This is a genomic window from Victivallis vadensis, from assembly GCF_003096415.1.
Taxonomy (GTDB): domain Bacteria; phylum Verrucomicrobiota; class Lentisphaeria; order Victivallales; family Victivallaceae; genus Victivallis; species Victivallis vadensis.
This window is the reverse complement of the sequence record NZ_QEKH01000001.1, coordinates 230,237-287,704: the sequence shown is the minus strand read 5'-3', so window position 1 is coordinate 287,704 and position 57,468 is coordinate 230,237. Positions and strand designations below refer to the sequence as shown.

Genomic DNA, 57,468 nt, shown 5'->3' with positions numbered 1-57,468 from the left:
CAGAACTGGCTTGCCGTCCTTGAACGTCAATACCCATTCGCTTTTGCCGTTCCGCCTGAGTTCGGCCCGCTTCAGGTCTGAAACCTGAAAGAAATCCCGGTTCAGCCAGTCGGTCAAAGAGGCGTCGACCTCGCCGAACCGCTCCGGCACCACGACGTTGCGCCCGTCGGCGAGCTGCAGGTAACGGCCGCTGCCGCCGCCCATGCCGTAAGGCGCGGCGGAGTCCGGCCGGTTGCCGTGTTCCGAGCCGAAGACGAAGCGCTGCAGCAGTTTGACGTTTTTGTCGGTCAGCGTCATCACGGTCGCCTTTTCCGGCGTCAGCGACAGCTCTTCGAGCTGCGTCGGAATCAGCGACAGCGTCTGCGCAATCCGGGCGTCGCACAGCTTGACGAACAACTCCCGGAGCTTGGCGGTATCGGCGGGGTAGCCGTAACGCTCCTCCACCGCCCAGCCGTTTCCGGTCTGTTTCAGCGTGACGGTTTTTCCGCCGCGTTCGAGTTTGACGGCGGCGAGATTGTCGCTGCTGAAGTCAGCCGGGACCAGTTCCCGGCTGCCCGCCGTGCCTGCCGCGTCTTTGCGTTTGCCCTGCTGTGCCATATAGATGATTCCGAGAACCACCGCGATGCAGATCAAGATAATCAGATGTTTCGGCTTCATCGATGGGCGCTCCTTCTGCGTTTAACCGCCGCAACCGTGATTCCGGCGGCCACGACCAGAATCGGCATCAGGGCGATGTTGATGAAAATCAGGGTGTTTTCCAGCGAATCGATCTCCCGGCGCAATTGACGGCGGACCTGTTTGAGTTCCTTGCGGGCCTCCACCTCCTTGCGGCGGAAGTCGGCGAGCACCTTGCGCTGTTCGGAGGAGAGCAGCTCCTTTTCCCCGGGCTTGCGTTTGCGCTGGAGTTCATCGATCTGCATCTGGACGGTGCGAAGCTCCTCTTCAAGCTGAACGATCTTGCCCTGGAACTCCTTTTCCGCCTTGGCCTGCAGGTCGCGCACCACGGTGAACGGCCGGGACGAAGCGCCGCGCGCCCGGATTTCAAAAAGATTTTCGTCGCCGCTGAGCTGGTCGACCAGGTTCAGGGCGAAGCTGAGGTTGTCGTTGATCGGCTGGGCGACCGTCTGGCCGAGAAAATTACCCTGGCGCACGCAGAAGGAATCGAAGAGCATATCGGCGTCCCCGACCAGCACTACCGCGCCGGGTTGAGTTGATTTCTTCAGGCTGTCGGCTTTCTTTTGCGAAGATTGCTCCGCTTTCTTCTCTTTGCCGTCTTCGGCGGCGGGAGGTTCCGGGCTGCCGTCGGGGAAGGCGGTCGGGAAAGTTCCGGCAAGCTGGAGCGCCAGCGCAAATTCACGGTTTTCCGGTTTCAGGTTCTTCAGAATCTGTTCGCCGGAACCTTGCGCCTCGAAACTCTCGACCAGCCCGGCGTCGTCGGAAGAGTGCAGCAGAACGGTCTGCGTCAGCCCCTCGACCGGAGTGCCGGAGAATTCGCCGGGGCAGAAGAGCAGCAGCGTGTTCAGCGCCGAAAGCGCCGGTATCGCCGTATCCATTTCGGCCTTGCCCAGCGTGAGCACCGTCGGCATGGATTCGACGTTGCCGTAAGGGCCGCGCAGCCGGGTGGCGAGCTTGCGGTCGGCCACGATCTTACCGCTGTTGAATTCGATCCCCCAGGCTTTCAGGAGCTTGTCGAAGGAAGAGCCGCCCGGCTGCGGGTACGGCTGCTGCCTCATGCCGGAAACCGCGAAGGGATCGAGGAAAGCCAGCACCTTGCCGCCCCGCAGGATGAACTGGTCGAGTGCGAACAGCATCCCGTCGCTGAGATTCTGCGGCTGGAGCGCCAGAATCACGTCGATATCCGAAGCGATTTCAGTGCCGGAAACGGGAATCTCCACCACGTCATAGTTGCGTTTGAGTTCGGTGACGATCCACCACGGCGGATTCGGCGCGCTGTTCATCATCATCGGGGGGGCGCTGTAACCGCCCATCACCGGCAGCGAGCTTAAAATGCCGAGCTTCACCTTGCGGTCGGCGGTCACCTCGGTAATCGCGCGGGCAAGGTCGTATTCGAGCTGCGCTTCGTTTTCCGGCGACAGGAACGGCAGCACCGCCGTCCTGCCTCCGCAGCTCACCGCCACGCCGAAGTAGATCGGATCGCCGGAGCCGAACATATCGAGGGGGCGGCCGGAAACGCCGTCGAGCACCGCCGAATCCTCCTCGTCCGAATCCGGCGTCGGATTCAGCTGGCGCAGGTCGATCTTATCGCCTCCGGCCCGCTTGAATTCGCCGAGCAGGTCCTCCACCCGCGACGCGTAATTCTTCAGGAATACCGGCATATCCGCCGCATCGCGGGAGTAATAGAAGCGGAGGCTGACGACCTTGTCCAGATGCTTCAGGATATTCTCGCTTCCCCGGGAGAGAGTGTAGCGTTTGTCTTCGGTGCAGTCCCAGCGCCAATTGAGCGGCTTCAGGATTGCGTTCAGGGTGATCAGAATCGCCGCGACGATCAGGATGCCCGCAATAGAGCCGATCCAGGCGGCTGTCTTTTGTTTTTTCCGGTTTGAATTCATCATGTGGTTTTCCTCCATGCGGTCAGCCTCGGCGGTTTTTCAGGGCGATGCCGGTGACGGCCAGCGCCAACACCATCAGGGACAGGAAATAGACGATGTCCCGCAGGTCGAACACGCCGCGCTGCATGCCGGTGAAGTGGTAGAATACGCTGAGATCGGCCGAGAAATCGAGGACTCCGGCGGGCGCCCCCCATTTCAACAGCAGGTCGGTCACCGGCGGAAAGCCGATCAGCACCAGCAATAGACAGAGCACCGTCGAAGTGATGAAGCTCACGATCTGGTTGCGGGTGAAAGCCGAGGTCATGCCGCTGATCGCCAGATAAGCCCCCGCCAGCAGGAAGCTGCCGGCATAGCCGGTGACGACGGGGCCGGCGTCGGGATCGCCGAGGTAACAGACCGTGAACACGATCGGGCAGGTCAGCGCCAGTGCGATGCCGAGGAAGATCCAGCCGGCAAGAAATTTGCCCAGCACCGCTTCGGTGACGGAAACCGGCATGGTGAAAAGCAGCTCCAGCGTCCCCTGCCGCCGCTCTTCCGCCCACTGCCGCATGCCGACGGCTGGCACCAGCAGGATGAAGAGCCACGGGAACCAGAAGAAGAAACTGCTCAGATCGGCTTCGTTGCGCAGGAAGAAGCCGCCGATCATGAAAGTGAAAAATCCAACCAGCGCCAGAAAGATCACCAGAAACACATACGCCACCGCGGAGGTGAAAGTGCTGCCGAGTTCCCGGCGGATGATGGTCATGATGTTTTTCATGCGGCTCCCTCCTTCCGGCCGGTGCTGTCCGAGGTCGTCAGGCACCGGAACACCTCGTCCAGCTTGCCGGATTGCGTATGCAGTTCACAGAACTCCCATTTCCGTTCGTCGAGAAGTCTTTTGACGGTCAGGGCAAAATCATCCGCCCTGCCGGACGGATGGATCGCCAGTGTAAGTTTGTTGTTTTCCTGTTTCACGGTTTCGACCAGCCGGACCTGCGGCAGTTTTTCCAGCGCGGCGCGGACGTCATCGGCGGCGACTTGCAGCAGCGTTACCAGCACCCGGTCTCCGTGCGGCGCTTTTTCCTTCAACTGCTGCGGCGTACCGTTGAACACCAGTTCGCCGCGGTCGATGATGATGACCCGGGTGCAGATCGCTTCGACCTCTTCGAGAATGTGGGTGGAAACGATGATCGCCTTGCTTTTGCCCATCTCCCGGATCAGCTCGCGCATCTCGTGCTTCTGATTCGGGTCGAGGCCGTCGGTCGGCTCGTCCAGAATCAGCACCGGAGGATCGTGCAGGATCGCCTGCGCGAAGCAGACCCGGTGATGGTAGCCCTTCGACAGGGTGTCGATGGACTGGTGCATCACCTTTTCCAGATGACAGAGCTTCACAGCGCGGGCGATCGCTTCACTCCGGGCCTTGCCGGAAAGTCCGCGGATTGAGGCGGAAAAATCCAGGAACCCGGCCACGCTCATATCCTGATAAGCCGGAGCATTTTCCGGCAGATAGCCGAAGAGCCGCTTGGCTTCGACCGGCTTTTCCGCGATGTCGCAGCCGCCGATGGCGATCCGTCCGCCGGAAAGCGGCAGGAAACCGGTGATCATCCGCATGGTGGTGGACTTCCCCGCGCCGTTGGGGCCGAGGAAGCCGAGGACTTCCCCTTTCCCGACCGAGAAACTGACTCCGGCGACCGCGGCCTTGTCACCGAAATATCTGGTTACGTTGGTGGCTTCTATCATGCCTGTTTTCTCCTTGGGCTATGCTGAATGCAGGTAGATAAATTTTCCATACGGAAAATGGCAGGCGGAACTCATGATTCGACCGGAATCGTTTTGACTTCTTCCGGGGACTTCGCGGGTTTCGGAATGATGACGGTCAGGACGCCGTCTTTGCATTTCGCCCTGATGCCGTCGATGTCCGTGCCGCCGGGCAGGGAGAAGCTGCGTCGGAAAGCGCCGTAGCAGCGTTCCCCGGTGCGGCAGTCCGCCGTTTCGGTTTCCCGGACTTCCTTCTTTTCGCCGCTGACGGTCAACACGCCGCGGGAAACCGTGATTTTCAGGTCGCTGCCGGACATGCCGGGGACCTCCAGAGTCAACTCATAGGAACCGGATTTTTCCTTAAGGTCGCATTCCGGGTTGAAATGCCGCCGGGAAATGAAAGGGGACGGGCAATGCCCCGGACGGTCGTCAAACGGATCGGCGAAAAATTCCTCCATCATGCGGCGCATGATGCGGCGGTGGCGCTGATGCATCCGATCCGCGTCGAAGGCAATTCCGGGCGAAGCGGGCGGTAGGAAAACTTCGGGGGGCTGAACCCGGAGCGGGGCCGTCTGATCAGCGACACCAGCCGCCGGAGGGGCCTGAGGACTGTTTTCGCCGGAAACCGGCCGGGCTTCCTCTTTTGCGGCGAGGGCGCTGACTGCAACTGCGAACAGAAAAATGAATAAAGGATTCCTGATTTTTTTCAACGTGCACATCATTTTCATCTTCCCTTACTGATTTTTGTGTTTTGCCTCCTTTGCTCTCCGGGAAACAACAGTTCTGCCATCCGGAGAGATTCAACTTGTTTCTACCCTCTTTCCGGAATAGAGTGATATGATATAACACGGAATGCCGTTTTTTTCAAGCCCTCAATCTCTCAATGACCGAATTTTGACAATTTTTTGGCAAATTGTATGTATCAGGGAGCCGGACGCAAAGAAGAAACGATATCGTCACTGCTTCTGAAAACGGGTGAGCGCAAGAAACCACTTCCATATCCGGGTTTCTCCGGGAGCGAGGCTGACGGGGATATAGGGTTCCACCGCGAAGGCGTTCGACTGGTTCCGCCAGAAATCCCTGCGGCGAAACGGCGGGCAGGAAGTGATGTTTACCGTGAATTGATCTGTCCCGGCGGCAGCCTGCGCCTGACCGTTCTCAACCGACTGTGATTCGGGTGCGTCCGCCACGGAATGAGGAGTCCCGTCCAGCGAGTACCACCATCCGGCAAAGCCGTCCCGGGTCGCGAAGAATGGATGTAAATAGACTTGGCCGTCGATCCGGCGGGTGCCGGTATTGGTCAGTTGCTGTTTCCAGACCAGCATGTTTTTGCCGGCAGTCACGGTAATGGAAAGTTCATACGCGTAACCTTCAAGTTCGGGACAGGACTGATGCGCAATCAAACTGCGGTCACGGATGCTCCATTCCCAGGGAAAACTTCTCACCGGCCGGGAGCGGAAGTAATCTTTGGGGTGGAGCCGGAAAATCCCGACGCCCGGCTTCAAGCGGTCACCGGAAGCGAGCGGCAGGTCCGGCAGGAACTCCTGCGCACAGCCGAAGGCCGGATGGTAATCAAAAAGCGTCCGGGTGTGGAAAAGACTCGTTTCGCCGGCGGCCGGATAAAGTCCCCGGACCCAACCGGCGCGGAAGAAGCGGAAACCGAGCGCTTCATCCGAAGGATCGGCGAAAGTCGCCCGGAAACCATCGTTCTCGATGGCGATCGCTCCGCCGCCGGCCAGCAGCGGCAGGAGAAAGAGCAAAAGAAAACGGGTCATCGTTCAGGCGCAATCAGGTAGACGCCGGGCGTTTCCGCCGGAATTTCCACGGAAAAGGAATCGGGCCTGCCGGAGGCGAGCCGCCTGTCGTTCAAAAGATCCGTCACGGCTATGCCGTCTCCGGCAATCCGGGCTTCCCGGTAGGGAATCGAGATTCGGAACGTGGCCGGTTCCTTTCGGTTGTTCGGCACAATCAGGATCGCTTTCCCGTTTCGATACCGGGCGTAGGCCTGCAATTCCTCCGGCCGGTCGGTTGCGACTTTGCAGATATTGGCATCGCGGAGGGAGGCCGGGAAATATTCAAAAATCTCCGGATAACTGCGCCGGATGCGGATCATTCGCTTGACGAGTTCGAAAAATTCCCGTTCGTCGTCAAGCAGGTCCCAGCGGACCGGCAGGTCCCAGCTCCAGCCCTTGCCGTCAACCGGGTTGCGCCACTCCGCGCCGAGATACCAGATCGGGATCAGCGGGGAAAAAAGGGCCTGATAACCGAATTCGACTGCGCTGAAAGGAGGCTGCGGCTGGCGGTTGTCGTGGTTGGAGAGCGGGAAGCTGTAGAAACGTTCCCGGCCTCCGTCAAGATTGACTTTGCCGCCGTTGAACTGGGAATCCACATTGCCCAGGCGCCTGCCGCTTTTGATCAGGCCGACGATATTTTCCTGCATGAAAATCCGGCAGGGGAAACGGGTTCCGGTGTTCCCCCCGTCATACATGATTGAGAGCTGGTCGAAATCGAAAACACCCCGGCGTTCGCTCGGATGCTCCGAGAGGAAGATCACTTTGCGGCCGAAGTCGAGCAGACGTTTCCGCGCCTCCCGGAAGGGGCCGTAACCGGCGTATCCGGGGGAACTGTCGCAGCGGAAACCGTCCGCTCCGGTCACCAGCAGGAACTCCACGAGACGGGAGGCGAACCATTCGCGCAGTTCCGGATTTTTCCAGTTCCATTCCCAGCCGTTGTAAGCGGGGAGGGCTCCTTTGAACCATTCCGGCTTTTCACGGTAAAGCGGCGCGTCTTTCGTCACTCCCCAGGAGACGACATCGAAGAATACCCGGATATTCCGCCGGTGCGCTTCCTGCACGAATGCACGTACCCGGCGCCATTGTTCGGGAATATCGCCGGTGCCGGTCAAGGCGCTGTTAAGTGTGTGAATGCCGAAATTGCCGTAGTGGGGGCGTTCGTTGACCGGGGTGAGCCAGAGGCCGTTGACGCCCGTTTCCTCCAGATGGTCGAGCACGCGGGACATCCCGGCCAGCGTGCCGTCGGTTGAAGCGGTCGCGACATTGGCTTCGACGATGATCAGGCTTTTGACCCAGTCGGTTGAAGCGGTCGCATCTTCCGAGAGACGTTCGAGTTTCACTTCGGAGTCCTCTACCCATTTCGGCAGCAGCGGAGCGTTGTCGATTCCAGTGCCGAACAGGGAGAGGGACAGGACGGCAGCGGAGAATATTGAAATTGTGCGAGTCATATCCGGCGAGTCCTTTCAGAGCTGCATGGTTTCCGGGCCGTCGAGAACCCGGTCGAAAATCCACAGGTTTTTCAGGCGGTATTCCAGCGGCATCGCGGCATTGCCGTCCGGCGCCGCCGAGCCGAAAGATAAAGCACCGTCGTAGGGGAAGGCCGGTTCGCGCAGCGTAACCCGCCCCGCTTCCGTTCCATTGATATGGACAGTCAGGCTGGTTTCGCCTTCTGGCAGTTCGCGTACCGTCCCGGCGATCCGGTATGGCAGATTGGGCAACAGTTCCGTTTCGGAGCGGGCGGTGCAGAAGGTTTTGCGATCCGCCGCGAAAATTGTGAAGGCAAGCTGTCCGGAAGGAGTTACCGCCAGTACGTTGTGACAGCCGGGACGGGCGAAAAGCGCCCCCTCTTTTTCCGGCAGCTTCGGGAGCGTGACATCCATTACGACGGTGAAGGTTTTCAAGTCCGGCGGCAATTTCAGGGCAAGCCGGGAACCGTTGCCGGCAAACCGGAGCTGATCTTTCTCCCGGTTGATTTTGACGAATTGCGCCCGGGAGAGTCCTGCCGGATTTCCGTCGCGCATTGCCAGAATGGGAGTGAAAGTGGCAAAAACCGGGGAAGGCGGGGCCGTAAGACGCCGGTACGTCCCGTAGTAACGGCGGCCGAATTCCCGCTGGCTGGGGGCATCGAAATGAATCCGGTCGGGATTGGAGGTCAGTTGTTCCGAGGAAACGAAGCCGACCTCCGGCAGTTCCGCCGCGGCGGCCCGGTGAGCGGCATCGACGCTTTTTTTGCCTTCGCTCCACGTCTCCTGGGGGAAGCGGCTGAGCTGGCCGATGATGAAGGGACACGCCGGCGCGCCCAGCTCCTGCCGCAAGGAGCGGATCAGGGTGAACAGCCGCTCACGGTACTGATTCGGTGCGCTGCCGTAACAGTCGGCTTCGCCCTGGTGAAACAGAATCGCTTTGAGTGTGCCGTCCTTCATGGCCCGCCGGGTGCGGCGGACGGCATCGTCGTAGGGATGGCTCTGAGTTTGTTCATGGTAGGCCCCCGGTTGCCAACTCGCGATCGGCGAGCCGCCGCATGCCGCCGGAATCAGGCCGACCGTGATTGCCGGATCGGAAGCCGCCAGCCGGATTGCAAAACTCCGTCCCGGCCCGACTCCGGCGAAGTCCTTGTCATAATGAACCGGTTCCACGGCGGGAACCCATTCGCCCTGCCGGTTTTGCATCAGGACCCGTGGGTGCGGAATCCGGTCGGACGGAGAAATCACTCCGCGCCCGGCCATGTTGGATTGCCCGGCCAACAGGATCAGGTGGAAGTTTTCGCGGGCGGGGAGCTTGATTTTTTCATCCGCAGCGGCGGCAAACAGCGCGGCGGAAGTCAGAAGCAGGAAAAAGAGGGTTTTCATAGTGCTGTCACCTCACATAAAATTGTCTCAGGAGCGTCGGATAATCATTCCGTACAACAGTGTCGGATAATGAGTTTGCATGACCGTCGAAGTAGGAGGCGTTCAACCGCTTGGTATGACGGTACGCGACCGCGCCTTCAGTCGGTGTTTCTCCCACCGTAAAATACTTCCTGACATCACCGCTCCAGGGATAGATCAATAACCCCAGGCTGTCCGCGAAGGCAACGGAAGAAGAAGGCCGTGCAAGCTGATTGAGTTTGAAAGCTCCCTGCTTGAAGCTGTTGCCGTCCATAAGGTCCCAATAGGTGACTCCATACGAATGGCTTGCGATTCCCATTCCATGGGTTGCATTGAGAACCGCGTAAGAATCGGGACAGAGGATTTTCGCGGAGAACAATTTCCGGGAATCGAGGGAACCGTCATCCACATCCGCAACCCGCATCTGGCCCAGCAGAGACCGGAAAGCATCATTGTAAACAAAGATTCCGCAACTGTAATCGACAGACAGAGTGTCGGCAGGGAGCCAGTAGTCATTGTTGTCATTGGCATATTGTACGGCTGCCGTGCCGAACTGCTTGAGGTTGGCGAGGCAGGACAGACTCTTGGCCTTGCTGCGCGCCTGATTCAGCGCGGGCAGCAGTATGGAAGCCAGAATCGCGATAATAGCTATCACGACGAGCAACTCAATGAGAGTAAACTGCCTTACATGACGGTATGCGGGGGGCGTGTCCGCCGCCCCCCGCGCCCCCTGCGTCCGGCAAGGTGCCGGTGCCGGGTACGGGACGGTCGACAGGCGGAGGCGCGGTCGGCTGCCGGCGGGGGAAGAAGATTCGCAATAACGTGAAGTTCTCTTCCCGCTTTTTTGCGGAAAGACAACTTCACGTTTTTGCTCCGACTTGCCGCTTGCAGAGCATTGGCAGAGGCGTGAGAGCTTGCGGGAAATGAGAGAGATGTTCGGATTGGTTGGTACGGGGAGAGACGCGGCGCAAGTCGCCGCTTTCTCTCCCCCGAACCCCTCTCTTTCGCGCAGAGCGGCATTCGTGGACTGATTGTATATTTTACAAGTTGTGTTCACGAGCAGCTCAATAAGGGTGAATTTACTTTGAAGTTTCATGCTTTCTTCCTTTAGATTTGAGGATAGTTGAGACCGTTGAAACGCGCAATCTGGCGGTATTCGGCATCTTTGTACTCTTCAGTGTAGACCTGATGTTCCTGCCCGACCGCTCCGCGCAGTCCGAAGGGCACGGCAATCCAGCATGGCGCAAGCCGGTCGGAGAGATGCAGTTCCAGTTGCAGATAGACCATCGGCGCCGGAAACTCTCCGGGGACAAGTTCCACGGTGATTGCGGCTTCCATGCGCTGTTTGACCTGAAGGAGCTGGCCCGGACCCGGATGAAGCTCCCAGCCCTCCGGCAATTTCCAGTCGAGGCGGACAAGCCGGTTGTTGTGCGGGCACTCCGTCACGGAAATGCGGAGCTTCTGGCGTTCACCGGGACTGGTCATCGGATTTTGTCCGTATTCGATCGCCAGTTCGCCCCACGGCAGGTTGAACGTGAGCCGCCGGGAACTGCGCGTTAAAATACGTTCCCGGACTATGCTTCCATCGGTCAGTCGCTCCGTCAGGCCGGCGCAGCAGGTCGGACCGTCAATGAGGCGCGGCAACAGCGGATTTTCCTTTTCCGCATACTGCTTGTCCCGAATGATCCGTTCGCTCAGTTCCTCAACTGTGGCGGGGGCAAAAAGCCATAAGGTGGAAACCGCGGCGGTCTTGATCTCATTGCCGATCGGCTCGATCCACCGTTGCGGCAGGCCGGAACGCCCTTTCAGGATGCCAAGCACGGCGCCGACGGTCGCACCGGTGCAGTCGGTGTCGTCGCCGCAGTTGACGGCAATGCAGAGGGATTTGCCGAAATCTCCCTGGCCGTAAAGCAGGCCGAGCACGACGAACCCGACATTGGCCGGAGCTTGAAACCAGCCGAGGTCGGCGCTTTCTTCGACCAGCCGGTTGCGTGCGGTCCGCCAGTCGATTCCCTCCTGATGGCAGGAGCGCGCGAGCTTCACGCTGCGGGCGGTGCGGCAGTCGTCCGGAATACGGGCCAGCGCGATATCGATCAGCCGGAGCAGGTCCTGTTCCACAAACGCGGCCGATTCCAGGGCGGCGGTGAAGATTTCGGCGTAGATGCCGTCTCCGCAATGGTCGACGCAGGCGTCCATCCAGGCGAAACGGGCGGCCTCATCCGGTGCGCCGGGGAAAAGACAGGCCCAGATTTCCGAACGGATCCAGGCTCCGTTGCTGTTTTGCCACTCCGCGTTGTTGCAGAAGCCGGAAAGCGGCGGGCAGAGCCCGGCTGCGATATTGCCTTTGGCCGTGCCGTATTCGTTCCAGGGGCCGGTGATATAACGCATCCAGTATTCGCCGAGAATCCGTTCATTCAGCCGATAGGCGCCGTTCTGTTCGACGGCGAGTAGCCACACCAGCTGAAGATCAAGATCGTCATTCGGCGCTGGCCGGCCGGCGGTTTCCTGCGTATAAAAGCTGATATCGCCAAGTTGCCGGGTGCCTTCCATCGGGGCGCCAAGTGTGCCGCCGATATTTTTCCCCTGCCAGCAGCCGAGGACTTTGTCCCGGAATTCATGAATATTGATCTGGGCGGGGGGCGGTATTTCCAGTATGGGCATGGCTGTTTCTCCTTTTGTACGGTATTCTCTGACCGGAACGGGTTGATTTTTTTCTGTTCTCCGCCTATTATTATACTCGACAACGAATTCCAAACAAATGTAAAATTGTCCTGTTACCTATAAGTTTGTTCAAAATATGGCTATTGTGACGATGAGTCCTTTCGGGGACGCGGATTTTCTTTCGGGGCGGACCAATGTGGTCGATCCGTGCGGGCAGGAGTGGCAGAGCCACTGGATTGATAATTGGAGTTTACTGCTGATTCTGGAGGGGAAAGGTGAAATCGAGCTGGAAACGGGATGCTTGCCGGTTGTGAAACAGGACCTCGTCCTGATTGCGCCGGGTTATCCTCATAAGTTCAGGTGCCCGGGGCCGTGGGTGCTGCTGTGGGTGCATTTCCTGATGCGGCCGCATCTTTGTCCGCTGCCCGGATGGACGGAGTGCCAGTCCGGGGCGCGCTGCTGCAATCTGCCGAAACGGGAGTTCCTGCGGGCGCGTTCGGCATTGCAGGAGGCCTGCCTGCTGGACCTGCGGCGTGCTCCGAACTGGTACTTGCTGGCCTACTGCCTGCTGGAAAGTGTGGTGCTGCGCGGCTGCCGGGTTGCCGCGGAAAATACGTCGAATGAAAACGTCTGGCTTCCGCTGGCTCAACAGATGCTGCTCGAACCGGTTACAAATGATTTTTCGATGGACCGGATCGCTGCCGGGTGCGGGATGTCGCGGACAAAATTCTATACAGCCTTCAAACGGCTCTGCGGCCTGTCGCCGCGCGCCTATCGGGAACTTCACCAGATGCGCCGGGCGCAACTGCTGTTGGAAAACACGGCGCTTCCGGTTGCCGAAATCGCTTGTCAGGTCGGTATAGCGAATCCGTTTTATTTTACCGGCCGCTTCCGGAAGTTCAGCGGGAGCGCGCCTTCCGAGTACCGGTCCCGCCTGTGGAAAGGGAAGAAGCAGCCGCCTTCTCGTTGAAACAAAGAAAAATCCGGCGGACCTGGGGAGAAGTCCGCCGGACCGGGTTCCGGCCCGCACAGGGAGGAACGGGCCGGAACCCTTGGGGGAGATTGGGTCAGTTCACTTTTATCTTGTGAACTTTTTCACGTTCCGATTTCGGAATGTTCAGCGTCAGCACGCCGTCCTGGGTTTTCGCGGAAATCTTTTCGATATCCACACCGTCGGAGAGCTGGAAGCGGCGTTTGAATACGATCCGCTTGCCGTTCCGGCGCAGTGAGCTTTCGGCGTTCAGGGACATCACGTGATTCTTGACTTCGATGTTCACCGTGCCGGAATTGGCGCCGGGAACTTCGAACCACATGGTCACGCCGTCCGCTCCGTCCAGAATGTCCACCAGCGGCATCACTTCGAGCACTTCCTCTTCGCCACGGATGGTTTCGTTTCCGGTCATGTTCTCATTCATAATATCTTCCTCCTTCTCTATCAAATCTTAATTCACTTTCACGACATGGGCGGTCGGCGGGACGGCGGTCTCGCGCGGCAGCGTGACGGTCAGGATGCCGTCTTTATATTCCGCTTTGGTTTCACCGCCCTTGATCGCGACCGGGAGTTTCACGCTCTCCTCATATTCGGAGAAGGAGCGCTCCTGCCGCAGATAGTGTGCTTTGTCATCGTCGGAAACTTCGGATTCGCGTCTGGCGCGGATGGTCAGGCTGGTGCCGACCACCTCGATATCGATATCCTCCGGCTTGCAGCCCGGGATCGGCAACCGTGCGGTCACCGCGTCCTCTTTGACTTCGACCTCCAATTTCGGAGCAAGGCCCGAATCCCACATCATCTCCGGCGTGAAGTCCGGAGCAAGCTGCCCCAGCACCGTGCGGAAGATATCATCCACCCCGCGCAGCGTAACCGGGAACAGCCCATCACCACGATTCAATCTGGTCAACATGTTCATAATCTTTACCTCCTGTTTTTCCTCTTTTCCGGTGTTTCACCGTTTCGCCGTCAGTATCAGCAGGTGCCGTGCCAATTCGCTGTTGAAGTTGACAAAAGGATTTTCCGGTTTCATTTCGTGACAGTTTGACGCACCATTGCGTCAGTTTGTCCCGATTGCGGGTTGACGGCGCGGAAAATTCCGAATCCGGGAAATTTTCGTTTTTTTTCGCTTTCCCTATTGACAACCGGTGCTTTTTCTGTCATAATATTACCAAAGTAACAATTGATACAATGGCATTTTTAACACTTTAAGAGATTATGGCTGAGACACTGTTTGAAGAAAGCCGGCGGTATATCCTCGGAAAGATGCGCGGCATTCTGCGCGAGGGCGGCCGGAAGCTGCCGACGGACCGGGAGTTGGCCGGGGAGATGTTCGCCAGCTACGCCACCATCCGGCTGGTCATGGGCGAACTGGAACGGGAGGGATTCATCCGCAGAATCCGCGGTTCCGGCACCTATCTCGAACCGGGAGCGGCGGAGCTTCTCGAACGCGCTTTCCTGCCCGTGGTACGGCTTTTCACCTCTCCGGTGAACGGAACCGCCGACAATGACTATGCCGCCTATCTGGTCGATGAGCTGACGCGGCAGGCCGCCGGGAAGCGTTTCAGAATCGAACACCGGCAGGTGGCCACGCATAACGCATTTCTGGCGGAGCTGGACAAGGAGGCGGATTCGCGCGTTCCGGTGGTCTATCTTCCTCCGACCGCGCCGTTTACGATGCAACAGCTCGGCAGGCTCGGCCGTTTCGACCATATTCCGCTGGTGGTGATCGACTGCGAACTCGGCAATATCAATGTCAACAATATCACGACCGATAACCGCAAGGGCGGAATGCTGGCGGCGCGCACATTGCTCGCCGGAGGCTGCCGGAAGCTGGCGCTGCTGCTGTGCGAGCCGCCGCTGCGTCAGATTTCCCAACGCGTCCAGGGCTTTACCGAAATCGCGGAATTATCCGGCGCCGAGGTCGAAATCTGGGATTGCCAGGTCCGGGGGGATGACGAACGGACCGCGCTGGCACACCGGAAAACGCTTGCGGCACTGCGGGCGGGGCATCGGCCGGACGGCATTTTCGCCGTCTCCGACTCCGGCGCCGTCAGCGCCGCCGAAGCCATTCGCCAATCCGGTTTCGAGTTGGGCAGGGACATCGCCCTGATCGGTTTCGACGGCCTTCCGGCGACCCGCACGCACAAGCCGTCCCTCGGCAGCATCGCGCAGCCGGTCGCTGAAATCGGCGAGGAGGTCTTCTCGCTGCTGGGAACCTGGCAGCAGGGAACGCATGTCCAGAAACTGCTTTCTCCACGGTTTCAATCCGGGGCGTCCGTAATGAAAAAGGAAAAAGCCACAACGGCCATACCAACTTAACACAAGAAGAAAGGATGATGATGAAAAAGTTTACGCTTATTGAGTTACTGGTAGTGGTTGCGATTATCGCGATTCTGGCGGGGATGCTGCTGCCGGCTTTGAATTCGGCCCGGGAAAGAGCCAAATCCACCCGGTGCATCGGCAATCAACGCCAGATTGCCCAGGCGGAGCTGATGTACACCAATGACAACAACGACCACCTGACGCCGTTCAATCTGGCCGCCGGCTGGGAGGCGCCCGGGATGTGGGGGAATTGGTGGGTCAATCTGCTGTCCCGAAGTTACCTGCCGGTTCCGGGGTGGTCCAATACCGCCAAAGACAGAACCAGCGAAGAACTCAACGGCGATCCGGAAAAAGGCATATTCGTCTGTCCCGCCGTTCAGGAATTTCCGGGTTGGGGCGGCGGAATCGGCCTCAGCGCCGAAGGCACGCATACCCTTACCCATTACGGGAAATCCGTCAAAGTGACGCGCATCGCCAGACCTTCCGTACTGATGATGATCAGCGACTGCGCTCAGAAGACCAGCGCCGGCCGGATCCAGCCGGCGAACCACGCGCAATGTCCCGATAAATGGCCGAAATACATGCCGCTGGCGCGCCATGGCGGTCAGGCCAACGGCGCCATGCTCGACGGCCACGTGGCAAGCGGCAATGTGGAGAAATGGAAAGAAGCCTATCCCTGTACCCAGAATATCACCATCACTTTTTGAGAGGAAGCTCCCCGATGAAACGTTTTTTATTCTTTCTTTCGCTGATTGCGGGCGTTCACCTTGCCGCGGCTCCGGTCGACCGGTACGGTCAGGCCGCCGAAGTTGACTGGCCGGAAAAAGTGAGCGACGATTCTGAATTGCGGAACGATCTGGAGCGGGAAACAAAGGAGTTGGCCGGCGTCAAAAGGGAGTCGGGCCGTTTCGACCGCTACGGCGGCGTCAGAAGCGGCCGGACGCTGCGGGCGACCGGTTTTTTCCGGGTCGAAAAGGTCGAAGGGCGCTGGTGGCTGGTGACTCCGGAAGGCAATCTCTTCTATCTGCAGGGCGTGGACGGCGTTCCCTACAACGAGCACGGCTATTTTACGCAGGTAAACCGGCCGGATGGTTCACGGCGCGATCTCTTCACGGAAGGCGTTCCCGATCCCGGACAATTCCCGGCGGCATGGTCGAAAGATAAAAAATGCGTCAGTTTCCTCACCGCCAATATCCGGAGAAAATACGGTCCCGACTACCATAAACGCTGGATGGACCTGACGACCGGACGTCTGCTGGCGTGGGGATTCAACTCCATCGGAAAATGGAACAATCCGTTTGTCGTCAAGGAGATGCCGTTTCTGTGGGATCAGGGGCTTTTGATCCGTGACCCCTATGATCCCGATTTCGAACGCTCCGCGGAGAAACAGATCAAGACGATGTGCGCCGGGCTGAAGAACAATCCCTTTCTGATCGGTTATCAGCTCGCCAATGAAAGCGGCTGGAACCGCCACTCCGTCGACGTCCGGTTGAAGGACGTCTCCGGGAAATCTCATGCCAAGCGGGCGCTGCTGGAGCAGCTTGCCGCCGCAACCGGCGGCAAACCGGGAAAATTCTTCGGTCTTCCGGAGGAATCCATTGATAGGCTGATGCTGAAAAAACTGGATTTCAGGAAAGTGCCCTCCCGGGAACTGGATGCATTCATCTTGAAATCGTCGCAGCGGTATCATTCCACCCTGCGGCAGCTGATCCGCCTTTACGATCCCAACCATCTTTTTCTGGGAGCCTCGCACTGTTCCAAGCAGGATATCCGCTGGATCGAGGGAGCGGCGGAATTCGTCGACATCGTCCCGCTGCATCTTTACGATATGAACAACGCCTGGATTCTCAATTTCGTTCTTCCCGTGCTGAAGAGACTGGATAAGCCGTACGCTCAACTGGAATTTTCCTTTACCACCACCCTGCGCGGCTTCAGGCCGTTCGGAGACCGCAAAAGCATCGTCGCCTCGCACCGCGACCGAGGACGCGCTTTCCAGTACAGCACGGAACGCATGGCGGCGGAACCGCTTTGCGTCGGCACCGCATACTTTCTGATGTACGACCAGCCGCTCACCAGCCGCGGCCATGACAACGAGGCGTTCAACTTCGGCCTGATCGATGTGACCGACCGTCCCTACCGGGAAATGATCGCGTCGGTCAAGGAGGCCAATGCGCGGCTTTTCGGCATCCATGCCGGCAAGCTTGCTCCGGTCCGGCCGGAACCTTTGCTGCTGGTCGAGAAGAACTATCGCGAGATCATGCCGTTCTCGCAGCATGGTTTCCACGGCTACGATATGACCAACCCGCAACTGCACTTCAATCAGAGCGACCGTCTCCACCTCTATTTTCCGGGTGGTTACCGCCATGACCTGTCCGGTAAATTTCTGCCGCTGGCGACGGTGGACGCAAACAGGCCGAACGGTTTCCGCAAGCTGGAATTTCAGGTGTTCCTCTGGAAGCAGGCCAACCCCGGCCGGCCGGAAAAATGGTTCCAACTGGAGGAATCGCCCGACAACACCGTCTTCACTCCGGTCAAGGCGAAATTTAAACTGCTGGCGGATGGACCGTTCCGGAAATATGCGTTTTCTCCCGTGTCGCTGGCCGCAGATACCCGGTATGTACGGATCAGTTTCGCCCAGCACAACCCGGAACAGCCCTGGATCAGCTCGCTGTCGGGAGTCTCCGTCGAACGGCGATAGGATGCCGGACCGCCGCTGATTTGACAAAGGGACGAAACCATGCTATTTTGGGCGTTGTTCAATATCGTGAGAAATCCGAAAATCATGTTCGATCTGACTCTGGGAAAATTCTGCATTGAAGCAGGCTCCGGCAATGGTGACGGTGAGACGTTGTCCGGGGCGCGAATAAACTGAATTCTTTTCATCGGCAAACTGTCCGGCGGGTAAATCCGCCGAACGGCAGGGGCTGTCGTGTCGGAATGCAATAAGCTGCGGACGAAGTTTCGTCCACGGCTTTTTTGCATTTTTTTTGAAAAGAATCGGAATTATGAAAGAATCAGAACAGAATCTTACGGTCGGGAAGGTGTCGGAACAGCTCTTCAAGTTCACCGTCCCGTTGTTTTTCGCCAACCTGCTGCAGGCCTGCTACAACATCGCCGACATGGTCGTGGTGGGCCGTTATGTCGGCAGTTCGGGACTGGCGGCGGTCAGCAACGCTTCAATGCTCTGTTTTATCATCACCAGCATCGGCATCGGCATCACCATCGGCGGAACCGTGCTGGCGGCGCGGGCCCGCGGCGGCGGCGACCGTACGGCGGAACGCGCGACGGTTGGAACGTTGTTCGCGGTGACGGCATTGGCGGCGTTGCCGGTGACGGCAGGCGGCTGGTGGTTCAGCCGGAGCGTATTCCTGCTGATGAAGGTGCCGGAGGAAGCGTTGGAACAGGCGTGCGGATATATGAACATCCTGAGCGGCGGAACCTTATGCGTTTTCGGTTATAACGCGGTGTGCGCCCTGTTGCGCGGCCTCGGGGATTCGCGGCGGCCGCTGCTTTTCGTCGCGATTGCGGCGGCGGTGAACATCATACTGGACCTGCTGCTGGTCGGCGTGTGGAAGCTGGGCGTCACCGGAGCGGCGTGGGCGACGGTGACGGCGCAGGCGGCTGCGCTGCTGGCCGGGCTTTTTTATCTGAAGCGCCGGAAGTTCTTTCGCGGCTTCGGCCGGCGGGACTTCCTGCCGCGGCTGGGGACAACCGTCGGCATCCTGAAGACCGGCATTCCGTCCGCCTTGCAGATGGTGGTGGTGAATCTGGCTTTCCTGCTGGTGACGGGGATGTTCAACCGCTACGGCGTCACGGCGGCGGCCGCCGCCGGAATCGGCCTCAAGATCAGCACATTGGCCGGAATGCCCTGCTGGGCGGTCGGACAGGCGGTCACTGCGATGGCCGCCCTGAATCTGGGGGCGGGGGAGGTGGGCAGAACCGCCGAAACCGCCCGGACCGGAATCCGGTTCGGGCTGATTTCCACCGGAATCGCCGTAATCCTGATCCAGCTCTTCGCCCGACAGATAATCGGCTGTTTCGACAGTGATCCGGAGGTGGTCCGCTCTGGAGTGCTGTATTTGCGGATCTTCAGCTCCTTCAGCGGCTTGGCCTATGCGGTGATGTATGTGTGCGACGCCTTTGCGACCGGCACGGGGGCGCCGACGCTGGCGCTGTTCAACGCGCTGCTGGAGGCGGTGATACTGCGGCTGCTGCTCTGCTGGTTCTTCAGCACCTGTCTGGAATGGGGCTTTGCCGGAGTCTGCTGGGGTATGGCGCTTTCGACGCTGCCGCCTGCAATGATCGGCCTCAGCTACTGCCGCTGGGGCAGGTGGCGGAAGGAGCAGCGGGAACGGTAAGTGCGTTTACCGCTCCCGCTGCCGGGGGACTATTCCCGGTCGAACAACAAAGGCGCCAGTTCCGCCGGGGGAACGTCGCGCACTTCGCAGTTATGCCGGGAGGCATAGGCTGCCGCCGCCCCCGCCGCCGCTCCCAGCGCCATCGCGATACACATCACCCGGCAGCTGGCAAGCGCTTCGTGGGAGGCGCTGATGCAGCGGCCCGCCAGCAGCAGACCGTTCAGGCGGCGCGGCACCAGCACACCGTACGGAATGTCATACGGTTTGCCGCGTTCGGCGGTGCCGACCTCGTTCTCATCGTGTCCGGCGGCTTGTCCGCAGCCGGCCGGATTGTGGATGTCGATCGGAAAAGCCGCGCGGCGCACGATCGCATCCGAGAAACGGGTTCCTTGCAGGCAATTTTCTTTTTCGAGCCGTGCCATCCCCTCGAAACGGCGGGTCTCACGCACGCCGATTGCGGCGGGCATGCCGGAAATACAGGCGTTTTCATAGCCGGGCAGGGTGCGGCGCAGAAATTCCAGAATCCCGAACGCCTGTCGCCGTCCTTCGATTTCCGCCTTGGTCAGGTCGGAGGAGAGGAGTCCGTTCAGGAAATTCACCTGCGTCGCGTTGACGATGTTTTCATCGGCGCGGCGGGCCGTGTAGAGCCGGATCACGCCCACGGATTCAGGCAGTTCTCCCCGGCAGCGCGCCTCCATCACGATTTCTTCCCAGGTACGGCCGTTCACCATCACCTGACGCGCCTGTTCTTCGGAACAACACAGGAAGCGGCGGGCCGGATCAATGTTGCCGATCGTATACATGATGCTCATCGGCTGAGTCAGGCCGTCGCTTTCGCGCCCGGTTTCAAACGGCACTCCGGCGCGGAACGCGACCTCGCCGTCTCCGGTCGCATCGATCACGGTACGTGCGGTCAGGCTCCGGTTTCCTTCGCGGCAGTTCAGGACGACGCCATTGAGTCTTCCGGCCTCCCGCAGTACGTCGACGACTGTGGCATGGAGCAGGATTTCAACGCCTTTGGCGGTGAGCAGATCGTAAAGCTGGAGGTCCGCCTTCTGGAAGTCGACCGTACAGCCGCCGAGCGCCTGAGTCACTTCCCGGACGATCCGGCTTTCGACGCCGCCCATCAGCGGACCGACCAGTGAATGAATCGCCGTGCCGCCGAGACGGCCGTACCGTTCCACCAGCAAGATTTTCGCTCCGGCCTCCGCCGCGGCATAGGCGGCCCCGATTCCCGCCGGTCCGCCGCCGGCGATGATCACGTCATAGTCCATTTACAGTTGCTCCTTTCGGTTTTATTTTTATTATACCTGAAATCAACAAAGTTGAAAATGCAGAAAAATGCTGTATCTTTATATAAAATTGCTGTAAGACACAATATTATGAAATTTATCGATGGAATTGATCCACACTCTCCCGGTCGGGCGCTGGCGATGGCCTTAAATGATCTTGAGAAACGTTTCGGCATTGCGCTGACCATCCATGACTGCCGGGGGATGCTGAACGATTCGGCGGGAAGGCCGCTCTTCCCGGGACGCAATATGCACATGCACCCATACTGCATTGCCGGGCGCTTCAAGCAAGAGAACTGGAACCGGCGCTGCCATCAGCAGTGCATGGTCGAAGCCGAGGCGGTCGCAAGCGGTGCGAAACGCCCTTTCCGGCACGATTGTTGGAAAGGTGTTTCAGAGCTGGTCGTGCCGATTGAACGCGACGGCACCTTGATTTTGCTGATCTACGCCGGAGGGTTCCGGTCGCCCGGAGCCGAGATCCCGGACTGCATTCCGCCGGAACTGCGCACCATCCGCTCCGATATGCCGGAGGCCGATGACCTGCTGTTTGAGGAACTGGCCCGGGAACTGCTGTTGTTCGGGCAGGGGATCCGGCACTATCTGGACCTTTCCCACGATCGGCGAGGCGTTCCGGTCGGAAACGCCGACCGCATCCGCCGTTTTCTGGAGGATCACGCACATGAACCGGTCGGACTGGCCGAACTGGCCCGCTGGATGAACCTCTCGCGGAGTCACGCCTGCCATCTGGTGAAGTATCACTTCGGCAAGCCGTTTCATGCCCTGCTGCTGGAAGAACGCCTGACGCGCGCCTGCAACCTGCTGCGCACGACGGAGATGCCTTTGAAGGCAGTGGCGGCGGCAGTCGGTTTTTCCAATGAATTTTACTTCAACCGGCTTTTCGCCCGCGAATGCGGCCGGCCCCCCGGCGAGTTCCGCCGCCGGGAGAAAATCCAAGCTGAACTGCAATGATCAGATTTCCTTCTCCTCTGCATGAATCCGGCCCGTTTACAAGTTGTGGAAAATCAGAGTAATACAAATATCCCCGAGTCTTGCCCCGGGGATAATCGGGTCATAAACAAAAATTATTTGGTACGACCGGTGTAGGCATTGGCATCGGTGTTGTCGATGACATATTTGAAGAACTTTTTCTCCGCTTCAGAACGAGCCGCGTCCCAGGGGCGCGGATTTCCGCAAAGCTGCACGACCCACAGCTTCAATTCCTTGCGGTGCCAGTTGACCATGCAGTTCGTGCCCCATGCGCCGCCATGCCCGAACCAGGAGTCCTCCTTGTCCTCTTCCGGCGCGCTGAGGCCCAGGGAATAGCCGCCCATCCCTTTCGGACGGGTCGACTTGGCAAGCAGCTCTTTGACGGTTTCCTCCTTGAGAATCCTCACCCCATTTTCGCCCACGCCGAGATTCATCAGCATCTTGTAGAACTTGAGCTGGTCGTTTGCCGTCGTCCAAAGTCCCGCGCCCGCCGATGCAAAGACATGGGAATCGTTATAGGGACGCTGCTGCATGTCATTCTGCAGCCGGTATTTCGCCGGAGCGTCTTTTACGCAGTCATACATTTCGATTTGCGTTTCAAGAGCCTGATCGCTCGGCCGGAACGAACTGGATTTCATTCCCAGCGGAGTTAATACCCGCTCCTGGAGGAAATCCTCCCAACGCTGTCCTGTTACGACCTCAACGATCGCCGCGCCAATGTCGATGCCGGTGTTGGAATACTGCGTTTTTGTTCCGGGTTCAAACAGCAGCGGAGAAGCGGCCGCGATGGCTGCCGTCTGCCGGAGCGGAGCGCCGCCGCTCCAGCCGCCGCCCTTGATGTTGCCCTGCTTCGCGGAAATCTCGAACGGGAAACCGCCGGTGTGATTCATGACCATGCGGATGGTGAGAGGATTTTTCGCCCTGACCAGCGTTTTTACGCCATCTTTGTTGGAGGCCAACACCCAGAGTTCCTTGAATTCAGGCAGGTATTTTGAAACGGGGTCGTCCAGGGAGATTTTGCCTTCTTCGACCAGCATGGCGATCGTGACGCCGCAGAACCCTTTTGTCTGCGAGCACTGCATAAAAACATCATCCATCGTAATCGGACGCTTGGCCGCAACATCGGCATAGCCGACGCAGGCGGTCTCCTGAATGCCGTCTTTATAAAAAACGTTGATTGCTCCCGGCAGTTGTCCGCTCTGGACAAAAGGAGTCAGTGCATCTTTCGCAAAAGTCGTACCTGATTCTTTCTCCGCAGGTTTTCCCGATTGGCATCCGGTGATGACCGCCGTGACAGCGATAAGCATCATCAGTGTCTTCAGGCGGTTCTTCCTGATTTTCATTTCCATGATATCATAGCTCCGGTGATTTTAATTGCTTGTTATTGTCCTGAATTTGGTGCTGTACGAAATTTCGTCACGGTACTTGACAGTTTTTAATTCTGATAATGTTGTATTGATGTCTCCTTTCGCATCTGTCCTGACAAACTTTGAAGCGTAAACAAAGAGCCAGCTTGTCCGTAACAGCATCTTGGGCTGTCGGAAAAACAAGAAGGCTCGGTAATGATACATCAGTCAGCTTGTTTCGTCAAGTGCCGGATTGGACTACGAAGCGAAAATTTGAAAAAAATAATAATGAAAATAATACATATTGGGGTGTTTGCAAACTCCAGACTGGCAGATTCCGTATTCTCCCGGGCAACGGCCGTCAGAAAAATAAAAAGCACCTCAAATGAGGTGCGTTGTTTTTCTATGGCGGAGAGAGAGGGATTCGAACCCTCGGTGAGTTTCCCCACACCACATTTCCAATGTGGCGCCTTCGACCACTCGACCATCTCTCCGGTTTTGAGTCATGTCAAATTCCGTTGACATGGCATAAATATAATCCGCCGGAAATATTTTTCAAGCTCAAATCCTGCTTAATTCTCACTTTTTTCATCCGTGTGCAGAAAGAGATGCCGGAAGCGGATGAAGTAACCGAGCCCGGAAAGCACCGTAACCAGCACAATACCCCACAGATACGCATTCCACACATACCACAGCCGGATATGGAACCATTTTTCGCTGTACAGGTCAAATTCCCAGACCCAGGACGCTCCCGCAATCGCCAGCATCACCATCTGCAGCGCGGTTTTGAGCTTTCCCCAGCGGTCCGCCGAAATCACCACCTGCTTTTTCGCCGCCAGCGTCCGCAGCCCCGTGACCATGAATTCCCGGCAGAGCACCGCCACCGCGATCCAGGCCGGCATCAGACGGTATTCCACCGCGATCAGCATCGTCGCCGTCACGAAAATCTTATCGGCTAACGGGTCCATCAGCGCTCCGAAATCAGTGACCTGATTCCAGCGGCGGGCCAGATAGCCGTCCAGCAGGTCGGTCGCTCCGGCCAGAATTGCCAGTGCATAGGCAGTCAGGCGCATGGTAAATACCCAGTGAGCATCCACCCAGCCGACATTGGCCAGAGTCGCCAGCACCACAAAAATCAACACCATCACGATCCGGCTGATAGTCAGTATGTTGGGAAGATTCATGTCATTCTCTTTTCTGTGATTTTATTGAAAAATATTATTTCACCAGTTCCGCAATCAGGTCGCAGCCGTCCGTACCGGTGATTTTCACCAGGCAGAACTTTCCCGGTTTAAGCCGTTTCGGTTTGGGGATATAGATCACATTGTCGATTTCGGGCGCGTCCATTGCCCCGCGCGCGACCGCTCCGTTTTCATCCACATCATCCACCAGCACCCGGACTGTTTTGCCGACCTGATTTTTACTGAGCTTTTTCATGATCGAAATCTGCTGCTTCATCAGTTCCGTGGAACGCTGTTCCGCAAGCTCCGCCGGAACCTGATCCGGGAAGGCGGCGGCCGGAGTTCTCGGTTCAGGCGAATAGGGAAAGACGCCGCAGCGTTCGAACTTGAATTTCTTTGCAAAACTTTTGAGTTCCTGATATTCCTCCTCCGTCTCGCCGGGGAAGCCGGTGATGAAAGTGGTGCGCAAGGTCAGGCCGGGAATCCGCTCGCGCAGTTTCGTCAGGAGTTCTTCGGTCTGCTTCCGGGTCACGTGGCGGTTCATCTGTTTCAGGATTCGGTCGGAGATGTGCTGCAGCGGGATGTCCAGATAGGGCAGCACTTTGGTGTTTCCCCGCGCCATGAAGTCGATGAATTCCTCCGTATAGTGGGCCGGATGAGTATAGAGCAGCCGGATTACGAAGTTGCCTTCCAGCGCATTCAGGGCGGTCAGCAGTCTGGCCAGCGTGTCGCCGGATTCCGGGCGGTCATTGCCGTAGACCGTGATATCCTGAGCGATCACCAGCAGTTCCCGCACTCCGCCTTCGATCAGGTTGCGGGCCTCCCGGACCACCGATTCCATCGGCCGGGTACGGAGCCGGCCGCGGATTCCCGGAATGCTGCAATAGGTACAGCGGTTGTTGCAGCCGTCCGCGATTTTCAGATAGGCGAGGTGCGGCAGGGTGAGCTGCAGGCGCGGCGTGCAGTCGTCGTAAAGATAAACCGGTTCTTCCGCATTCTCAGGAAGCGTGCTTTGGCGGTCGAGCAGTCTGGCGATCTCCGCAACCTGATTGACTCCGGTCCACAGATCGACCTCGGGGTATTCCTTACGGACGGAACCGTCTTTGTCCCACTCGGTCAGGCAGCCGGCGACTACCAGCAGCCGTCCCGGCTTTTCCTGTTTCCAGACGATGCCGTCTTCGATCGCTTCGCGAGCTTCGTCGCGGGCGGCGGGGATGAAGGCGCAGGTGTTGATCACGTACAAGTCCGCCTCGTCCGGCTCGAAAGCGAGCGTGCGCCCCGAGGTGAGCAAGGTGCCGGCGATCACTTCCGTGTCCACCAGATTTTTAGAACAGCCGAGGCTGACCAGATAGAGGGCGGTTCCGGCTTGGGCAGGGATATTTTTTGCTGTTGACATGAGGACTCTTTATACTTGAATGAGTGTTACATGATTGCGGATGTAGTCGATCGCTTCGCGGTCCGGTGCGATTATCAGATCGTCATTGAGGCGCCAGCGGTGCGGGCCGGCGGCATCCAATGCAAACTGGCCGCCTGACGCGATCCGGAAATCGAATGGGGCGCCATCCGGGAAACGCGCTTCAAAGCCCGCCGCTTTCACCAGCGGCATCACGCCCGCCAGATCCCAGAGCTTGCTGCGCAGCACGTAGGCCAGCAACAGCCCCTTCAACAGATAATAACCGGAGCCGACACAGCTGGACCACGCGAAAATCTGGTTGGGGAGCCGGATGTCCCAGTGCTTGGCCGCAAACTGGCCGACGCTGATGTGCCCGGCCTGGCCGAGCGGTGTGCGGACCGCTTCAAACGGCGCCACTTCAGGAGAATTTCCCTGAAGCCTTTTGGCGCTCCAGATGGTCCCTCGGCAACTGACGAGGGCTTCATCGGGGCCGGGCAGGTAGATTGCTCCTTCCGTGAGTACGCCGTTCTCCATCAGGCCGATTGAAATTCCCCATAGCGGAACATCTGTGGAGTAGGGCGCGGTGCCGTCGATGGGGTCGACGACGTAGCAGAGGTTCCGGAATGCTTCCTGCAGGTAGGCTTCGGAACATTCGGCGATGCTCTCTTCGCCGATCATATAGCAACCGGCTTCGGGGCGGTTGAATTTTGCGGCCAGCATCGCTTCGATTTCACGGTCGGCGATGGTGACGACCGTGTGGTCCGGCTTCAACGCCACCTCGGCAGCGCAACGGAATTTGAGCGCGACAGCACCCGCCTGCCGCAGGCATTCGAAAATGTTGTCGAGTTTCCAGTGGTTCATTTCAATCATTCAGCGTTGTTGGAAGAACCGGTTACGAAGGGCCGCCCTTCCGGATGTCTTGCTTATTAAAATAGGTTAATATTTCGTTTTTACAAATGATCTGCTTGCTTTTTTCCCATTGTATTATAGATTTAACAGCGTATATTCTCTTTTCCGCAAGTGGAGAAGGTGTTTTTCTGATGTTTGAGGTTGAAAATGTTGAAGCTATCGAAGTTGTTCGGCAATCACGCCGTCCTGCAGCGGAATCGGGCGATTCCGGTCTGGGGGTGGACGGAACCTTTTGAAATTGTGGAAGGCAGTCTGGGCGGCGTTCCGGCAGTGGCACGGGCCGGAGACGACGGCAGGTTCGTGTTCCGCTTCCCGCCGCGCCCGGCGGGCGGGCCGCTGAAGCTGGAAGTGCGGGTGAAAAGTTCCGGAGAGACGGTCGCCTATTCCGACATCCTCGTCGGAGAGGTCTGGATCGCGAGCGGACAATCCAACATGGAATTGAAAATCGAAGAGCTGCCGTCGAAGTGCGAAGCGGTGCGGGCGGAAGCCGGAAAGCTGCCCCAGCTGCGCATGCTGACCGTGCCGCAGCGGGCGCAGCCTGTTCCGATGGCCGATGTCGCTGCCGACTGGCAGGTGGCGGGGCCGGAATGCGTCGCCGGATGGTCTGCGGTCGGATATTTCTTCGCGCGCAAGCTGCACCGGGAGCTGAATGTGCCGGTCGGGATCGTCTCCTCCAACTGGGGCGGCACGGTCGCCGAAGCGTGGACCAGCCGCGAAACGCTGGTCCGGAATCCGGATTTTGCGGCGAGGGTGGAGGCTTACGAGCGGAATCTCAACGCTCCCGGCATGTGGGAATCGCTTTCCGCCGAGGAGCTTTCCGTGGAGCATTGTCCGGGGGGAGAGCTGGCGTGGTTCCGTCGGATCCTGCCGCCGGAACCGGAAAACCGGGGAGTGACCGACGGCTGGGCGTCGCCGGAATTCGACGATTCCGGCTGGCGGACCGGGAAATTGCCCTGCTTCTGGAAAGACCTCGGCCTCGACATCAACGGCGTGGTCTGGTTCCGGCGCGAAATCGAAATCCCGGCCGCGTGGCAGGGGAGTGAGCTGGTGCTCAGCCTCTGCGCGATCGACAAGCATGACGTGACCTATTTCAACGGCGTCGAGATCGGGCGCACCGGGCAGGGATATGAAACGAAGCATTGGGCCGTTCCCCGGTGCTACCGGATTCCGGCGGAACTGGTCAAGGCGGGCAGGGCGGTGATCGCGGTGAGAAACTACTCGTTTGTCTACAACGGCGGGTTGCACGGCGCGGCGGATAAGATGTGGATTGCGCCGGCGGGCGAGGAGCGCGCTCCGGTCGCGCTGGGCGGCGTGTGGAAATTCAAGCCGGAGTTTGAATATCCGAGGGTCGATGCGCTGAAAGAGGCGATGGGGCCGGGCAATCCGAACAGCTACTGTATGTTGTTCGACAATATGATCCGGCCGCTGATTCCGATGGCGATGCGGGGCGTGATCTGGTATCAGGGCGAATCCAACGAGAGCGCGCCGGAGTATTACGAACGGCTGATGCGCGATCTGATCGCCGACTGGCGTTTTCGCTGGGGACAGGGGGATTTCCCGTTCCTGCAGGTGCTGCTGGCCGGTTTCCGGAATCCCGCCGATTATGACGATGCTGCCGCGTGGCCCTATATCCGGGAGGCGCAGAGCCGCGCCGCGCAGGCGACCGGCAATCTGGCCGCGTCTGCGCTGGACCTGGGCGAGGCTGCCGATATTCATCCCCGCCGCAAGGCGGAGGTCGGCGAGCGGCTGGCGCTGGCGGCGCTGGAACAGGCTTACCGGCAGCCGGTGATCGGCTCCGGGCCGGTGTACCGGGAGATGGTGCGCGAAGCGGAAGCGATCCGGGTCTGGTTCGACCATATCGGGAGCGGTCTGACCGCGCACGGAACCGGGTTGAAGGGGTTTGTGATCGCCGGAGCCGACGGCGTGTTCAAGGAGGCAGAAGCGCAGATCGTGGAAAATTCGGTGCGGGTGTCCTCGCCGGAGGTCAGCGATCCGGTCGCGGTGCGGTATGCCTGGGCGGACAATCCGGAAGAGGCGAATCTGTACAACAGTGCGGGCTTGCCTGCAACCCCGTTCCGGACGGACCGGTTCCCGAGGTGAGCTTATGCCGGAGGAAGTGACGATCCGCTCCGCCCGGCCCGGAGAGCTGCCGGAGTTGAGCACCCTGTTAGACTTGCTGTTTGAAATCGAGCAGGATTTTAAGCCGGATACCGCGCGGCAGGTCGCCGGGCTGAAGCTGATGCTCGATTCGCCGCTGGCGGAGCTGCTGGTCGCGGAACTCGGCGGCAGGCCGGTCGGGTTGTGCGGACTTCAACTGCTGGTCTCGACCGCGCAGGGGGCGTACTCCTGCCATGTCGAGGACCTGGTGCTGGCCCCGGAATGCCGGGGGCGCGGGATCGGCCGGCTGCTGCTGGAGGCCGCCGCGGAGTGGGCGCACCGGCGGGGAGCAACCCGGATGCAGCTCAACTGCGACGATAAGAATTTGCCGGCGATGAAGTTCTACGAATCGCTGGGCTGGCGGAAAACCCATTTGTTCAACTATTTCAAGTTGGACTTCTGATCAGGCAACCAACTACCAAAGGAGGTGCGGTATGAGCAAAAGCAGAGACATGAAGAAGGAAACCAAGAAAGAACCGACCAAGACGCTGAAAGAAAAGCGGGCGGAAAAAAGGGCGAAGAAGAACGCCTGATTCAGCGAATCCCCGGAGGCGGCGCTTCCGGGGATTTTTGCTTCCGCGGCAAAAGGTCCGGCTCGATCAGCACCGCTCCGATGATCACCACGGAGCCGAGCAGCTGCAGCGGCGTGATGCGTTCTCCGAGAAACAGAAAGCCGAACGCGGCGGCCAACATCGGCACGAAATATTCGTTCAAACCGAGCAGCGCCAGTGAAATATAATGCTGCGCCCGGTTCCAGCCGTAGAAAGCGAGGGCGGTCGGGCCGATGGCGAAGTAGATGACCCAGCCCCAGCTGATCCAGCCGGAGGGCCAGCGGAGGGGGCCGGGCTGAAAGCACAGATAAACTCCCAGCCATGCCGCGCCCCACAGCACGGTCCAGCTGCTGAACACCCATCCGCCGAGCCGGTTGCTCGCCTCGCGCCCCCAGACCGTGTAGACCGCCCAGCAGAGGCCGGAGAGGAAAATCAGCAGATCGCCGAATTTCAATGATTTCAGCGCGATGCCGTCGGCGGAGAGAATGCGCAGCACCAGCAAACAGCCGATAAAGCCGGCCGCCAGCCCCGCGAACTGCAGCAGCGAACTCCGGCGGCCGCAGCAGAGGCCGATCACGAAAATCTGCAGCGGCACGATCGCTTCGAGCATCGAAGCGTTGATCACGGGGACTTCGCGCTGGGCGACGAAAAGGAACAGCGCCATCAGCGCGGCTCCGACCAGCCCCTGAAACGGCAGCCGGAGCCAGTCGGCGCGCCGGAGTTGGAACATCCTTTCCCGGCAGATCAGCATCCCGGCGCCGAAGAGCAAAGCGCCGCCGATCGCGAAGCGGAGCAACCCCAGCACCGCCGGGTCCATGCGGCCGCCCGCGACCAGAAAACGGCCGACCGGGAACATGGTCCCCCAGAAGAAAACACTGACCAGAGCCCAGCCGATCCCCTTGCATTGCGATATCGTCATGATCCCGTTCCGAAATTGAAAGAACGATAATATACCGGCTCCAAACCTGAAAAGCAACTGGAATATTTCAGGTTTGGTGGTAGATTATCCATAAGGAGACGCTGAAGCAATGGAAGAAGAGACACTGTTTTCCGCCGGGGTGGGGCGGCCGCTGGCGGACCGGATGAGGCCCGCGTCGCTCGACGAAATCGTCGGGCAGGATCATCTGCTCGGGCCCGATGCGCCGCTGCGGCGGATGATCGATTCCGGGCGGCTGGCCAGTTTTATTCTGTGGGGGCCTCCCGGCTGCGGCAAGACCACGCTGGCCCGGATCATGGCGACCCGGACCAGCCTCCACTTCGTCGCGCTGTCGGCGGTGTTCTCCGGCATCGCGGATTTGCGCAAAGCCTTCGAGGTGGCGGGGAAGCGGCGGAGCTGCGGGGAGGGGACGCTGCTGTTCATCGATGAGATTCACCGCTTCAACCGGGCGCAACAGGACGGCTTTCTGCCCTATGTGGAAAACGGCACGGTGATTCTGGTCGGCGCAACCACCGAAAATCCCTCTTTTGAGTTGAACAGCGCCCTGCTGTCGCGCTGCAAGGTATTTGTGATGAATCCGTTGAATGCGGAGGCTCTGGCGGAGATCGTCCGGCGGGCGGAACGGATTCTGGATCGTCCGCTGCCGGTTTCGGAGGAGGGGCGAAAGACGCTGATCGAGCTTGCAGACGGCGACGGACGCTACCTGATCAACCTGCTCGAAAGCGTGTTCGACCTGACCCCGGCGGGGCGGACGCTGGACGCCGCCGGCGTGCTGAAGATCGTGCAGCAGCGCGCTCCCGTGTACGACAAGGACCGCGAGGGACATTACAATCTGATCAGCGCACTGCATAAATCGCTGCGCGGCTCCGATACCGACGCCGCGCTTTACTGGGCGGCGCGGATGCTGGCCGGCGGCGAGGACCCGCTTTTCCTGCTGCGTCGCCTGACCCGGTTCGCGATGGAGGATGTGAGCCTGGCCGATCCGCAGGCGCTGCCGATGGCGATCGCGGCGTGGGATGCCTATGAGCGGCTCGGGTCCCCGGAAGGCGAACTGGCGATCGCGGAACTGGTGATCTATCTCGGCACCGCCCCGAAGTCGAACAGCGCCTACAAAGCGTGGGGCCTGGCGCAGGAGGCCGCGAAAAAGTACGGTTCGCTGACGCCGCCCGCGCATATCCTGAACGCGCCGACGAAGCTGATGAAGGCGATCGGTTACGGCGACGGCTACCGGTACGATCACGATACGCCGGAGGCTTTTTCCGGGCAGAACTACTTCCCGGATAAAATGGCGCGCCGGAAGTTCTACGATCCCCCCGAGCGCGGCTTCGAGCGTGAAATCCGCCGCCGTCTCGCCTACTGGGAGCGGCTGCGGCGGCAAAAGGAAAATTCCGCTCCCGGAACGGAATGAACCGGCGGAAGCGGAATTGCGGCGGGGAGGTGGCGTTCAGCGCTCCTTCAGGATTACGATTCCATCCCCGGCGTCCGTGATGTCGGCGGTGTTTTTGCCGATTTCGAGTAGCTTCTTCAAATAGGGGCCGGGCGCTTCGACCCGGTTGTCCCTGAAAGTGACCCGTTCGGCATTGTCGACGAAGATCAGGGCGTCGGGATTGTAGCCGCGCGCCCTGCCGCGGTCGCACGGGTTCCGGTGGGGACGGATGAAGCGGTTGCCTTCGATCAGGATGTCCTGGACATTGTCAAGGTGCATGTTCATCCCGTCCTGATTCTCAAAGGTGTTGCCGATGATTCTGATGTTCCGGTGGCCGTAACCGGCGGGGCCTTTCGAGGGGGCGTCGGATTTGATGCTGAATGCGCCGGGAACGTATGAATCCGGTCTGGTCACGCCGGTCGAATAGGCGGTGTTCCTGAAAATGTTGTTGCGGATCGTCAGGTTCCGGCTGTAGCAGGACTCGTTCCAGCCGAATTGCGGCGTGGCGATCAGTCCGGCCACGGTGGAGCCTTCGACGAGATTGTTTTCGATCAGGCCGTCGTCGGCCTTGATCAGGAAGCCCCGGGCCCGGTGGTTGCGGATCACGCAGTTCCGCACGACGAAGCCTCTGCCGGCGGTGTCGGGCGTGCTGAGGCGGGCTCCGGCGGGGATCACCGGCAGGTCGCGGTCGCTTTCGAGCCGGTAGTAGACGAGCTTGTCGGCGGGCAGGTGAGGCAGCCGGAAGTCCCGTTCCGCTTTTCCGGTGGTTTCGACGACGGCTTCCGCGAGAAAACGCTGTTCCGGGTCGAAAAGCCGTATGCGCATGCCGGGCTTGAACTGGTTGGCGTTCTGCCGGGCGACGTAATAGAGTTTGCGCCCCGCGGCCTGCATTACGAGTGCATAGCTGGAATGGATCGGCACCGCGTCATCGCACATTCCTTCGAGCACGCAGCCTTCGAGCGTCGGTCCCTTGAGGGCGCCGCCGGAGTGGAACGCGTCGGCCACCGAGGAGATCAATGGATCGCTTGACGCGCCTTTCGGTCGCGGCCCGTAGGTCAGGGTGTAATTGTAATAGTTTCCGCCGTTGCCGCCGGATTCCTGAACGCCGAAGACTCCGGCCGATTTTATGGTGACTTTTTCCAGCCGGCAGCCTTCGCAGACGTCGAAGGTGATTGCCATTTTTCCCTGTTTCCCCCGGATGGCGATCAGGTCCCGCCCCGGAGTCAGGTCAGTTTTCAGTTTTGCGGGCATATCCGCATTTACCCGGATGCCGTAGACCCGGCCGGAACGTTTGAACACCTTGTTGTAGTAAATGTCGTAAACGCCCGGCTTCCAGCGGCGGGTTTCGGGATCGAACAAATATCCCACGCTGTCGGCATCGGGGGCGGGGTAGCCCGCATCGATTTCGACCTCCAGCGTGCTTTGCTTCTCATCGAATTTCAGCACGCGCCCCTGCGTAAACGGCGGGACTTCATTGTAGTAGAGCAAGCCTCGCAGGGTTACTCTCCGGCTGTCGCGCAGGAATACCCCGCCTTTGGTCGGATCGGTGCCGGCCAGCGTTACCCCGGTGGCGTCAATCTCCATATCCTGAAGCCCTTTCAGGAACAGCAGGTGATCCCGGCCGGTGGCGCCGCCGCGGATCACTCCGGGAGCGATCCTGACTTTTTTCACCTTGTTTTTGGCGGCTTCCAGCAGTTTCTGCTGGAGTTCATCCGGCGTTTTCGCCGTGATGGTGACGTCGGCGGCGAGTGCCGTTCCGGCGGTGACGAGCACAGCCAGACAGCTGAGAAGCAGTCGTTTGCAAAACGGTGCGATCATAAGAAATCCTTTCTGAACAGAGGTGATTTTGAAATTATTGCGGCAGGTCGATTTTCACGTCAGGGGCATCCGCGGTACGGCCGTTGAAGAAATAACCGCTGAATTTTTTCCGGTCGAACTGCGCGTGGCCGTCGAAGAACAGCAAACCGGCGCGCAGGTTGTGGAGCAGTCCGAGGTCGTCGCGTTTGGCCAGAGCGCTGGCGGCCCAGATGTTCCGGCCGCCGTCCACGATGGTCAGCGCATCAAAGATGATCGGAAATTCCGAGGGAGTGGCCCGGACGCGGTTCGGAGCAGTATTCTTGGCGGCATTGCCCGAATCCGCGACAGTCGGCCCCACTGCCTTGAAGTGCGTGCTGTATGAAGGGGCGGTATGGGTGCCGCGCATTGCATAACTCCAGGAATAGTGTTCAAAGCTCCCCCGGTTTGCCGGACAGACCAGAATGGTCTGCCGGCCGTTTTTCGGCTTCGGGATGTAGGCGAGGTCTTCGAACAGCCGCCCCCAGGAGGAGTCGCTGCCGTACTGGACCGGCGTCGCTTCCGGCGTCCAGTCCTCGAAGTCGCGGATGTACAGCTGCATCGCCACACCGCACTGCTTGAGATTGCTGAGGCACTGGGTCGCCTTGGCCTTATCCCGCGCCTTGTTGAGAGCGGGCAGCAGCATCGAGGCGAGAATCGCGATGATCGCTATCACCACGAGCAGCTCAATCAGGGTAAAATCGCTGATGGAGCGCCGTCCGGGCTGTGTGTGAAGTGGGAGTTTCATCGGGTTTGTTCTCCTGTGATTGCGTTGTTGTTATTTGAATTGCGGGTAAGCCGGGAAAGTGAACCGCGCTCGATCAGGGTTCCGGAGAGGATGCGGCGGCTGACCGGAAGCGCCAGTTCCCGCTTGCGGGCGTCGATGCGGGAAAAAAGTTCGATCGCCGCCGTTTTCCCGATGTCGGCCAGCGGGTTGTTGATGCTCGAAAGCGGAGGATTCAAACTGGCGCAGATCGAGATTTGATTGTCGAAGCCGAGAATGCTCAGCTCCTGCGGAATGGAAATGCCGCGTTCGGCGCAGGCGCGGTAGAGGCCGACGCAGCCCCAGTCGTTCGCGACGATGGCCGCGGTCACCTTTTCCGGGAAGGCGAGAAGCCGCTCCAGAGTGCCGCCGAGCAGCGGCGGAACGGGGTCCGGATCGGGAGCCGCGACGGTCGCGAGCTTGCGGGAGATGAAAAGCTCCGGACGCCATAAGCCGGATTGTTCCATCATTTCCCGGAAGCCTTCGCCCCGGGAACGGAGCATTTCACTTTCCGGGTTGGGATTGATGAAGGCGATCACCCGATGCCCCCGCCCGATCAGCTCCCGGGCGGCAAGCGCTCCGGCGGAATGGTTGTCCAGAAAGGTCTGGGAATAGCGGCAATGGGGAAAGTTTGTGCCGAAACCGGCCACGGGAATTTTTTCCGCCAGCGCGTTAATCCGCTCCGCCCTCGGATCGCCGGGGCCGAAGTTATGCTTGATCAGGACTCCGTCGAACTTGGCCAGCCGCCTGAAAAAAGTATCGCCGCAAAGGTCCTGCAATGTGAAGAATTCGGTTTCGACCCGGTAGGCGGTGCAGACGGCTTCGATTCCGGCGGCGTAGGAGCGGGAGAAGTAGGATTCGTTCCACTGATGCGGCATATCGCAGAAAAGCACCGCGATCCTGCCGCCTTCGGCCGCGTTCCGGCGGGTGTTCCGGCGGGGACGGCGCAGCGGGATGTAGTTGTTCTCACGGATTACGGTGAGCGTGTGCTCCTTGAGCGCGGGGTCGATGTTCGCGGCGTTGTTCATCACCCGGCTGACCGTACCCAGCGAAACGCCTGCCTTCTCTGCGATATCGCGAACTGTCAATGGCTTCGTCATTCTGCTTTCCTTGTTGTTTCCCGGTTGTAATTATACCGAAAAGAACGGAAAAAAGCAAGATGAAACAGGTTGAATCATGAAAAAAACAGCTGTTTCAGTCGTTTATTTCATGAACTAAGCAGTATGCGGGGGAAGCTGGCGGCGCTTGACGGTGGAAATCAGCGGCCTTCGGTACGCCAGCGGCCGAAAGGCATTTCGACGGCGGTTCCGGCGCGCAATGACGCGGGAACGTCGAGCACCCGCTGGTTGGAGCTGCCGCGGAAGCGCAGCAGCAGATTCCGTTTCAGCAGTTCGAAACGGCCGTCGACCAATACATCCGTCTGTTCAAGCAGTTCATGCACGGCGGGGGAGGAGGCCGCGTACAGCTCCTCGAAGGTGAAACCCGTATAGACCGCCAGCTCGTACCCGTCCGCCTTGACCAGTCGGCCCAGCCGGGCCAGTTCGGCGGCCTGGCTGAACGGTTCTCCGCCTGAAAAAGTCACGCCCCGCAGCAGCGGGTTGCGGCGGATTCTCGTATGAATTTCTTCGACGGAGTATTTGCATCCTTCGCCGAATGCCCAGGTCTCCGGGTTGTGGCAGCCCTTGCAGTGGTGCGGACACCCCTGCACGAAAAGCACAAAGCGCAGACCCGGGCCGTTGGTGATCGAGTCATCCTCGAAGCCGGCGACGTCAATCACGGCGGATACCGTGTTTGACCCGGTCGTGTTCTTCGGCGCGCTTGGCGTTGTTGAAACGGTCGAGCGTGCCGACCAGATAGCCGGTGATCCGCCGGATCCGTTCAAAGCCGACGCCGTTGTCGCCCTCGTGGCGGTGGCACTGCGGACAGACCTCGCCGATGATGCCGTTGTAGCCGCAGACCGGGTCGCGGTCGACCGGATGGTTGATCGAACCGTAACCGATTCCGGCGTCGTGCATCGCGCGGACGATGGTTTCAAACGCTTCGAGATTTTCGCAGGTGTCGCCGTCGAGTTCGACGTAGGAGATGTGCCCCGCATTGGTCAACGCATGATACGGCGCCTCCTTCGCGATCTTGTCGAATGCCGAAATCCGGTAGTACACCGGCACGTGGAAACTGTTGGTGTAGTACTCTTTGTCGGTGACGCCCGGAATCAGGCCGTATTTCTTTTTGTCCAGCCGGATGAAGCGGCCGGAAAGCCCCTCCGCCGGAGTCGCCAGCAGCGTGTAGTTCATGCCGGTCTTCTCCGACATCGCATCGGTGAATTCGCGCATGTGCCGGATGATGTCCAGCCCTTTCTGCTGCATTTCGGCATTCTCGCCGTGATGGTGGCCGTACAGCGCGACCAGCGTTTCGGCCAGCCCGATGAAGCCGATCGACAAGGTGCCGTGCTTGAGCACTTCGCGGACCTCGTCGTCGAACCTGAGCTTTTCGGAGTCGATCCAGACTCCCTGGCCCATCAGGAACGGGAAATTGCGGACCCGCTTCTTCGCCTGGATTTCAAACCGGTCGGAGAGCTGCTTGGCGACGAGGTTCATCATCGCGTCGAGCTTTTCGAAGAACAGTTTTTCGTCCCCGTGCGATTCGATCGCGAGCCGGGGCAGGTTGATCGAGGTGAACGACAGGTTGCCCCGCCCGTTGGTGATCTGGCGGGTCTTGTCGTACACATTGCCGATCACGCGCGTGCGGCAGCCCATGTAGGCGATTTCGGTTTCGGGATGGCCCTCGCGGTAATATTGCAGATTGAACGGCGCATCCACAAAGGAGAAGTTCGGGAAAAGCCGCTTCGCGCTGACCCGGCAGGCCAGCTGGAAAAGGTCGTAATTCGGTTCGCCCGGATTGTAGTTGATCCCCTCCTTGACCCGGAAAATGTGGATCGGAAAGATCGGCGTTTCACCGTGGCCGAGCCCCGCTTCGGTCGCCAGCAGCACATTTTTGATCACCATGCGTCCCTCCGGCGTGGTGTCCATCCCGTAATTGATCGAGCTGAACGGCGTCTGCGCGCCGGCCCGGGAGTGCATGGTGTTCAGGTTGTGGATCAGCGCCTCCATCGCCTGATAGGTGGAGTGGTCGGTTTCGCCCTCCGTGTTTTTGATCGCGAAAGCCTGCGCCTGACGGGCGCTGTCCTCGTAACCGAGCAGCGCGGTCAGCTTGGCCAGCTCCAGTTTCTCATATTCGGCATTGCCGCCGAGCTGCGGCTTCAGGCCGGAGACCGCTTCGATCTCCGCGGCCATCGTCTTGAAATCCCGGAGCGACAGTTCCCGGCTCGGAGCGAGGATTTCCGCCGCTTTCTTCAGGTTGACCAGATAGAGCTTTTTGTAGGTCTTGGCCACGCCGGGGGCGAGGCCGTAATCGAAATTGACGATGCTCTGGCCGCCGTGCTGGTCGTTCTGGTTGGACTGAATCGCGATGCAGGCCAGCGCCGAATAGCTCTGGATGTTGTTCGGTTCGCGCAGGAAGCCGTGTCCGGTGGAGAAACCGCCCTTGAAGAGTTTCAGCAGGTCGATCTGGCAGCAGGTGGTGGTCAGCGCGTAGAAGTCGAAGTCATGGATATGGATGTCGCCGCTGCGGTGCGCCGCCGACTGCTCGGGGGTCAGCAGATGCTTTTCATAGTAATCCTTGGCGCCTTCGCAGCCGTATTTGAGCATGGTGCCCATCGCGGTATCGCCGTCGATGTTCGCGTTGTCGCGCTTCATGTCGGAATCGTTGGCCGCGGCGAACGTCAGTTCGTCGAAAATCTTCATCAGGCCGGTCTTCATCTCGCGGGTGCGGGTGCGTTCGGCGCGGTAGAGAATGTAGCTTTTGGCGACTTCCTCAAGGCCGTTGCGCATCAGCGCGATTTCCACCGCGTCCTGAATATCCTCCACCTGCGGCGCTTTGCCGGGGCATTTTTCTTCGACGATGGCGCTGGCGGCGGCGGCGATGATGGCTGCTTCCCCGGCTTTGGCGGTGTGGCCGGCGGCATCCATCGCTTTCTGGATGGCGCGCACGATTTTGCCGTCGTCGTATGAAACCACTCGGCCGTCGCGTTTTACGATATTCTTGATCATCTTTCCCCCCTTCTCTTTGTCTTGAAATACCATATCTTGTATGTCGGATTTGCAATATAGCCCCATATATTGTGATTGCAAGCGCGATTCCGGGAGCGGAAACGGCCGGTGTTTCCGTTATTGACGCAGGGCAAACAGTTTACGGCGCCGGAACTTTTTCTGATAATTTTTACTGAAATTTAGTGCCGGAACAACTTGACTTTCAGAATTTCAAAGTTATGGAAAAGGGGGAGGGGAATCTAGACGAATGCCCTGCCGAGGAAAAGGCCGCCGAGGGCGGCGGCGATGCCGAGAAAATTCTGGAGCAGGATGTTGACCGCCGCCCGGCCGCAGGAACCGGCGGCCAGAAAGTGGGCGTTTTCCAGCGCAAAGGTGGAAAAGGTGGTGAAAGCGCCGAGAAAGCCGAGCATCACCACCGGCAGATACGGAGCCAGTCCTTCATACTTCTGCCGGAGCAGCACGTAGACCAGTCCGGCGATGAAGGAGCCGAGAATATTGACCGCCATCGTCGCGAACGGCAGCGTATCGCCGCAGGCTGCGGTCAGGAAGCGGATCGACGCCACCCGGCAGAGCGTGCCGAACGCTCCGGCCGCCATGATCAGCAGAATCAGTTTGAAAGACATGACAAAAGTTCTCCCCGGTCCGTCGCAATCCGTATACTATACCGCCGTTTCCGCAAAACTCAAGAAAACCGGATTGACTTTGTCGAATGATTCGGGTATATTAACCAACCGACAAACAGTTTTTTTATCCCTCCGGAGAATATTTTTATGCAGGTGCTTCGCAAATTCATCCGTTACTACCGGCCTTATCGCTGGATGTTCTATACCGACACGCTGTGCGCGTTGACGATCTGCGTGATCGATCTGGCTTTCCCGCAGATTCTGAATGTGCTGACCCACGGCCTTTATACCCGCGGACGTGAGGCGATCCTGCCCGCCCTGGCCTGGATCGGCGCCGGATTGCTGGCAATGTACATCCTGCGTTATTTCTGCCAGTATTACATCACCACCTGGGGGCATGTGATGGGAGCCAGAATGGAGTCCGACATGCGGCAGGACCTCTTCGACCACTATCAGCGGCTCAGCTTTTCCTATTACGACCGGAACAACACCGGCGTGATGATGGCCAAACTGATTTCCGACCTCTTCGACATCTCCGAGCTTGCCCACCACGGCCCGGAGAACCTGATCATCTCGACGCTGAAGATCGTCGGCGCTTTCACGATCCTGATGTTCATCAATTTCAAGATGACCCTGATCCTGATTGCGGTGACGCTGGTGATGGCGGTATTCAGTTACCGCAAGAACCGGAAAATGCGGGCGATCTTCCTCGACAACCGCAAGAAGATCGCCGGGGTCAACGCCCAGGTACAGGATTCGCTTTCCGGCATCCGGGTGGTGAAATCATTTGCGAATGAGGAGATCGAACGCGAGAAGTTCGCCGACTGCAACGGCCGGTTCCTGACCTCCAAGGTCAGCAGCTACAAGCTGATGGGGGTGTTCCATGCCGGGAACGGCTTCTTTCAGGGGCTGCTCTATATTTCGATTCTGGTTTCCGGCGGCTATTTCGTGGCGCAGGGGACGCTGGCGGCTTCCGAACTGGCGATCTATGCGCTGTATGTCGGCATCTTCCTGAATCCGATCGAAGTGCTGATCAACTTCACCGAACAGTTCCAGAAGGGGTACTCCGGTTTCCGCCGCTTCACCGAAGTGGTGGAGACCCAGCCGGAAATCGAGGACAGTCCTGACGCCCGGCCGCTGGGGAGAATCACCGGTGAAATCGAGCTGGACGACGTGTCATTTTCCTATACTCCCGAAAATCCGGTGCTGGAGCATGTGTCGCTGACCATCCCCGCCGGCAAGACCATCGCGCTGGTCGGTCCTTCCGGCGGCGGGAAAACCACCCTGTGCTCCCTGATTCCGCGTTTTTACGACGTGACCGGCGGAGCCGTGAAAATCGACGGCAACGACGTGCGGGACGTGACCGGCAAATCCCTGCGCAGCGCGATCGGCATCGTACAGCAGGAGGTCTATCTCTTCGGCGGCACCCTGAGGGAGAATATCGCATACGGCAGACCCGGCGCCACCGACGAGGAGATCGTCGAAGCCGCGAAGCGGGCGAACATCCACGATTTCATTATGAGCCTGCCGGAAGGGTATGATACTTCGGCGGGTGAGCGCGGCACCCGGCTCTCCGGCGGGCAGAAGCAGCGTATCTCAATTGCGCGGGTATTTCTGAAGAATCCGGCGATTCTGATTCTCGACGAAGCAACTTCTGCACTGGATAATGACAGTGAACGGCACATTCAGGCCGCGCTCGAACAGTTGGCCAGCGGCCGCACCACCGTCGTGATCGCCCACCGCCTCAGCACCATCCGCAAGGCCGACGAGATCGTCGTGATCGCGAACCACGGCATTGCGGAACGCGGGACCCATTCCGAGCTTCTGGAACGCAACGGCATCTACGCCAAGTATTATTACATGCAATTCGAAGGTCTGGAGTAAAAACAGCGTCGGGGATTTCGCTCTTTTCGGAGCGGCCAGGGCGAGGGAGGAGGAGAGGACAAAAAATGCCGGAAAACCATGCGGCTTCCGGCATTTGAGGTAACTGGCGGTCAGAAGTTTTCTTCGTCTTCGAATTCTTCGGCGAATTCTTCATCTTCGAATTCTTCATCCTCGAAGTCTTCATCCTCGAAGTCGCCGTCAAAAGCGCCGCGCTCGAAATCTTCGTCGTCATCAAGGTCGTCGAAGATATCCTGATCTTCCCCCGGTTCAAATTCGTCGAATTCATCGTTTTCGCCGAGAAAGGAGGAGGTCGCGCTGATTACGGAGCCGCACTCCGGACAGCAGCCGTCTTCGGCCTCAATGGAACTTTCACTCACTTCAATATTGCAATAGGGACAAACTGTAGCCATTTTTTACCTCCGTTATCTGAATATTTCCGATACTCTCAAACACCCGGTACTATATTGACTGTTTGGAATTTGTCAAATCATGAAGTGAAAAAAAACAAAAAAAATCTCCGGACTCGAAAGTACCGGAGATTTTTTGGATTCCGTGGAACGGCAATCAGAAGCGACGACCGCCGCCGAAGCCGCGGTTGCCGCCGCCGAAACCGCCTTCGCGACGGGGACGCTCTTCGCGCGGCCGGGCTTCATTGACCACGAGTTCGCGGCCGCCCTGCTTGGTGCCGTTGATCGCTTCGATCGCGGCGTTGGCTTCATTGGCGTCGGCCATTTCGACGAAGCCGAAACCTTTGGCGCGGCCGGTGTCGCGATCGGTGACCAGACGGGCGCTGCTGACGGTGCCGTAGTTGCTGAAGAGGTCGCGCAGTTCGTCCTCGGTCATCGAGTAGGCCATGTTTCCGACGTAGATATTCATTTTTCTTCCTTTTCCGCGGCAGGCGTGCTGTCCGCAATTGTTTTTCGCACTCCCCGGATCAAATCAAATATTGTTGTTTCTTTTTCCACATCTGAAATCACCGGATAGAGGGGGGAGGGCGTAACTGCTGACAACCATCTGGGAATGACACTGCGGAATATCCGAAAAGCTTAACAGCTGTTGGATCGTAAAATTAGTGTGCCGGCGACAGCGCCGGTCCAAAGCCGGATATGATTCAAAATGCTTTTTATTCCTTACAGCGAGTTCCGAAAAGTGCCTGTTTCATCCGCGTCGTCAACGTTGGCGGCGCCTTTGCACTGAAATTTTCAGAATCTATTACCAATATAACGCCTGTTTTGTTGAATACAATCTGAAAACCGGATATTTTTCCGTTGATTTTGAAAATAAATTGATTTTTTGCGCTTTTTTATGAAAATCCCGTTGATGGAACCCCGGTTTGGTGGTACTATAGAAAACGTTCCACAGATAGAGGTAACCGGAATGAGTGAAAAGAAATTATACAACGAGATCCTGAAATTCGAAGACCGCAAGCATGAGGCCCTGATGGGAGTCTGGTGGTCGGGATTGCTGTTGAAAAAACATGCGCGGAAATTTTTTCAGGAATATCTTTCCAGCGAAGTGCAGTTCAATATCATGATCCTGCTGAAATATGCGGAGCATCCGTTGAGTCAGCGGGAGCTTTCCGAACGATTGCTGGTCGACAAATCCAACCTGACCGGGGTTTGCGGGCGGATGGAGGCCGCCGGGCTGCTGACCCGCAGCGCCTCGCCCGGCGACCAGCGCGCCTACGCGCTCGAACTGACTCCCGCCGGCCGCGATATCCTTGAGCATGTCGAAGGGCCTTACCGGGAGCGGATCCGCAGTTTCATGCAGGGCTTCGACGATCAGGAGATCGCCCGGTTCACCGAATACCTGACCCGGCTCCAGCGCGAACTGATCCGGCAGGAGGAGGAGCGGCCGTAGTTCGCGGCGCTTTCCGGAAAGACAGGCTTCCCCGCAGCCGGGGAGGCTTTTTTTTGTATAAAATTTGATAAATTTCAAACAATGCTCTTGACATTTTGTCCATCTTGAGCCATAATTATATACAGTTCAATAAAAATTAATACAATGTGGCGGGAGTGATGAAATACAACAGCAAAGCGGTCCGGCTGTCGGATGTGATCGTGCGTGATATCTGGGAAGGGCGGTTCGACGGCGCGAAATACCTGCCGGGCGAGGATGTGCTGGCCCGGGAGTATGAAGTGTCGCGCACCACGATCCGCCGTGTGCTGGATATCCTGAACCGGGAAGGAGTGCTGATCAAGGAGCCGAACCGCGGCTCCCTGATCAACCCGGACCTGAAATCACGGCTTTCAGTGGAAGAACTGTCCGCCGGAACCCTGCCGCCGGAGAAGATCACGCTGGGCGCGGTCTGGGCCGGTTTCCCCGATGCGATGACCATCGGCATCAGCGACGGAATCAAGGCGTATGCGGCGGAGGCCGGGATCGGATTCCATCTGTTCCAGAATGTCGAGGGGCACGCGAAAGTCCTTGAGGAGCTGGCGCATGTGAATGAACTTGCCGTCTCCGGGATCGTGGTGCTGCCCTATAATTTCGACGGTTACGCGGAGGCGCTGCGGAAGCTGGCGGCGCGCGATTTCCCGCTGGTCTGCGTGGACCGGCCGGTGAAGGGGCTGGAACTCTCCTGTATCGAGGTGGACAATGCCGGAGGCGTGTACCGGGCGGTGGTGAAGATGCTTGTGGAGTTCCGGCGGCCGGTCTACTATCTCGGGGCGGAGCCGGAGAACGACACCCAGCGCCTGCGGTACGAGGGCTATTGCCGGGCGATGAACGACGGCGGCTTCGACCGCGAGGTGGAGAAATGCACCTGCTTTTATCCCTCGACCGACAACCGCCCGGAATTCTGGCCGGTCGAAAAGAAGCAGGAGCCGCCCTATCGGGCCGCGCTGGAATTCCTGCGCCGGGTGGAGCGCCCGGTCAGCATCATGGCGATGAACGACTACGTGGCGCGGGGTATCTACCGGGCCGCCGAAGAACTGAAACTGAAGATCGGCCGTGATGTGATGGTGTTCGGTTTCGACGACCTGCCGCTGGCGAGCTGCCTGGAGTGTCCGCTCAGTTCGGTGCGCCAGCCGCGCCGCGAAATCGGTTACGAGGCGGCAAAACTGTTGCATGAGCGAATCATGGGCAAAGTGAGCCGCCCGGTGACGAAGTGCCTGCCGGTGGAGCTGATTGAACGAGAGTCAAGCCGTTTGGCCGATAAGAGATAAAAGCAGGAGGAAAATAAATGCAAAAAAGTTTCAGGTCTGTCAAGTTGCCGGTGATGAATAACGTCAGGAAGGCGGCTTCTATCTACTTCACTCTGATTGAGCTGCTCGTTGTAATAGCCATTATTGCGATTCTGGCGGCGATGCTGCTGCCTGCGTTGAACAAGGCCCGCAGCCGTGCGCAGCAGATCCAATGCGTGAACAATGAAAAGCAGATTGTAACCGGGATTCTGATGTATACGTCGGATTTCGGGGATCAGCTGCCGGCGACGATCACTTCGATTCTGGGGGCAGGGGTGACGGAGAACCGTTCGCTCTCCGAAAGCAAGCTGGCATATCCCAACGTCGGCCTCGGATTGGTGGCGGCTGGAAAATATCTGGGCGGGACGGATGCGGATTTCACCAGACGGGTAACCGGGAACAACCGCCCGAAGATCCTGAAATGTCCCTCCAACCCGAAGGACGGGTGGAATCAGGCGGGAGTGTATAATTTTGCGGATTACATCTATTCCCGCGATCTTTCCAACGTCTCCTGCTGTCTGCCGAGTTTCAACAAACCGCTCGGACGCCTGAAGAACGAAGTGCTTTCTTTTTGCATTTCAGGAGACCGGATGCTGCGCAACGGTGTCGAAGTCGGTAAAATTCCGCCGAATCACAATCGCGGCATTACCGTGGCGCGCGTCGACGGTTCCGCGTCATGGGTGTCGCTCAATACCTACCGCAGCGGCAGCAGTTTCGAGTCGCGGATGGAAAAGATCGACCAGTTGTAACCGGCCCCGGCCAAACGAATGCCAAATGGAGAAAGAATGAAAAAATGTGATTGGAACATCTGCCGTTCGGCGGCAGTGGTTGCGGTGCTGGCACTGTCGTTTGCGGTGCGGGGCGGAGAACTGCTGGATTGCGGGAAAGCAAAGCCGGAGAATGTGATTCTGCACACGCCGGAAAAACGCGGCCAGTCGGTCCGCATCGAATCGCTGGAACAGCGGGACGCTTTGCGGATCGATTGGGATTGCGCGCGTTCCGGTTATTTTGAATTTCAGCTTAAGCCGGGAGTGAAGCTGCCGGAATTCAGGACCGCGCAGATCCGGGTGCGCGCCTTTATCCCGGAGGGCGGCAAGTCGCGGAACTTCAATCTGCGCATTACCGACCGGGAGGGGGAGACGTTCCAGTTCACTCGGCCGCTTGCGGCGGAAGACAGGGGATGGCGGGAGTTTGCCTATCAGATCGACGCCGGGAAACCGAAGGCCGGCAGCTGGGGAAAGAGAGCGAACCGGCGGATCGATTTTCCGGCGAAATTGACCGGTTTCGCCTCGGATTTCAATTCCCGCGAGGGAAAAGGATACCTCGGTATCGGCGCAGTCGAAATTGAGGTGCTGCATTCGGGACTGCCGCTTCAGCCGCAGCTGGAAACCGGGTCGCCGCTTCAGATTCTGACACCGGAGCGGAAAGAGGCGCCGGGAATTTCGCTGGTCAATCCCCGAAAGGAAAAAGCGGAGGGAGAGCTTTTTTACCGGGTCGCCGACGCATTCGGCGCGGAGCTGGAGAACGCGACGCGGAAAATCACGCTTGCTCCGGGGGGAAAACTGCTGTTCCCGTTGATGAAACCGAAGAAGTTCGGAGTATATTATGTGGATGTCCGGTTCCGGGAGAACGATCCGCAGCTGAAAACGTTTGAAAAGCAGTACCGTTACTGCTATATGCGGCCCGCTGGACCCACGCCGGGGATGGCGAAGGGATTTCTGTTCGGCGTCTGCTCGCATCCGCAGGGGCTGTCCGACCGGGACCTGGAGCTGGAAGCACGGGCCGCCGCGCTGTGCGGCGTCAAAATCATGCGCACGGATATCTACTGGGAACGCATCCAGCCCGCTCCCGGCCGCTGGCTGTTCGGCAGCTTCGACCGGGTGGTGGAGGCGTTCGGGGCGCAGAATATCGAGGTTCAGGCGATCTACTGCTATTTGCCGAAGTGGGCCGTTGCAAAGGAGTGGAAGCCGCTCGCCCCGAACTACAAAGGCAAGCCGCGCCCCGATTACGGCCACTGGCGCAGATTCATCCGTGCTTTTGCGGAACATTATCGCGGCAGGTTGCGGTATGTCGAGGTCTGGAATGAACCGGACCATATCGGCTTCGCCAATTTTCCGGTTTCGGAGTATATTGAAATGATGAAAATCGCCTATGCCGAAACCAAAAAGGCCGCGCCGGAGATGAGCGTCCTGACCGGCGGTTATACCGGAATGCCCGGTTCTTCGCCGAAGATGAGGGAGAAGGACCACATGACACGTACCCTGACCGAAGGGAAAGGTTCTTATGATGTCTTGGCGTTTCACGGGCACGGCTCGATGTCGAGCTACCGCAACCAGGTGGACCGGCTGGTGAAGATGCGCCGCGACCTCGGCATTGAAGCGCCGTGGTATGCCAACGAAACCGCGATTTCCGCCATTCTGATCGGTGAAATGAAGCAGGCGGAAACCCTGTTTCAGAAGTTTCTGTACAGTTGGGCCAACGGAGCGATCGGTTACAACTGGTACGATCTGCGCAACGACGGCTTCGATCCCAATGCGAACGAACATAATTTCGGCTTGATTACCAGAGACTTTCAGCCGAAAGCCGCCTATGCGGTCTACAATGCGCTTTCCGGTACGTATCGCGAGGCGGAATTTCTGCGGGCCGTGCGGTTCGGCGGCAATATCGAGGCTTTTCTTTTCAAGGCTTCGGACGGCAGGCTGCTGCTGGCGGTCTGGAACAATGATCCGGGCTGCGACGGCACCCCGCTTTGTCTTTCCGGCATTTCCGGCCGGGCGGAGGAAATCGACCTGTTCGGAAATGTGGCTTCCCTGCCGGTTCGAGGCGGCCAACTGGTATTCAAGGCAGGGCGCAGCCCGGTCACCATCCGGTTGGAAGCGGATGCCGCCGAACTGAAGGGGGCCGGAGAGTTTCTGAAATCGGGACTGGTGTTTTCCGTCACGCCCGGTCGTGAAAGCGAGGTTATGCCGGAGTTTTGCAACCCGACGGCCCGGCCGCTGGAGCTGGAACTGAATTGGAGGCCGCCGGCGGGAGTAACGCTGTCCGCGGTCGGACAGAAGTTGAAATTGAAACCGGGCGAGTGCCGCAAGCTGCCGCTGAAGCTGACTGCGGCTCCCGAATTTCGTTCGCCGGACAGCCGGCCTGCCGAAATGAAACTGGAGCTGGTGCTCGGCGGATTGTGGCACGGCGAACTGTGTTATCCGGTACGCACCGTGGTCTGGCTGGAAACGGAGATGCCCCGGACGCCGGTATTCGTGCTGCGTGAAGCGGCGCAGGTGATTCCGTTTGCGCCGAATGTGCCGGAGAAGGAACATCTGTTCTGGAAGGGGCCTGCGGACCTTTCCGCCGAAATCCGGCTGGCACATGACCGGCAGGCATTGCTTTTCGAGGCGGTCGTGACCGATGACATCCATCATCAACCCGGTTTCGGGGCGGAGGTCTGGCGCGGCGACAACATCCAGATGGCGCTGCAGCTGCCGGGGCAGAAAGGGATGTGGGAACTGGGCTTCACCCGGCTGGACGATGGAAAAAGCGAAGCGTTTGTCTGGCTTGCCCCTTCCGGTTTTTCGGCGGACAAGGCTGCCGGGGCGGTTCGGCTGGAAACGTCGCGTGACGAGAAGAAAAAGCAGACGGTGTACCGTGCGGCGATTCCGTTTGAGGCGATCGGCCTGAAGGAAACGGCGAAGAAGCGCGGTTTCAGGTTGAATCTGATCGTCAACGACAATGACGGCGAAATGCGTGAATCCTGTATCGGCGTCGCACCCGGCATTGCAGAAAACAAGGACCCGGAGCGTTATCCGATCATCAAGTTCCGGTGAAATACATCCGGCTGAGTTGAGGCGGCGGCGCGATCCGTGTGATCGGCGCCGCCGCTGTTTTTTGTGGAACTTCTCACAAACAGATATGTTTTTGGCGATTCATCTATTCTCAATCCGGCTTGCTCTGTGGTATAATATTGGAGTAATGACGGAAAGGGAGTTGTAATCAATGAAAAAATCGCTTGTCTTACTGATGTGCTGCGGAGTGCTGGGAGGTTCTGCCGCCGAATTCACCCCGATTGATCCGCTGGCGGACTCCGCCATCGACGAAAAGAAAATTCCCGTGGTAACCGGGGCGGAAGAATTTGAAGTCGAAGAACCTGCAAAGTTGAACGACGTCATGGTCAATGTCGCGGATTTCGGGGTAAGCCCGGATAAAAGCGACAATACCGCGGAGTTTCGCGCCGCGGTCGAAGCCGCGCGGAAACAGAAGGCTTCCCGGATGGTGCTGCCCCACGGCGTCTACCGCTTCACCTCAAGCGACTGGCTGGAATTCAACGGTTTTTCCGATTTCGAGTTTGACGGGCAGGGTTCCACACTGATTTTCAGCAAGCCGCGCGACGTGCAAAGCTGTATGTTCAACATCATCGGCTGCCGCCGGGTGCGGTTCCGCAATTTCAGGATCGACTGGGACTGGGAGCGCGACCCGATCGCCAGCCTGATCGAAGTCGAAAAAGTCGACCCGGAACGGAGATGGGCCGACTTCCGGTTCGTCGATTACCGGAAGTTCCCGCAGCGGGACATCAGGATCAACCTGATCGATCAGGTGAAAGCCGACAGCACCGCCGGAATGGGGGAGGGCACTTTCTGGCTGGCTCCGACCGGAGAAAAGAAGTGGCTCGGCGACAACCTGTTGCGCGTTGAAGCCGGTTCTTTCAACGGCGGCCGGATGCCGGAGCAGCTCAAACCGGGCCAGAGGTTTCGCATGAGTCACTATTACGGCACCTATACCGGCGTCGCGATGTCGGGCAATATTCACCTGACGTTGCAGGATATCGACATGTACTCCTGTCCCGGTTTCGCGTTTCACGCTTATGACGGCCAGCACCATTGGCAGATGAAAAACGTGAACATCGTGCGCAAGCCCGGCACCTTCCGCCCGATCACTGTGTCGGCCGACAGCGTCCATATCACCAAGGCCAAAGGGTATTTCAAAATGGAAAACTGCGAAATGAGCTTCGGCAACGATGACTGTTTCAATGTGAACGACCAGTCGCGCACCGGCATCCGGCGGGGAGAAAAAACATTGCATGTGGTTCACCGGAGCGGCGGTTTCTTCGTCGGCGATGAAATCGAATTCCGCAATGCGGACTATTCACCCGCCGGAGTCACCTCCCGGCTGGTCGCCGAGCGTCCGGTGAAAACACCGGAAGGCGAGGTCTGGGAGATGGAGTTCGCCGACCCGCTGCCGGGCAAAGCGGGCGACCGCCTGATCCTTTTCAACCGGGAGCAGGGCTCGAAGAATATCATCCTGCGCGACTGCTACTTCCACGACAACCGCGCCCACGGCATGCGGCTTCAGGCGAACGACATCACCGTGGAGAACTGCCGGTTCGTGAATAACGCGATGGGGATCGCGATCACCACCGGCTATACGCTGAACAGCTGGTGCGAAGGGTACGGCGCCTCGAATATCCTGTTGCGCAACAACATCTTCTCCGGTGTGAACCAAAGCAATTATCACGCGGCGGAAAAGTCGCCGATGGTCTATATCGGCGTGTTCCTGAAAAGCGATCCGTCGCCGGAACGGACTTCCTATCCGATCATCAGCCGGATTCTCTTTGAGGGCAACCGTTTCGTGAACTCTCCCGGCGTGATCAGTTACATCTCCTCCGGGCGCGATATCGTGTTCAGAAACAATACGGTCATCAACGATCGGCCCAGTCTTTCCGGCGTGGCGGAACGCGGAGGCGTCGCCGCCGACTGGTGCGGCAATCTCTTTCTGGTCGGCAACCGCTGGATGAAATCGGAATTCATGCCGCCGCCGCAATTCCTTTCCGGCGGCGCGGGAGTTCACAATGTTTGTTTCCGTGGGAATCAACTTTGTAAATGAACGGGGGAATTTATCGGCATTGCCATTTTCGCGGCGCACAATAAGTGCGGTCAGCGCCGTGAACGAATGTGAGGGAATTATTTTGCGGTAGCAAAATAACGAGGAACGATAGTGACGAAGCCGAACGTAGAGAGCGAAGCCCCTCTGGCGTAGTGAGCGCAGCGAACGTTGAAGAGTTGACGGGCGCAGCCCGGCAAGTAAGCGGCAAAGCCGCGCCCGCGAATGGAAGTGCTTCGCAAGTCAACGGGAGGTCCGAGGCGAGTGGACGGGCGATCGTGCACGCCGCAGGCGGGCAGGCCTTGAAAAAGGCCCTCCGGAGCCATCCGCAAATGACCGGCACCCAGTTTATGGCCGGTAACGATACGGAAATGCGAATTAAACGTAAGTATAATTATATGATCACGTGCGACTGGAAAGCGGAGCTGAAGCTTACTCCCGCAGAGCGGGAGCAAGCCCTTCAGGCTCCGCACGCCAGGGGCGGTCCCGGACGGCAGGTAAATATACAGGAGTGACTGAAATGTACACAACTCACCTAACGAACGAAAGGAGTAAAATGTCTAGAAATCAAAGATTTACCCTTGTTGAGCTGCTTGTGGTGATAGCCATCATCGCGATCCTGGCCGCAATTCTGCTGCCGGCGCTGAATAAAGCGCGTGACCGGGCCAAGTCGATTTCATGCGTCAACAACCTGAAGCAGCTTGGGCTTTCGATCAATGCTTACAGTGTTGACAATGATGGATTTGTGCCGAATTTCAGATATGGAGGAACGATTTCTGAAAATTGGCTTGGATTGCTGTATTCTCAACTCGGAGGAAGCGGGGATATCAAAGATATTGGTTCCACGGATGAGGAAATTCGGGCAAAACTGCCTAAGGTGTTCAATTGTGCTGCCGGCGAAATTTATCAGCCCGGACTCAATATTTCCAATTATTGTTACAATATTTATGCCGGAGACGTTTCTGGTCCTTATTCGCCGGGAGCGCCGTGGCAGAGCAGGCCGATGCGATTGAGCAAGGTTGCCGCTCCGAGCCGTTACCGTCTGATGTTTGATGGAAAGACGCATGACGCAAACGCCGTGCGGCATCCCTACTTCCTTTGCGGACCGAACTGGTATTTTGCCGACGCGTACAAATTGAATCAGGGAAGTTTCCTGCACGGCGGCATGAATAATGAACTTCTGGCTGCCGGGAATGTCAGGAGCATTCTGATCAGTGAAGTCGCCGCGATGAGTCCCGGCTATACGGACGACTACTATGGGGCCAACTGGTCGATTCGCCCCGAACGTTAAGCGGCAGGAAATTTGAATCCATGAGAACAGTTTACCGAAAAAATTGTGCCGATACCGATGCGGCCGACCGCGATTTCTTTCATTGCGGCGAAGTCGCGGTGGTGGAGGACGGGTGCGGCCGCTATCTGCAGGCGGCGGAGACGCCGCTGGCGCGGTTCGGCTACCGGTTCCGCCTGACGCCGAAACGCCCGCATCTGCTGCGGGTGCGCTACCCGGATAACCGCCGCCGTTTCATGATGATCGGGGACGGCACCAGCTACGATGCGAGCTGCGCGGTCGTGACGGGCCACCGCTGGGAAATCTCCAATTCGATGCAGCAGCTTGAACAACTGTTCTGGCCGCGCTTCGGGGATTTCTCGCTCTGTTTCATGACCTGGGGACAGGATGAGGCGGCGGCGGTCGAAAGTTTTGAAGTGTTTGAATTGGAGGAAAGAGAACTTGCTCCGCTGGAACCGGTCGGGGAAGGGGGGCGCGACCTCGGCGTGCAGTACGAGGACCCCTGCGGTACGCAGGCGAGCGAGGGCGCGCAGAACTTTGCGGAGTGGATGGAGCACGTTTTCACCTATCTGCGGCACACCGGCCAGAATACACTGGTGTATCCGTTGTGCTGGTATCACGGCCCGTGGTTTCCGAATGACAGGGAAGCGGCGCAGGTGTTCAGCATCACGGTTGCCGACGACCGCCGCCAGTATATTGCGTGGAGCGACGCCCCGGCAGACTGGCCGGCGGAACTGCTGGCCCGCTGCGACCGCGAAAAGATCGGTTTTATGGGGGAATTCACGCTGCTGCGGCTTGATTCGCTGATGCGGAAAATGAATATCGACCAGCGTGCGATCGAGGCGGGCGCTCCGACTTTCAACAATATGCTGTGCAACAATATGGTACAGTCCGGGACGATGGATTGGACGGTGGTTTACCATTCGGCCAACTACCCGGAGATGCTGAAAAGCGACGACCCTTTCAACACAGCCGCGCCGCGCCGGATGGCGTTCGGCGAAAAGAGCCGGATCGACGGCTGTCCGGTCGGGCCGATGTTCAATGTGCTGCACCCGGAAGTGCAGCGGGCGGTGCTGGAATTTTTCCGCGAAACCTGCCGCAGGTACAGGCGCTTCCGGTCGTTCCGGGGGATCAGTGTGACGATGTGGGCGCCGACGATCCTGTGGTTCGGTTCGCTGAAGTCGGGGTACGATGATTACACGGCGGGACTTTTCGAGCGCGAAACGGGCATTGCGGTTCCGGTGGAGCCGCTCGACCCGGAGCGTTTCCGCAAGCGCAGTGAATTTCTGCTGGGGGAGCATCGCGAAACGTGGATTCGCTGGCGCTGTGAAAAGATCGCCGCGTTTCTGCTGAAAATCCGCGACGCGATGATTGCCGAGCGGCCTGACCTGACGCTTTCGCTGACGATGTGGAACGAGCCGTTCGTTCCGGCGGTCTGCGACGTGAATACCCCCGGCTGCCAGTTCGGGAGCCGCGAAAGCTGTGACCGGCTCTACCGCAACGGCGGTATCGACCTGGCACTGCTGGCGGGCGAGCGCAACATCGAAGTGATGTTCCAGACCGACGGCGGCAACCGCGACCGCACGCCGTCAAACCGTACAAAGGAAACGGAATATTTTCACATGTTCCGCGATTTCGACTATCTGGATGATTCGGTGTGGGAAAAGATGGCAGAGCTGGACAACTGCGGCGTTTATATCTTCAATGCGTGGCATGAGGCGTGGGGGCGGCACCTGTGGTTTCCCGCTGAAGAAGGCGACCGGAACTGCGCCCGGTACAATCAGGTCTACGGCGGAAAGGCGGACGGCATGTTCCGGATCAATTCCAGCTATGAACCCGACGGCTTCTGGTGGGATTCGCAACTTCGTATCGCTCCGGCATTCCCACCCGGCAGACAGTATATGGAACACTTCGCCCACGCGCTGGCTTCCGGCGACGCGCTGAAGATCACGGCGGGCGGGCTGTTCCTCGACAAGGTGCATCGCACGGAGTTCCGGGAATTTGCCCGGGGCTACCGGCGCCTGCCCGGGCGGAAATTCGAGACCGTGGGCGGTTCGACCGATCCGGTGGCGGTGCGGCAACTGACCGTCAACGGGGAAACATTCGTGTACTGCGTGAACCGTGAGCCTTATGAGGCGGCGGTGCGGCTCGCCTTTGACCGGGAACCGGAAGGAGTTTGCCTGACGGATGACAAACCGTTCCACGGAGGGGAGATACGGTTGGGCGCGTATGAGTTGGCCGCTTTCAAACTGGCGGAAAACAAGGTTACGGCCTTCCGCTGTGAAATCGCACCGGAGACGATCGAAATGCTCCGGCAACGATTGGAACGGGCGCTGGCGTTGCCCGCGCTGCCGCCGGAGACGGCAAAGACGTTGCGGCAACTGTTCCGCGAGGGGCGCTACTCCCGGTTGCGGCACTGCCTTGGCAGTTACGCGGTGGCCAAGGCGTCAGAAAAGTGACCGCCGCTGCCGGAAGAATTTGGGGGCGATGCCGAAGTGCTGCTTGAATACGCGCGACAGGTGGAACGCGTTGCTGAAGCCGAAGCGTTCCGCCAGTTCGCCGAGCGTCTGCGTGTCCCGGAGCAGCAGGAGCCGGATCTGCTGGAGCTTGCGTTCGGTCTGGTAGCGGGCGGGCGGCATGCCGATGATCTTGCGGAATTCAAGCGTGAAATGTTCGCGGCTCATGCAGGCGAGGCGGGCCAGTTCTGGGACGGGGTGGTTGCGCTCCGGGTTGTTTTCGATGAAGTTCACGACCCGTTCGATACGGTCGAGAGTGTCGGGATTGTGGAGCGGCAGTTCCCATTTTCCGGCTTTCCAGATTAAGGAGAGCAGTTCATAGAGGATGGCCATCAGTCCGAGTTCGCCGCTGATGGCGGCGTTGTCATGCGGAGCCGGCGTATTTTCGGTTCGGGCGCAGGCGAGGTATTTTTCCAGAAGTTCGGGCGGATACTCGTTCAGCTCCACCGCATGCGGCTTGAGCAGGTGCCACAGGTCGAGCCCGGACCACGAATTCATCCGGAAAAGCGTGTGGTAGAGCCGGGCGTGGTCATGCCGCACCAGTGTCAGCCGGAGCTGCGAGGGCAGGAAATAGAAGCAGTACGGCTTGAGGGTGATCGGTTCTCCGCCGCACTGCACTTCGGCATTCCGGCAGGTGGTCAGGAAGATGCTGCAGTGGGAGTTCACGTCGCTCTGCCCCCGCCAGTAGCGGTCGGAGAGATCGACCACCGCATGTTCGTATACGTAGAGCTGCATGGAGTTGGTGAAGTCGCTCATCTGCAGGGCGGTGGTCTTGTAGACTTTGAAATAGGAGTCGTTCCGGTTCTGCACGTTCTTTTCTCCTGTTGCGGAATCATGTTATGATAATTTATACCGCCGATTGTGTTTTTTCCACACCATCGGCGGAATTTTCCGGCGTCCGGATTGCAATTCCGGCCGGGGTGTGTAAGGTAATAGAATTGGTTGAAAGGAAAGCATATGAAACGCGAACCTGATTTCGGCAATCTGTTGAAGGTGTTGGAGCGCAAGGTCCCGGACCGGCCGACGCTGTTTGAGTTTTTCCTGAATCCCCGGCTGTACCGGGAACTGGCGGGAAATGAGGCGGTGCCGGAGCGGTTGATGCACATTCCGGCATACCGCAACGCGGGGTACGACTACGCGCCGATTCTGGCGGCTCCGGGATTGTTCCCGCACCCGAGACCGGCGCAGGAGGCGAGCTGCTCGATGAACGAGGCTCCCGCCTTTACGGACCGGGCCGCCGAACGGGACTACCGCTGGCGGGAGCCGGAGGAGGCTTACGATTCCCGTTATATGAAGGAAGCTGCCGCCTGTCTGCCTCCGGGGATGAAGCTGATCGCCTACGGCCCCGACGGGATGCTGGAGAATATGATCCGGCTGATCGGCTTCGACAACCTCTGCTACGCGGTCGCCGATGATCCGGAGTGGGTGGGGGAGATTTCGGAGAAGGTCGGTTCGCGCCTGGTGCACTATTACAAAACCGTCTCCGCCGATCCCGCGGTGGGCGCCTGCATCGTGAACGACGACTGGGGATTCCATTCGCAGCCGATGCTCAGTCCGGAGGATATGCGGCGCTATATCGTGCCGTGGCACAAAAAAATGGTCGAGGCGATCCACGGCAACGGCAAGCCGGCCATCCTGCACTCCTGCGGCCGCCTCGACGCCCTGATGGATGACATCATCGACGTCTGCCGGTACGATGCGAAACATTCGTATGAGGATAAAATCCTGCCTGTGGAGGAGGCTTACGAACGTTACCACGACCGGATCGCGATTCTCGGCGGCATCGACGTCGATTTCGTGTGCCGCCGGACGGAGGGTGAGATTTTCAAACGCTCCGCCGCGATGCTCGAACGGACCCGCGCCCGCGGCGGCTACGCGCTCGGAACCGGCAACAGCGTGCCGGAATATGTGCCTGACGACAAGTATTTTGCGATGATCCGCGCCGCCGTCCCCGGCGTGGAAATTCCTCGGGCTTGACAGAAACGGGATCGCGGGATATATTAAGAAAAAATCAGATAAGTCTTCGGGGCGGGGTGAAATTCCCTACCGGCGGTGAAAGTCCGCGAACTTCGGGAACACGGTGTTTCCGGAGCCGATCCGGTGCGATTCCGGAACCGACAGTAAAGTCTGGATGAAAGAAGGCTGACACGCATGGAATGCGATTGCGTTCTACATGCCGGCGTTACGTCCCGGGAGCGGTTTGGGTACTGCTTCCGGGATTTTTCATTCCGGGCCTCGGAGATGGGTACAATAATGCGAGGTGAAGGAAAATGTTTGATCCGATCGAAGATGTGATCGCCGCAATCGGCCGCGGCGAACTGGTGATTGTGACCGATGACGAAGGGCGCGAAAACGAGGGTGACCTGATCGGCGCCGGCGCTTTCGCCGATGCCGCGATGCTGAATTTCATGGTCACTCATGCGCGCGGGCTGCTGTGCGCCCCGCTGTCGGCGGAATACGCGGCCCGGCTCGAGCTGGCCGAACCGGCGGGAAAGCACGATCCCCGCCACACCGCTTTCACCCAGAGCGTGGATGCGGTGGAAGGCACGACCACCGGCGTATCGGCGTTCGACCGCGCCCGGACCGTCGCCAGACTGGTCGATCCGGCCAGTACGCTGGAGGATTTCTATTCTCCGGGCCATCTGTTCCCGCTGATCGCGCGTCCCGGCGGCGTGCTGGAGCGGCCCGGCCATACCGAGGCGAGCGTCGATATGGCGGTGCTCGCCGGGCTGCCGCCGGTGGCGGTGCTGTGTGAGATACTGAAGGACGACGGCACGATGGCCCGCGTCCCCGACCTCGAACTCTATGCGAAAAAGCATCACTTGAAGATGGGGAGTGTCGCGGATCTGATCGCATACCGCAGGCGGCTCAACTGCGTGTGCGCATGACCTCGGCGAGTTTCGCCATGATACCGGGGATGTCGATCGACTGGGGACAGTGCTGCGTACACGCGCCGCAGGCGATGCAGTTCGCGGGGCGCTCGTTTTCCCTGAGCCGGTCCATCCGCTGCATGATCGCGACGTTCGGCGTGATGCTGTAGCTGTTGTAGATGTTCATCAGGTCAGGGATGTTCAGCTGCTGCGGGCAGTCGTCGCAGCAGTACCGGCAGGCGGTGCACGGGACGTTGAAATGATTGCGGAACAGTTCGCAGGCCTTCATCAGCACCGCCTCCTGTTCCGCGGTAAGCGGATCGGGGCGGTCGAAGGTCGCGATATTGTCCTTGAGCTGTTCGAGCGTGGACATGCCGCTCAGCACGACCAGCACGTTTTCCAGCCCGGTCAGCCAGCGGAAGGACCAGGACGCAATCGAACGTTCCGGCTCCGCCGCTTTGAGCAGCGCATTGGCCTCCGGGGTCAGGTCGGCGAGGCTGCCGCCCCGGACAGGTTCCATCACGATCACCGGCAGCCGGCGTTCGGTCAGGATTTCATACTGCGTTTTCGCATCCTGAAGCGTCCAGTCCAGATAGTTCAACTGGATCTGCGCGAAATCCCATTCGTGATGGTCCGCGAACTTCGCAAGGGTCTCCGGTTTGCCGTGGGAGGAGAAGCCGAGATAACGGATTCGTCCGTTCCGCTGTTCTCCGGCGAAATAGTCCAGCAGCCTGAGCTGCTCGTCGGTGTAGGTGCCGATGGATTTCTCATTCACGTTGTGCATTAAATAGAAGTCGAAGTAACCGGTGCGGCACCGCCGGAGCTGTTCCTCGAAAATATCTTTCGGGTTCTGCCCCGGAGTAAACAGAAAACCGGGAAATTTGGTCGCCAGGAAATAGCGGTCGCGCGGCCGGTTCCGCAATGCGTTCCCGAGGAAGCTTTCGGATTCACCCTTATGGTAAACATAGGCGGTGTCGTAGTAGTTGACGCCGTGGTCGAAGGCGTAGTCGATGATCCGCTGTGCCTGTTCCGTATCGATCGAACCGTCGGCATT

At 58.9% G+C, this 57,468-nt stretch carries 47 protein-coding genes, 1 tRNA gene and 1 riboswitch (2 of these 49 only partly in view); of the genes, 19 read left to right on the top strand and 29 right to left on the bottom strand.

Annotation, left to right across the window (positions count from 1 at the left end; translation table 11 throughout):
• From C8D82_RS01230 to C8D82_RS01185, 10 genes are all read right to left on the bottom strand, one after another.
• Positions 1-657: the 5' portion of a DUF4340 domain-containing protein gene (locus C8D82_RS01230; protein WP_116882438.1), read on the bottom strand. 477 nt of this gene lie to the left of the window's left edge; only the first 657 of its 1,134 coding nucleotides appear in the window; the start codon lies at positions 655-657; the stop codon falls past the left edge of the window.
• Positions 654-2,573 (bottom strand): Gldg family protein, encoded by a 1,920-nt coding sequence (locus C8D82_RS01225; protein WP_165832753.1) that lies wholly within the window; start codon positions 2,571-2,573, stop codon positions 654-656. Before C8D82_RS01225 ends, C8D82_RS01230 begins: the two co-directional genes overlap by 4 nt.
• Positions 2,574-2,592: 19 nt before the next feature.
• Complete coding sequence (locus tag C8D82_RS01220; RefSeq protein ID WP_116882436.1) at positions 2,593-3,327, bottom strand: ABC transporter permease; 735 nt, start codon at positions 3,325-3,327, stop codon at positions 2,593-2,595.
• Positions 3,324-4,289, bottom strand: coding sequence for an ABC transporter ATP-binding protein (locus tag C8D82_RS01215; RefSeq protein WP_116882435.1), 966 nt, complete (start codon positions 4,287-4,289; stop codon positions 3,324-3,326). Before C8D82_RS01215 ends, C8D82_RS01220 begins: the two co-directional genes overlap by 4 nt.
• 71 nt (positions 4,290-4,360) lie before the next feature.
• Positions 4,361-4,801, bottom strand: coding sequence for an Hsp20/alpha crystallin family protein (locus C8D82_RS01210; protein WP_165832752.1), 441 nt, complete (start codon positions 4,799-4,801; stop codon positions 4,361-4,363).
• 462 nt (positions 4,802-5,263) lie between these two features.
• Entirely contained in the window at positions 5,264-6,082 is an 819-nt protein-coding gene (locus C8D82_RS01205; RefSeq protein ID WP_116882433.1) for a hypothetical protein, read from the bottom strand.
• Complete coding sequence (locus C8D82_RS01200; RefSeq protein ID WP_116882432.1) at positions 6,079-7,548, bottom strand: alpha-amylase family glycosyl hydrolase; 1,470 nt, start codon at positions 7,546-7,548, stop codon at positions 6,079-6,081. Before C8D82_RS01200 ends, C8D82_RS01205 begins: the two co-directional genes overlap by 4 nt.
• 15 nt (positions 7,549-7,563) lie before the next feature.
• On the bottom strand, positions 7,564-8,949 hold the full coding sequence (locus tag C8D82_RS01195) for a sialate O-acetylesterase (protein ID WP_116882431.1): 1,386 nt from the start codon (positions 8,947-8,949) through the stop codon (positions 7,564-7,566).
• Between the two features lie 7 nt (positions 8,950-8,956).
• Positions 8,957-10,063 carry a prepilin-type N-terminal cleavage/methylation domain-containing protein gene (locus C8D82_RS01190; RefSeq protein WP_116882430.1) on the bottom strand — a complete coding sequence of 369 codons (1,107 nt, stop codon included), beginning with the start codon at positions 10,061-10,063 and terminating at the stop codon, positions 8,957-8,959.
• A gap of 11 nt (positions 10,064-10,074) precedes the next feature.
• Entirely contained in the window at positions 10,075-11,628 is a 1,554-nt protein-coding gene (locus C8D82_RS01185) for an ADP-ribosylglycohydrolase family protein (RefSeq protein WP_116882429.1), read from the bottom strand.
• A gap of 151 nt (positions 11,629-11,779) precedes the next feature.
• Here C8D82_RS01185 and C8D82_RS01180 point away from each other — a divergent pair, with 151 nt between their 5' ends.
• Positions 11,780-12,598 carry a helix-turn-helix transcriptional regulator gene (locus C8D82_RS01180; RefSeq protein ID WP_165832751.1) on the top strand — a complete coding sequence of 273 codons (819 nt, stop codon included), beginning with the start codon at positions 11,780-11,782 and terminating at the stop codon, positions 12,596-12,598.
• Positions 12,599-12,695: 97 nt separating this feature from the next.
• Here C8D82_RS01180 and C8D82_RS01175 read toward each other — a convergent pair whose 3' ends face one another.
• Both C8D82_RS01175 and C8D82_RS01170 read right to left on the bottom strand, forming a co-directional pair.
• On the bottom strand, positions 12,696-13,043 hold the full coding sequence (locus C8D82_RS01175) for an Hsp20/alpha crystallin family protein (protein WP_116882427.1): 348 nt from the start codon (positions 13,041-13,043) through the stop codon (positions 12,696-12,698).
• A 27-nt stretch (positions 13,044-13,070) separates the two neighbouring features.
• Complete coding sequence (locus tag C8D82_RS01170) at positions 13,071-13,535, bottom strand: Hsp20/alpha crystallin family protein (protein WP_116882426.1); 465 nt, start codon at positions 13,533-13,535, stop codon at positions 13,071-13,073.
• Between the two features lie 299 nt (positions 13,536-13,834).
• Here C8D82_RS01170 and C8D82_RS01165 point away from each other — a divergent pair, with 299 nt between their 5' ends.
• The 4 genes from C8D82_RS01165 to C8D82_RS01150 all read left to right on the top strand — a co-directional run bounded on the left by C8D82_RS01165 (position 13,835) and on the right by C8D82_RS01150 (position 19,299).
• A complete protein-coding gene (locus C8D82_RS01165) occupies positions 13,835-14,938 on the top strand; it encodes a substrate-binding domain-containing protein (protein WP_116882425.1) in 1,104 nt (367 codons plus the stop codon).
• Positions 14,939-14,952: 14 nt separating this feature from the next.
• Positions 14,953-15,648 carry a prepilin-type N-terminal cleavage/methylation domain-containing protein gene (locus C8D82_RS01160; protein ID WP_116882424.1) on the top strand — a complete coding sequence of 232 codons (696 nt, stop codon included), beginning with the start codon at positions 14,953-14,955 and terminating at the stop codon, positions 15,646-15,648.
• A 14-nt stretch (positions 15,649-15,662) separates the two neighbouring features.
• Positions 15,663-17,639, top strand: a complete 1,977-nt coding sequence (locus C8D82_RS01155; RefSeq protein ID WP_116882423.1) for a hypothetical protein — start codon at positions 15,663-15,665, stop codon at positions 17,637-17,639.
• A 307-nt stretch (positions 17,640-17,946) separates the two neighbouring features.
• Positions 17,947-19,299 (top strand): MATE family efflux transporter, encoded by a 1,353-nt coding sequence (locus C8D82_RS01150; protein WP_116882422.1) that lies wholly within the window; start codon positions 17,947-17,949, stop codon positions 19,297-19,299.
• Positions 19,300-19,328: 29 nt separating this feature from the next.
• On the opposite strand, the gene C8D82_RS01145 is transcribed toward C8D82_RS01150, so the two are convergent.
• The gene (locus C8D82_RS01145; protein WP_116882421.1) at positions 19,329-20,573 is read right to left on the bottom strand and encodes an FAD-dependent oxidoreductase; all 1,245 of its coding nucleotides are present in this window, start codon (positions 20,571-20,573) and stop codon (positions 19,329-19,331) included.
• A 108-nt stretch (positions 20,574-20,681) separates the two neighbouring features.
• On the opposite strand from C8D82_RS01145, the gene C8D82_RS01140 reads away from it, so the two are divergent.
• Positions 20,682-21,560, top strand: coding sequence for a helix-turn-helix domain-containing protein (locus C8D82_RS01140; protein ID WP_165832750.1), 879 nt, complete (start codon positions 20,682-20,684; stop codon positions 21,558-21,560).
• 113 nt (positions 21,561-21,673) lie between these two features.
• Here the strand turns inward: C8D82_RS01140 and C8D82_RS01135 are convergent, their stop codons facing one another.
• The 5 genes from C8D82_RS01135 to C8D82_RS01110 form a co-directional block, all read right to left on the bottom strand.
• Positions 21,674-22,927 (bottom strand): serine hydrolase domain-containing protein, encoded by a 1,254-nt coding sequence (locus C8D82_RS01135; protein WP_116882419.1) that lies wholly within the window; start codon positions 22,925-22,927, stop codon positions 21,674-21,676.
• Positions 22,928-23,330: 403 nt separating this feature from the next.
• Positions 23,331-23,418: transfer RNA gene (locus tag C8D82_RS01125), tRNA-Ser, on the bottom strand.
• A gap of 78 nt (positions 23,419-23,496) precedes the next feature.
• Positions 23,497-24,108 carry a CDP-diacylglycerol--glycerol-3-phosphate 3-phosphatidyltransferase gene (gene pgsA, locus C8D82_RS01120; RefSeq protein WP_116882417.1) on the bottom strand — a complete coding sequence of 204 codons (612 nt, stop codon included), beginning with the start codon at positions 24,106-24,108 and terminating at the stop codon, positions 23,497-23,499.
• Between the two features lie 34 nt (positions 24,109-24,142).
• On the bottom strand, positions 24,143-25,501 hold the full coding sequence (gene rimO / locus C8D82_RS01115; protein WP_116882416.1) for a 30S ribosomal protein S12 methylthiotransferase RimO: 1,359 nt from the start codon (positions 25,499-25,501) through the stop codon (positions 24,143-24,145).
• Between the two features lie 9 nt (positions 25,502-25,510).
• Positions 25,511-26,359, bottom strand: a complete 849-nt coding sequence (locus tag C8D82_RS01110) for an inositol monophosphatase family protein (RefSeq protein ID WP_165832749.1) — start codon at positions 26,357-26,359, stop codon at positions 25,511-25,513.
• A gap of 195 nt (positions 26,360-26,554) precedes the next feature.
• Here C8D82_RS01110 and C8D82_RS01105 point away from each other — a divergent pair, with 195 nt between their 5' ends.
• Together C8D82_RS01105 and C8D82_RS01100 are read left to right on the top strand one after the other, a co-directional pair.
• Complete coding sequence (locus tag C8D82_RS01105; RefSeq protein WP_116882414.1) at positions 26,555-28,507, top strand: sialate O-acetylesterase; 1,953 nt, start codon at positions 26,555-26,557, stop codon at positions 28,505-28,507.
• Between the two features lie 4 nt (positions 28,508-28,511).
• On the top strand, positions 28,512-28,967 hold the full coding sequence (locus C8D82_RS01100) for a GNAT family N-acetyltransferase (protein WP_116882413.1): 456 nt from the start codon (positions 28,512-28,514) through the stop codon (positions 28,965-28,967).
• Positions 28,968-29,098: 131 nt separating this feature from the next.
• Here the strand turns inward: C8D82_RS01100 and C8D82_RS01095 are convergent, their stop codons facing one another.
• Complete coding sequence (locus C8D82_RS01095; RefSeq protein ID WP_116882412.1) at positions 29,099-30,034, bottom strand: DMT family transporter; 936 nt, start codon at positions 30,032-30,034, stop codon at positions 29,099-29,101.
• A 109-nt stretch (positions 30,035-30,143) separates the two neighbouring features.
• Between C8D82_RS01095 and C8D82_RS01090 the strand changes: the two genes are divergently transcribed.
• Complete coding sequence (locus tag C8D82_RS01090; protein WP_116882411.1) at positions 30,144-31,460, top strand: replication-associated recombination protein A; 1,317 nt, start codon at positions 30,144-30,146, stop codon at positions 31,458-31,460.
• A gap of 36 nt (positions 31,461-31,496) precedes the next feature.
• Here C8D82_RS01090 and C8D82_RS01085 read toward each other — a convergent pair whose 3' ends face one another.
• The 6 genes from C8D82_RS01085 to C8D82_RS01060 form a co-directional block, all read right to left on the bottom strand.
• On the bottom strand, positions 31,497-33,296 hold the full coding sequence (locus tag C8D82_RS01085) for a right-handed parallel beta-helix repeat-containing protein (RefSeq protein ID WP_116882410.1): 1,800 nt from the start codon (positions 33,294-33,296) through the stop codon (positions 31,497-31,499).
• A 34-nt stretch (positions 33,297-33,330) separates the two neighbouring features.
• The gene (locus C8D82_RS01080) at positions 33,331-34,059 is read right to left on the bottom strand and encodes a type II secretion system protein (protein WP_116882409.1); all 729 of its coding nucleotides are present in this window, start codon (positions 34,057-34,059) and stop codon (positions 33,331-33,333) included.
• Positions 34,056-35,174, bottom strand: a complete 1,119-nt coding sequence (locus tag C8D82_RS01075) for a LacI family DNA-binding transcriptional regulator (protein WP_116882408.1) — start codon at positions 35,172-35,174, stop codon at positions 34,056-34,058. Before C8D82_RS01075 ends, C8D82_RS01080 begins: the two co-directional genes overlap by 4 nt.
• A 158-nt stretch (positions 35,175-35,332) precedes the next feature.
• Positions 35,333-35,851, bottom strand: a complete 519-nt coding sequence (nrdG, locus tag C8D82_RS21505) for an anaerobic ribonucleoside-triphosphate reductase activating protein (protein ID WP_206212562.1) — start codon at positions 35,849-35,851, stop codon at positions 35,333-35,335.
• Positions 35,844-38,180 (bottom strand): anaerobic ribonucleoside triphosphate reductase, encoded by a 2,337-nt coding sequence (locus tag C8D82_RS21500; RefSeq protein WP_206212563.1) that lies wholly within the window; start codon positions 38,178-38,180, stop codon positions 35,844-35,846. The genes nrdG and C8D82_RS21500 overlap by 8 nt, the downstream gene beginning before the upstream one ends.
• A gap of 239 nt (positions 38,181-38,419) precedes the next feature.
• Positions 38,420-38,803 carry a fluoride efflux transporter FluC gene (locus C8D82_RS01060; RefSeq protein WP_116882405.1) on the bottom strand — a complete coding sequence of 128 codons (384 nt, stop codon included), beginning with the start codon at positions 38,801-38,803 and terminating at the stop codon, positions 38,420-38,422.
• A gap of 147 nt (positions 38,804-38,950) precedes the next feature.
• Here C8D82_RS01060 and C8D82_RS01055 point away from each other — a divergent pair, with 147 nt between their 5' ends.
• A complete protein-coding gene (locus tag C8D82_RS01055) occupies positions 38,951-40,687 on the top strand; it encodes an ABC transporter ATP-binding protein (RefSeq protein ID WP_116882404.1) in 1,737 nt (578 codons plus the stop codon).
• Between the two features lie 110 nt (positions 40,688-40,797).
• On the opposite strand, the gene C8D82_RS01050 is transcribed toward C8D82_RS01055, so the two are convergent.
• Both C8D82_RS01050 and C8D82_RS01045 read right to left on the bottom strand, forming a co-directional pair.
• Complete coding sequence (locus tag C8D82_RS01050) at positions 40,798-41,097, bottom strand: hypothetical protein (RefSeq protein ID WP_116882403.1); 300 nt, start codon at positions 41,095-41,097, stop codon at positions 40,798-40,800.
• 154 nt (positions 41,098-41,251) lie between these two features.
• Entirely contained in the window at positions 41,252-41,563 is a 312-nt protein-coding gene (locus C8D82_RS01045; protein WP_116882402.1) for an RNA recognition motif domain-containing protein, read from the bottom strand.
• A gap of 501 nt (positions 41,564-42,064) precedes the next feature.
• On the opposite strand from C8D82_RS01045, the gene C8D82_RS01040 reads away from it, so the two are divergent.
• The 7 genes from C8D82_RS01040 to C8D82_RS01005 all read left to right on the top strand — a co-directional run bounded on the left by C8D82_RS01040 (position 42,065) and on the right by C8D82_RS01005 (position 53,487).
• Entirely contained in the window at positions 42,065-42,547 is a 483-nt protein-coding gene (locus C8D82_RS01040; protein ID WP_165832748.1) for a MarR family winged helix-turn-helix transcriptional regulator, read from the top strand.
• Between the two features lie 158 nt (positions 42,548-42,705).
• Positions 42,706-43,854: a GntR family transcriptional regulator gene (locus C8D82_RS01035; protein ID WP_116882400.1), complete on the top strand. Its 1,149-nt coding sequence runs from the start codon at positions 42,706-42,708 to the stop codon at positions 43,852-43,854.
• A gap of 17 nt (positions 43,855-43,871) precedes the next feature.
• On the top strand, positions 43,872-44,621 hold the full coding sequence (locus tag C8D82_RS22020) for a prepilin-type N-terminal cleavage/methylation domain-containing protein (protein WP_116882399.1): 750 nt from the start codon (positions 43,872-43,874) through the stop codon (positions 44,619-44,621).
• 36 nt (positions 44,622-44,657) lie between these two features.
• Positions 44,658-47,690, top strand: coding sequence for a sugar-binding protein (locus tag C8D82_RS01025; protein WP_165832747.1), 3,033 nt, complete (start codon positions 44,658-44,660; stop codon positions 47,688-47,690).
• A 169-nt stretch (positions 47,691-47,859) separates the two neighbouring features.
• On the top strand, positions 47,860-49,743 hold the full coding sequence (locus tag C8D82_RS01020; RefSeq protein WP_116882397.1) for a right-handed parallel beta-helix repeat-containing protein: 1,884 nt from the start codon (positions 47,860-47,862) through the stop codon (positions 49,741-49,743).
• Positions 49,744-50,296: 553 nt separating this feature from the next.
• Positions 50,297-51,031, top strand: a complete 735-nt coding sequence (locus C8D82_RS01010) for a prepilin-type N-terminal cleavage/methylation domain-containing protein (RefSeq protein ID WP_116882395.1) — start codon at positions 50,297-50,299, stop codon at positions 51,029-51,031.
• A 20-nt stretch (positions 51,032-51,051) separates the two neighbouring features.
• The gene (locus tag C8D82_RS01005) at positions 51,052-53,487 is read left to right on the top strand and encodes a hypothetical protein (RefSeq protein WP_116882394.1); all 2,436 of its coding nucleotides are present in this window, start codon (positions 51,052-51,054) and stop codon (positions 53,485-53,487) included.
• Here C8D82_RS01005 and C8D82_RS01000 read toward each other — a convergent pair.
• Positions 53,476-54,354, bottom strand: a complete 879-nt coding sequence (locus C8D82_RS01000; RefSeq protein WP_116882393.1) for a helix-turn-helix domain-containing protein — start codon at positions 54,352-54,354, stop codon at positions 53,476-53,478. The two genes, C8D82_RS01005 and C8D82_RS01000, sit on opposite strands and share 12 nt — an antisense overlap.
• A gap of 147 nt (positions 54,355-54,501) precedes the next feature.
• Here C8D82_RS01000 and C8D82_RS00995 point away from each other — a divergent pair, with 147 nt between their 5' ends.
• Both C8D82_RS00995 and ribB read left to right on the top strand, forming a co-directional pair.
• Positions 54,502-55,521, top strand: a complete 1,020-nt coding sequence (locus C8D82_RS00995; protein ID WP_116882392.1) for a uroporphyrinogen decarboxylase family protein — start codon at positions 54,502-54,504, stop codon at positions 55,519-55,521.
• Between the two features lie 38 nt (positions 55,522-55,559).
• A riboswitch (FMN riboswitch) is annotated at positions 55,560-55,691 on the top strand.
• 123 nt (positions 55,692-55,814) lie between these two features.
• Entirely contained in the window at positions 55,815-56,432 is a 618-nt protein-coding gene (ribB, locus tag C8D82_RS00990; RefSeq protein WP_116882391.1) for a 3,4-dihydroxy-2-butanone-4-phosphate synthase, read from the top strand.
• Here the strand turns inward: ribB and C8D82_RS00985 are convergent.
• Positions 56,413-57,468, bottom strand: the 3' portion of a protein-coding gene (locus tag C8D82_RS00985) for an aldo/keto reductase (RefSeq protein WP_116882390.1). 69 nt of this gene lie beyond the right edge of the window; the window shows 1,056 of its 1,125 coding nt (coding positions 70-1,125); its start codon lies off the right edge, out of view; it ends in the stop codon at positions 56,413-56,415. The genes ribB and C8D82_RS00985 overlap by 20 nt on opposite strands.

What these genes read in the sequence shown, in the direction of transcription:
- C8D82_RS01225 (WP_165832753.1), bottom strand. Translation starts at nt 2,573, where the DNA reads ATGATGAATTCAAACCGGAAAAAACAAAAGACAGCCGCCTGGATCGGC.
- C8D82_RS01220 (WP_116882436.1), bottom strand. Translation starts at nt 3,327, where the DNA reads ATGAAAAACATCATGACCATCATCCGCCGGGAACTCGGCAGCACTTTC.
- C8D82_RS01215 (WP_116882435.1), bottom strand. Translation starts at nt 4,289, where the DNA reads ATGATAGAAGCCACCAACGTAACCAGATATTTCGGTGACAAGGCCGCG.
- C8D82_RS01210 (WP_165832752.1), bottom strand. Translation starts at nt 4,801, where the DNA reads ATGCATCAGCGCCACCGCCGCATCATGCGCCGCATGATGGAGGAATTT.
- C8D82_RS01205 (WP_116882433.1), bottom strand. Translation starts at nt 6,082, where the DNA reads ATGACCCGTTTTCTTTTGCTCTTTCTCCTGCCGCTGCTGGCCGGCGGC.
- C8D82_RS01200 (WP_116882432.1), bottom strand. Translation starts at nt 7,548, where the DNA reads ATGACTCGCACAATTTCAATATTCTCCGCTGCCGTCCTGTCCCTCTCC.
- C8D82_RS01195 (WP_116882431.1), bottom strand. Translation starts at nt 8,949, where the DNA reads ATGAAAACCCTCTTTTTCCTGCTTCTGACTTCCGCCGCGCTGTTTGCC.
- C8D82_RS01190 (WP_116882430.1), bottom strand. Translation starts at nt 10,063, where the DNA reads ATGAAACTTCAAAGTAAATTCACCCTTATTGAGCTGCTCGTGAACACA.
- C8D82_RS01185 (WP_116882429.1), bottom strand. Translation starts at nt 11,628, where the DNA reads ATGCCCATACTGGAAATACCGCCCCCCGCCCAGATCAATATTCATGAA.
- C8D82_RS01180 (WP_165832751.1), top strand. Translation starts at nt 11,780, where the DNA reads ATGAGTCCTTTCGGGGACGCGGATTTTCTTTCGGGGCGGACCAATGTG.
- C8D82_RS01175 (WP_116882427.1), bottom strand. Translation starts at nt 13,043, where the DNA reads ATGAATGAGAACATGACCGGAAACGAAACCATCCGTGGCGAAGAGGAA.
- C8D82_RS01170 (WP_116882426.1), bottom strand. Translation starts at nt 13,535, where the DNA reads ATGAACATGTTGACCAGATTGAATCGTGGTGATGGGCTGTTCCCGGTT.
- C8D82_RS01165 (WP_116882425.1), top strand. Translation starts at nt 13,835, where the DNA reads ATGGCTGAGACACTGTTTGAAGAAAGCCGGCGGTATATCCTCGGAAAG.
- C8D82_RS01160 (WP_116882424.1), top strand. Translation starts at nt 14,953, where the DNA reads ATGATGATGAAAAAGTTTACGCTTATTGAGTTACTGGTAGTGGTTGCG.
- C8D82_RS01155 (WP_116882423.1), top strand. Translation starts at nt 15,663, where the DNA reads ATGAAACGTTTTTTATTCTTTCTTTCGCTGATTGCGGGCGTTCACCTT.
- C8D82_RS01150 (WP_116882422.1), top strand. Translation starts at nt 17,947, where the DNA reads ATGAAAGAATCAGAACAGAATCTTACGGTCGGGAAGGTGTCGGAACAG.
- C8D82_RS01145 (WP_116882421.1), bottom strand. Translation starts at nt 20,573, where the DNA reads ATGGACTATGACGTGATCATCGCCGGCGGCGGACCGGCGGGAATCGGG.
- C8D82_RS01140 (WP_165832750.1), top strand. Translation starts at nt 20,682, where the DNA reads ATGAAATTTATCGATGGAATTGATCCACACTCTCCCGGTCGGGCGCTG.
- C8D82_RS01135 (WP_116882419.1), bottom strand. Translation starts at nt 22,927, where the DNA reads ATGGAAATGAAAATCAGGAAGAACCGCCTGAAGACACTGATGATGCTT.
- pgsA (WP_116882417.1), bottom strand. Translation starts at nt 24,108, where the DNA reads ATGAATCTTCCCAACATACTGACTATCAGCCGGATCGTGATGGTGTTG.
- rimO (WP_116882416.1), bottom strand. Translation starts at nt 25,501, where the DNA reads ATGTCAACAGCAAAAAATATCCCTGCCCAAGCCGGAACCGCCCTCTAT.
- C8D82_RS01110 (WP_165832749.1), bottom strand. Translation starts at nt 26,359, where the DNA reads ATGAACCACTGGAAACTCGACAACATTTTCGAATGCCTGCGGCAGGCG.
- C8D82_RS01105 (WP_116882414.1), top strand. Translation starts at nt 26,555, where the DNA reads ATGTTGAAGCTATCGAAGTTGTTCGGCAATCACGCCGTCCTGCAGCGG.
- C8D82_RS01100 (WP_116882413.1), top strand. Translation starts at nt 28,512, where the DNA reads ATGCCGGAGGAAGTGACGATCCGCTCCGCCCGGCCCGGAGAGCTGCCG.
- C8D82_RS01095 (WP_116882412.1), bottom strand. Translation starts at nt 30,034, where the DNA reads ATGACGATATCGCAATGCAAGGGGATCGGCTGGGCTCTGGTCAGTGTT.
- C8D82_RS01090 (WP_116882411.1), top strand. Translation starts at nt 30,144, where the DNA reads ATGGAAGAAGAGACACTGTTTTCCGCCGGGGTGGGGCGGCCGCTGGCG.
- C8D82_RS01085 (WP_116882410.1), bottom strand. Translation starts at nt 33,296, where the DNA reads ATGATCGCACCGTTTTGCAAACGACTGCTTCTCAGCTGTCTGGCTGTG.
- C8D82_RS01080 (WP_116882409.1), bottom strand. Translation starts at nt 34,059, where the DNA reads ATGAAACTCCCACTTCACACACAGCCCGGACGGCGCTCCATCAGCGAT.
- C8D82_RS01075 (WP_116882408.1), bottom strand. Translation starts at nt 35,174, where the DNA reads ATGACGAAGCCATTGACAGTTCGCGATATCGCAGAGAAGGCAGGCGTT.
- C8D82_RS21500 (WP_206212563.1), bottom strand. Translation starts at nt 38,180, where the DNA reads ATGATCAAGAATATCGTAAAACGCGACGGCCGAGTGGTTTCATACGAC.
- C8D82_RS01060 (WP_116882405.1), bottom strand. Translation starts at nt 38,803, where the DNA reads ATGTCTTTCAAACTGATTCTGCTGATCATGGCGGCCGGAGCGTTCGGC.
- C8D82_RS01055 (WP_116882404.1), top strand. Translation starts at nt 38,951, where the DNA reads ATGCAGGTGCTTCGCAAATTCATCCGTTACTACCGGCCTTATCGCTGG.
- C8D82_RS01050 (WP_116882403.1), bottom strand. Translation starts at nt 41,097, where the DNA reads ATGGCTACAGTTTGTCCCTATTGCAATATTGAAGTGAGTGAAAGTTCC.
- C8D82_RS01045 (WP_116882402.1), bottom strand. Translation starts at nt 41,563, where the DNA reads ATGAATATCTACGTCGGAAACATGGCCTACTCGATGACCGAGGACGAA.
- C8D82_RS01040 (WP_165832748.1), top strand. Translation starts at nt 42,065, where the DNA reads ATGAGTGAAAAGAAATTATACAACGAGATCCTGAAATTCGAAGACCGC.
- C8D82_RS01035 (WP_116882400.1), top strand. Translation starts at nt 42,706, where the DNA reads ATGAAATACAACAGCAAAGCGGTCCGGCTGTCGGATGTGATCGTGCGT.
- C8D82_RS22020 (WP_116882399.1), top strand. Translation starts at nt 43,872, where the DNA reads ATGCAAAAAAGTTTCAGGTCTGTCAAGTTGCCGGTGATGAATAACGTC.
- C8D82_RS01025 (WP_165832747.1), top strand. Translation starts at nt 44,658, where the DNA reads ATGAAAAAATGTGATTGGAACATCTGCCGTTCGGCGGCAGTGGTTGCG.
- C8D82_RS01020 (WP_116882397.1), top strand. Translation starts at nt 47,860, where the DNA reads ATGAAAAAATCGCTTGTCTTACTGATGTGCTGCGGAGTGCTGGGAGGT.
- C8D82_RS01010 (WP_116882395.1), top strand. Translation starts at nt 50,297, where the DNA reads ATGTCTAGAAATCAAAGATTTACCCTTGTTGAGCTGCTTGTGGTGATA.
- C8D82_RS01005 (WP_116882394.1), top strand. Translation starts at nt 51,052, where the DNA reads ATGAGAACAGTTTACCGAAAAAATTGTGCCGATACCGATGCGGCCGAC.
- C8D82_RS00995 (WP_116882392.1), top strand. Translation starts at nt 54,502, where the DNA reads ATGAAACGCGAACCTGATTTCGGCAATCTGTTGAAGGTGTTGGAGCGC.
- ribB (WP_116882391.1), top strand. Translation starts at nt 55,815, where the DNA reads ATGTTTGATCCGATCGAAGATGTGATCGCCGCAATCGGCCGCGGCGAA.